Annotated in this window: 55 protein-coding genes (2 of these 55 only partly in view); 21 read left to right on the top strand and 34 right to left on the bottom strand. The window is 72.8% G+C overall.

Annotation, left to right across the window (positions count from 1 at the left end; translation table 11 throughout):
* A protein-coding gene (gene gndA, locus ACFKCF_RS44315) for an NADP-dependent phosphogluconate dehydrogenase (protein ID WP_394501380.1) crosses the window boundary here: on the bottom strand, positions 1 to 598 show its beginning. The gene continues 827 nt to the left of window position 1, outside the view; 598 of the gene's 1,425 nt are visible here — the first part of the coding sequence; it begins with the start codon at positions 596 to 598; its stop codon lies off the left edge, out of view.
* A gap of 63 nt (positions 599 to 661) precedes the next feature.
* Positions 662 to 1,354: an HAD family hydrolase gene (locus ACFKCF_RS44310; RefSeq protein WP_394501379.1), complete on the bottom strand. Its 693-nt coding sequence runs from the start codon at positions 1,352 to 1,354 to the stop codon at positions 662 to 664.
* A gap of 24 nt (positions 1,355 to 1,378) precedes the next feature.
* Between ACFKCF_RS44310 and ACFKCF_RS44305 the strand changes: the two genes are divergently transcribed.
* The 3 genes from ACFKCF_RS44305 (at position 1,379) to ACFKCF_RS44295 (ending at position 5,514) form a co-directional block, all read left to right on the top strand.
* Entirely contained in the window at positions 1,379 to 2,017 is a 639-nt protein-coding gene (locus ACFKCF_RS44305; protein WP_394501378.1) for an SDR family oxidoreductase, read from the top strand.
* 13 nt (positions 2,018 to 2,030) lie between these two features.
* Positions 2,031 to 2,948 carry an aldo/keto reductase gene (locus tag ACFKCF_RS44300; RefSeq protein WP_394501406.1) on the top strand — a complete coding sequence of 306 codons (918 nt, stop codon included), beginning with the start codon at positions 2,031 to 2,033 and terminating at the stop codon, positions 2,946 to 2,948.
* Positions 2,949 to 3,030: 82 nt separating this feature from the next.
* Complete coding sequence (locus ACFKCF_RS44295; RefSeq protein ID WP_394501377.1) at positions 3,031 to 5,514, top strand: ATP-dependent Clp protease ATP-binding subunit; 2,484 nt, start codon at positions 3,031 to 3,033, stop codon at positions 5,512 to 5,514.
* A 103-nt stretch (positions 5,515 to 5,617) separates the two neighbouring features.
* Here ACFKCF_RS44295 and ptsP read toward each other — a convergent pair whose 3' ends face one another.
* From ptsP to ACFKCF_RS44255, 8 genes are read right to left on the bottom strand one after another with little or no spacing between them, the layout of a single operon-like run.
* Positions 5,618 to 7,369, bottom strand: a complete 1,752-nt coding sequence (gene ptsP / locus ACFKCF_RS44290; RefSeq protein WP_394501376.1) for a phosphoenolpyruvate--protein phosphotransferase — start codon at positions 7,367 to 7,369, stop codon at positions 5,618 to 5,620.
* Positions 7,362 to 7,643 carry an HPr family phosphocarrier protein gene (locus tag ACFKCF_RS44285; RefSeq protein ID WP_394501375.1) on the bottom strand — a complete coding sequence of 94 codons (282 nt, stop codon included), beginning with the start codon at positions 7,641 to 7,643 and terminating at the stop codon, positions 7,362 to 7,364. The genes ptsP and ACFKCF_RS44285 overlap by 8 nt, the downstream gene beginning before the upstream one ends.
* Before the next feature lie 10 nt (positions 7,644 to 7,653).
* Positions 7,654 to 8,658, bottom strand: a complete 1,005-nt coding sequence (locus ACFKCF_RS44280) for a zinc-dependent dehydrogenase (RefSeq protein WP_394501374.1) — start codon at positions 8,656 to 8,658, stop codon at positions 7,654 to 7,656.
* Complete coding sequence (locus ACFKCF_RS44275) at positions 8,655 to 9,083, bottom strand: PTS sugar transporter subunit IIA (protein WP_394501373.1); 429 nt, start codon at positions 9,081 to 9,083, stop codon at positions 8,655 to 8,657. Before ACFKCF_RS44275 ends, ACFKCF_RS44280 begins: the two co-directional genes overlap by 4 nt.
* Positions 9,076 to 9,384: a PTS lactose transporter subunit IIB gene (locus ACFKCF_RS44270; protein WP_394501372.1), complete on the bottom strand. Its 309-nt coding sequence runs from the start codon at positions 9,382 to 9,384 to the stop codon at positions 9,076 to 9,078. The genes ACFKCF_RS44275 and ACFKCF_RS44270 overlap by 8 nt, the downstream gene beginning before the upstream one ends.
* Positions 9,385 to 9,387: 3 nt before the next feature.
* Positions 9,388 to 10,545 (bottom strand): mannitol-specific PTS transporter subunit IIC, encoded by a 1,158-nt coding sequence (mtlA, locus tag ACFKCF_RS44265; RefSeq protein WP_394501371.1) that lies wholly within the window; start codon positions 10,543 to 10,545, stop codon positions 9,388 to 9,390.
* Between the two features lie 32 nt (positions 10,546 to 10,577).
* Positions 10,578 to 11,534 (bottom strand): 1-phosphofructokinase, encoded by a 957-nt coding sequence (gene pfkB / locus ACFKCF_RS44260; RefSeq protein WP_394501370.1) that lies wholly within the window; start codon positions 11,532 to 11,534, stop codon positions 10,578 to 10,580.
* On the bottom strand, positions 11,531 to 12,292 hold the full coding sequence (locus ACFKCF_RS44255; protein ID WP_394501369.1) for a DeoR/GlpR family DNA-binding transcription regulator: 762 nt from the start codon (positions 12,290 to 12,292) through the stop codon (positions 11,531 to 11,533). Before ACFKCF_RS44255 ends, pfkB begins: the two co-directional genes overlap by 4 nt.
* An 88-nt stretch (positions 12,293 to 12,380) precedes the next feature.
* On the opposite strand from ACFKCF_RS44255, the gene ACFKCF_RS44250 reads away from it, so the two are divergent.
* Together ACFKCF_RS44250 and ACFKCF_RS44245 are read left to right on the top strand one after the other, a co-directional pair.
* Positions 12,381 to 13,235, top strand: coding sequence for a hypothetical protein (locus tag ACFKCF_RS44250; RefSeq protein ID WP_394501368.1), 855 nt, complete (start codon positions 12,381 to 12,383; stop codon positions 13,233 to 13,235).
* 8 nt (positions 13,236 to 13,243) lie between these two features.
* Positions 13,244 to 13,633: a 4-oxalocrotonate tautomerase family protein gene (locus ACFKCF_RS44245; RefSeq protein WP_394501367.1), complete on the top strand. Its 390-nt coding sequence runs from the start codon at positions 13,244 to 13,246 to the stop codon at positions 13,631 to 13,633.
* Position 13,634: 1 nt separating this feature from the next.
* Here ACFKCF_RS44245 and ACFKCF_RS44240 read toward each other — a convergent pair whose 3' ends face one another.
* The 5 genes from ACFKCF_RS44240 to def all read right to left on the bottom strand — a co-directional run bounded on the left by ACFKCF_RS44240 (position 13,635) and on the right by def (position 17,063).
* Positions 13,635 to 13,982 carry an MmcQ/YjbR family DNA-binding protein gene (locus ACFKCF_RS44240; RefSeq protein ID WP_394501366.1) on the bottom strand — a complete coding sequence of 116 codons (348 nt, stop codon included), beginning with the start codon at positions 13,980 to 13,982 and terminating at the stop codon, positions 13,635 to 13,637.
* A 10-nt stretch (positions 13,983 to 13,992) separates the two neighbouring features.
* Complete coding sequence (locus ACFKCF_RS44235) at positions 13,993 to 14,409, bottom strand: CBS domain-containing protein (RefSeq protein WP_394501365.1); 417 nt, start codon at positions 14,407 to 14,409, stop codon at positions 13,993 to 13,995.
* Between the two features lie 87 nt (positions 14,410 to 14,496).
* On the bottom strand, positions 14,497 to 15,903 hold the full coding sequence (locus ACFKCF_RS44230; RefSeq protein ID WP_394501364.1) for a pyridoxal phosphate-dependent decarboxylase family protein: 1,407 nt from the start codon (positions 15,901 to 15,903) through the stop codon (positions 14,497 to 14,499).
* Positions 15,896 to 16,516, bottom strand: coding sequence for a helix-turn-helix domain-containing protein (locus ACFKCF_RS44225; RefSeq protein ID WP_394501362.1), 621 nt, complete (start codon positions 16,514 to 16,516; stop codon positions 15,896 to 15,898). The genes ACFKCF_RS44230 and ACFKCF_RS44225 overlap by 8 nt, the downstream gene beginning before the upstream one ends.
* A 7-nt stretch (positions 16,517 to 16,523) precedes the next feature.
* Positions 16,524 to 17,063, bottom strand: coding sequence for a peptide deformylase (def, locus tag ACFKCF_RS44220; protein WP_394501361.1), 540 nt, complete (start codon positions 17,061 to 17,063; stop codon positions 16,524 to 16,526).
* A 144-nt stretch (positions 17,064 to 17,207) separates the two neighbouring features.
* On the opposite strand from def, the gene ACFKCF_RS44215 reads away from it, so the two are divergent.
* Positions 17,208 to 18,002, top strand: coding sequence for a class I SAM-dependent methyltransferase (locus tag ACFKCF_RS44215; protein WP_394501360.1), 795 nt, complete (start codon positions 17,208 to 17,210; stop codon positions 18,000 to 18,002).
* Between the two features lie 102 nt (positions 18,003 to 18,104).
* On the opposite strand, the gene ACFKCF_RS44210 is transcribed toward ACFKCF_RS44215, so the two are convergent.
* The gene (locus ACFKCF_RS44210) at positions 18,105 to 18,620 is read right to left on the bottom strand and encodes a hypothetical protein (protein WP_394501359.1); all 516 of its coding nucleotides are present in this window, start codon (positions 18,618 to 18,620) and stop codon (positions 18,105 to 18,107) included.
* Between the two features lie 175 nt (positions 18,621 to 18,795).
* Positions 18,796 to 19,725, bottom strand: a complete 930-nt coding sequence (locus ACFKCF_RS44205; protein WP_394501358.1) for a hypothetical protein — start codon at positions 19,723 to 19,725, stop codon at positions 18,796 to 18,798.
* Positions 19,726 to 19,855: 130 nt separating this feature from the next.
* Here ACFKCF_RS44205 and ACFKCF_RS44200 point away from each other — a divergent pair, with 130 nt between their 5' ends.
* Positions 19,856 to 20,791, top strand: coding sequence for a GNAT family N-acetyltransferase (locus tag ACFKCF_RS44200; protein WP_394501357.1), 936 nt, complete (start codon positions 19,856 to 19,858; stop codon positions 20,789 to 20,791).
* 36 nt (positions 20,792 to 20,827) lie between these two features.
* Entirely contained in the window at positions 20,828 to 21,601 is a 774-nt protein-coding gene (locus ACFKCF_RS44195; protein ID WP_394501356.1) for an arylamine N-acetyltransferase, read from the top strand.
* A 93-nt stretch (positions 21,602 to 21,694) separates the two neighbouring features.
* Here the strand turns inward: ACFKCF_RS44195 and ACFKCF_RS44190 are convergent, their stop codons facing one another.
* Genes ACFKCF_RS44190 through ACFKCF_RS44180 form a run of 3 tightly spaced genes read right to left on the bottom strand, consistent with a single transcriptional unit; the run spans position 21,695 to position 25,724 of the window.
* Positions 21,695 to 24,343 carry an ATP-binding protein gene (locus ACFKCF_RS44190; protein WP_394501355.1) on the bottom strand — a complete coding sequence of 883 codons (2,649 nt, stop codon included), beginning with the start codon at positions 24,341 to 24,343 and terminating at the stop codon, positions 21,695 to 21,697.
* On the bottom strand, positions 24,340 to 25,089 hold the full coding sequence (locus tag ACFKCF_RS44185; protein ID WP_394501354.1) for a DNA polymerase beta superfamily protein: 750 nt from the start codon (positions 25,087 to 25,089) through the stop codon (positions 24,340 to 24,342). Before ACFKCF_RS44185 ends, ACFKCF_RS44190 begins: the two co-directional genes overlap by 4 nt.
* Positions 25,086 to 25,724, bottom strand: a complete 639-nt coding sequence (locus ACFKCF_RS44180) for a DNA polymerase beta superfamily protein (RefSeq protein ID WP_394501353.1) — start codon at positions 25,722 to 25,724, stop codon at positions 25,086 to 25,088. The genes ACFKCF_RS44185 and ACFKCF_RS44180 overlap by 4 nt, the downstream gene beginning before the upstream one ends.
* A gap of 45 nt (positions 25,725 to 25,769) precedes the next feature.
* Between ACFKCF_RS44180 and ACFKCF_RS44175 the strand changes: the two genes are divergently transcribed.
* Both ACFKCF_RS44175 and ACFKCF_RS44170 read left to right on the top strand, forming a co-directional pair.
* The gene (locus ACFKCF_RS44175; protein WP_394501352.1) at positions 25,770 to 27,635 is read left to right on the top strand and encodes a propionyl-CoA synthetase; all 1,866 of its coding nucleotides are present in this window, start codon (positions 25,770 to 25,772) and stop codon (positions 27,633 to 27,635) included.
* A 75-nt stretch (positions 27,636 to 27,710) separates the two neighbouring features.
* Positions 27,711 to 30,536 carry an NACHT domain-containing protein gene (locus ACFKCF_RS44170; protein ID WP_394501351.1) on the top strand — a complete coding sequence of 942 codons (2,826 nt, stop codon included), beginning with the start codon at positions 27,711 to 27,713 and terminating at the stop codon, positions 30,534 to 30,536.
* Here the strand turns inward: ACFKCF_RS44170 and ACFKCF_RS44165 are convergent, their stop codons facing one another.
* Positions 30,537 to 31,706 (bottom strand): sensor histidine kinase, encoded by a 1,170-nt coding sequence (locus tag ACFKCF_RS44165; protein WP_394501350.1) that lies wholly within the window; start codon positions 31,704 to 31,706, stop codon positions 30,537 to 30,539.
* Positions 31,703 to 32,359 (bottom strand): response regulator transcription factor, encoded by a 657-nt coding sequence (locus ACFKCF_RS44160; RefSeq protein WP_394501349.1) that lies wholly within the window; start codon positions 32,357 to 32,359, stop codon positions 31,703 to 31,705. The genes ACFKCF_RS44165 and ACFKCF_RS44160 overlap by 4 nt, the downstream gene beginning before the upstream one ends.
* 153 nt (positions 32,360 to 32,512) lie before the next feature.
* Between ACFKCF_RS44160 and ACFKCF_RS44155 the strand changes: the two genes are divergently transcribed.
* The 4 genes from ACFKCF_RS44155 to ACFKCF_RS44140 all read left to right on the top strand — a co-directional run bounded on the left by ACFKCF_RS44155 (position 32,513) and on the right by ACFKCF_RS44140 (position 36,840).
* Entirely contained in the window at positions 32,513 to 33,928 is a 1,416-nt protein-coding gene (locus tag ACFKCF_RS44155) for a hypothetical protein (RefSeq protein ID WP_394501348.1), read from the top strand.
* A 187-nt stretch (positions 33,929 to 34,115) separates the two neighbouring features.
* The gene (locus tag ACFKCF_RS44150) at positions 34,116 to 35,003 is read left to right on the top strand and encodes a hypothetical protein (protein ID WP_394501347.1); all 888 of its coding nucleotides are present in this window, start codon (positions 34,116 to 34,118) and stop codon (positions 35,001 to 35,003) included.
* Positions 35,004 to 35,025: 22 nt separating this feature from the next.
* Positions 35,026 to 35,934, top strand: a complete 909-nt coding sequence (locus ACFKCF_RS44145) for a hypothetical protein (RefSeq protein ID WP_394501346.1) — start codon at positions 35,026 to 35,028, stop codon at positions 35,932 to 35,934.
* Positions 35,935 to 35,955: 21 nt separating this feature from the next.
* Positions 35,956 to 36,840, top strand: coding sequence for a hypothetical protein (locus ACFKCF_RS44140; protein ID WP_394501345.1), 885 nt, complete (start codon positions 35,956 to 35,958; stop codon positions 36,838 to 36,840).
* Positions 36,841 to 36,939: 99 nt separating this feature from the next.
* On the opposite strand, the gene ACFKCF_RS44135 is transcribed toward ACFKCF_RS44140, so the two are convergent.
* Positions 36,940 to 38,070: a UDP-N-acetylglucosamine--N-acetylmuramyl-(pentapeptide) pyrophosphoryl-undecaprenol N-acetylglucosamine transferase gene (locus ACFKCF_RS44135; RefSeq protein WP_394501344.1), complete on the bottom strand. Its 1,131-nt coding sequence runs from the start codon at positions 38,068 to 38,070 to the stop codon at positions 36,940 to 36,942.
* Between the two features lie 4 nt (positions 38,071 to 38,074).
* Complete coding sequence (locus ACFKCF_RS44130; RefSeq protein WP_394501405.1) at positions 38,075 to 38,890, bottom strand: formylglycine-generating enzyme family protein; 816 nt, start codon at positions 38,888 to 38,890, stop codon at positions 38,075 to 38,077.
* A gap of 142 nt (positions 38,891 to 39,032) precedes the next feature.
* Here ACFKCF_RS44130 and ACFKCF_RS44125 point away from each other — a divergent pair, with 142 nt between their 5' ends.
* Genes ACFKCF_RS44125 through ACFKCF_RS44115 form a run of 3 tightly spaced genes read left to right on the top strand, consistent with a single transcriptional unit; the run spans position 39,033 to position 41,694 of the window.
* Positions 39,033 to 40,241: a cytochrome P450 gene (locus tag ACFKCF_RS44125; RefSeq protein ID WP_394501343.1), complete on the top strand. Its 1,209-nt coding sequence runs from the start codon at positions 39,033 to 39,035 to the stop codon at positions 40,239 to 40,241.
* 15 nt (positions 40,242 to 40,256) lie between these two features.
* Positions 40,257 to 41,219 carry a Ppx/GppA family phosphatase gene (locus ACFKCF_RS44120; RefSeq protein WP_394501342.1) on the top strand — a complete coding sequence of 321 codons (963 nt, stop codon included), beginning with the start codon at positions 40,257 to 40,259 and terminating at the stop codon, positions 41,217 to 41,219.
* 58 nt (positions 41,220 to 41,277) lie between these two features.
* A complete protein-coding gene (locus tag ACFKCF_RS44115) occupies positions 41,278 to 41,694 on the top strand; it encodes a hypothetical protein (protein ID WP_394501341.1) in 417 nt (138 codons plus the stop codon).
* Between the two features lie 11 nt (positions 41,695 to 41,705).
* On the opposite strand, the gene ACFKCF_RS44110 is transcribed toward ACFKCF_RS44115, so the two are convergent.
* Both ACFKCF_RS44110 and ACFKCF_RS44105 read right to left on the bottom strand, forming a co-directional pair.
* Positions 41,706 to 42,137: an ATP-binding protein gene (locus ACFKCF_RS44110; RefSeq protein WP_394501340.1), complete on the bottom strand. Its 432-nt coding sequence runs from the start codon at positions 42,135 to 42,137 to the stop codon at positions 41,706 to 41,708.
* Positions 42,138 to 42,229: 92 nt separating this feature from the next.
* Positions 42,230 to 42,775, bottom strand: a complete 546-nt coding sequence (locus ACFKCF_RS44105; protein ID WP_394501339.1) for a TetR/AcrR family transcriptional regulator — start codon at positions 42,773 to 42,775, stop codon at positions 42,230 to 42,232.
* Between the two features lie 103 nt (positions 42,776 to 42,878).
* Here ACFKCF_RS44105 and ACFKCF_RS44100 point away from each other — a divergent pair, with 103 nt between their 5' ends.
* On the top strand, positions 42,879 to 44,450 hold the full coding sequence (locus ACFKCF_RS44100; RefSeq protein ID WP_394501338.1) for an MDR family MFS transporter: 1,572 nt from the start codon (positions 42,879 to 42,881) through the stop codon (positions 44,448 to 44,450).
* A gap of 81 nt (positions 44,451 to 44,531) precedes the next feature.
* Positions 44,532 to 45,476, top strand: a complete 945-nt coding sequence (locus ACFKCF_RS44095) for a GNAT family N-acetyltransferase (RefSeq protein ID WP_394501337.1) — start codon at positions 44,532 to 44,534, stop codon at positions 45,474 to 45,476.
* A gap of 75 nt (positions 45,477 to 45,551) precedes the next feature.
* Here ACFKCF_RS44095 and ACFKCF_RS44090 read toward each other — a convergent pair whose 3' ends face one another.
* The 4 genes from ACFKCF_RS44090 to ACFKCF_RS44075 are packed head-to-tail and all read right to left on the bottom strand — an operon-like array spanning position 45,552 to position 50,147.
* A complete protein-coding gene (locus tag ACFKCF_RS44090; protein WP_394501336.1) occupies positions 45,552 to 46,829 on the bottom strand; it encodes an AAA family ATPase in 1,278 nt (425 codons plus the stop codon).
* Positions 46,826 to 48,247 carry a hypothetical protein gene (locus ACFKCF_RS44085; protein ID WP_394501404.1) on the bottom strand — a complete coding sequence of 474 codons (1,422 nt, stop codon included), beginning with the start codon at positions 48,245 to 48,247 and terminating at the stop codon, positions 46,826 to 46,828. The genes ACFKCF_RS44090 and ACFKCF_RS44085 overlap by 4 nt, the downstream gene beginning before the upstream one ends.
* A 2-nt stretch (positions 48,248 to 48,249) precedes the next feature.
* Positions 48,250 to 49,380, bottom strand: a complete 1,131-nt coding sequence (locus ACFKCF_RS44080) for a hypothetical protein (RefSeq protein ID WP_394501335.1) — start codon at positions 49,378 to 49,380, stop codon at positions 48,250 to 48,252.
* A complete protein-coding gene (locus ACFKCF_RS44075; protein ID WP_394501334.1) occupies positions 49,377 to 50,147 on the bottom strand; it encodes a hypothetical protein in 771 nt (256 codons plus the stop codon). Before ACFKCF_RS44075 ends, ACFKCF_RS44080 begins: the two co-directional genes overlap by 4 nt.
* Before the next feature lie 61 nt (positions 50,148 to 50,208).
* Between ACFKCF_RS44075 and ACFKCF_RS44070 the strand changes: the two genes are divergently transcribed.
* Both ACFKCF_RS44070 and ACFKCF_RS44065 read left to right on the top strand, forming a co-directional pair.
* Positions 50,209 to 50,754, top strand: a complete 546-nt coding sequence (locus ACFKCF_RS44070; protein ID WP_394501333.1) for a hypothetical protein — start codon at positions 50,209 to 50,211, stop codon at positions 50,752 to 50,754.
* 33 nt (positions 50,755 to 50,787) lie between these two features.
* Positions 50,788 to 51,429 (top strand): TetR/AcrR family transcriptional regulator, encoded by a 642-nt coding sequence (locus ACFKCF_RS44065; RefSeq protein WP_394501332.1) that lies wholly within the window; start codon positions 50,788 to 50,790, stop codon positions 51,427 to 51,429.
* Here ACFKCF_RS44065 and ACFKCF_RS44060 read toward each other — a convergent pair.
* The 4 genes in view from ACFKCF_RS44060 to ACFKCF_RS44045 are tightly spaced (at most 22 nt apart) and all read right to left on the bottom strand, a layout consistent with a single transcriptional unit that may run on beyond the window.
* Positions 51,383 to 52,204, bottom strand: a complete 822-nt coding sequence (locus ACFKCF_RS44060; protein WP_394501331.1) for an ABC transporter permease — start codon at positions 52,202 to 52,204, stop codon at positions 51,383 to 51,385. The genes ACFKCF_RS44065 and ACFKCF_RS44060 overlap by 47 nt on opposite strands.
* Complete coding sequence (locus ACFKCF_RS44055; RefSeq protein ID WP_394501330.1) at positions 52,201 to 52,920, bottom strand: ABC transporter ATP-binding protein; 720 nt, start codon at positions 52,918 to 52,920, stop codon at positions 52,201 to 52,203. Before ACFKCF_RS44055 ends, ACFKCF_RS44060 begins: the two co-directional genes overlap by 4 nt.
* A gap of 22 nt (positions 52,921 to 52,942) precedes the next feature.
* On the bottom strand, positions 52,943 to 53,944 hold the full coding sequence (locus ACFKCF_RS44050; protein ID WP_394501329.1) for a phosphotransferase family protein: 1,002 nt from the start codon (positions 53,942 to 53,944) through the stop codon (positions 52,943 to 52,945).
* Positions 53,941 to 54,944, bottom strand: partial view of an acyl-CoA dehydrogenase family protein gene (locus ACFKCF_RS44045; protein ID WP_394501328.1) — the 3' portion only. Its footprint extends 187 nt past the window's final position; 1,004 of the gene's 1,191 nt are visible here — the last part of the coding sequence; the start codon falls outside the window, past its right edge — the gene reads right to left on this strand; the stop codon is at positions 53,941 to 53,943. Before ACFKCF_RS44045 ends, ACFKCF_RS44050 begins: the two co-directional genes overlap by 4 nt.

Below are 54,944 nucleotides of genomic sequence, written 5' to 3'. Positions count from 1 at the left end.
ACTCGGCGATGAGCTGCATGTCCGAATACTCGATGCCGTTGTGGACCATTTTCACGAAATGTCCGGCACCGTCGGGGCCGACGTGGACGCAGCACGGCACCCCTTCGACCTTGGCCGAGATGTCCTGCAGGATCGGGCCGAGCGCCTCCCACGACTCCTTCGAGCCGCCCGGCATGATGCTGGGCCCGTTCAGCGCGCCTTCCTCGCCGCCCGAGATGCCGGTGCCGACGAAGTGCAGGCCGCGCTCGCGCAGCGCCGCCTCGCGCCGCCGGGTGTCGTCGAAGTGCGCGTTGCCGCCGTCGACGATCATGTCGCCCGGCTCCATCAGGTCGGCGAGCTGGTCGATCACCGCGTCGGTGCCCGCCCCCGCCTTCACCATGATGATCGCCCGCCGTGGCCGCTTCAGCGAGGCCACGAAGGCGGCCAGGTCCTCGGACGGGACGAACGTGCCCTCCCCGCCGAACTCCTTGACCAGCTGCTGGGTGCGCCCATATGTGCGGTTGTGCACGGCTACCGCGTATCCGTGCCTGGCCAGGTTGCGGGCCAGGTTGCGCCCCATGGTGGCCAGGCCGGTGACGCCGATGTCTGCCAAGTCCATCTCAAGCTCCTTTGTGGGGGATACGCATGATCCAGCCCGGTGGTTCCAAGGGATATTCCAACATCAGTCGGACTGCCGGACACCCAGCTCGTCGAGCCTGTCCAGCATGTCAGCCGGATCGGCGTAGACCCTGAAAGCGCCGGCGCGTTCGAGCTCGTCCCTGCCGTACCCACCGGACAGCAGCCCGATGCCCAGCGCGCCGGCCCGGCGGGCGGCGAGCAGGTCCCAGACGCTGTCGCCCACCACCATGGCATGCGCGGGGTCCACCTGGACCAGTGCGGCGCCGGCCAGGAACAGGTCGGGGTCGGGCTTCGCCCTGCGCACCATGTCACGCGTGATCATCGGGGTGTCCTCCGGCAGGCCCAGCATGCCCAGCGCGAGCCGCGCCGTGCGGGCGTACCCGCTGGTGGCGATCGCCCACGGCACGCCGCGCGAGGACAGCTCCGACAGCAGCTCCGCCGCGCCGGGCAGCGGCCGGACGGAGCGGACCTGCTGCTCGTACGCCTCCATGTGCGTGGTCTGCAGCTGGTCGATCTGCTCCCGCGTCAGCTTCAGCCCCGTCTCGCGCAGCAGCGCGCTGACGAACAGCCCGCCGCTCATGCCGATGCGCCGGTGGATCCGCCACACCGACAGGTCGATCCCCATGCTCGACAATGCCTGCCGCCACGCGATGACGTGCTGGTAGACGCTGTCGATCAGGGTGCCGTCCAGGTCGAAGAGGAACGCGGGCGTCGGGGCCTCCGGAAACTCGCTCATGGGTCCATGACACCATGAGGGACTATGCGGATCATCATCGCGGGTGGTCACGGGAAGATCGCCCTGCGCCTGGAGCAGCGGCTCAAGTCCGGCGCGGTCGGCATCGTACGCAATCCGGCGCATGTCGCCGAGGTCGAGGCCACCGGAGCCGAGGCCGTGGTGTGCGACCTGGAGCGGGCGGCCGTCGAAGAGGTGGCGGCGATCACCGAGGGCGCCGACGCGGTCGTCTTCGCGGCCGGAGCCGGTCCCGGCAGCGGCGCGGCCCGCAAGGACACCGTGGACCGGGCCGCGTCCGTGCTGCTGGCCGACGCCGCCGAGCGCGCGGGGGTGCGGCGGTTCATCCAGGTCTCCTCCATGGGCGCGGGCAAACCGCCGCGGGGCGGCGACGAGGTCTGGGCCGCGTACATCAAGGCCAAGACCGAGGCCGAGGAGGACCTGCGGGCCCGCGACCTCGACTGGACGATCCTGCGGCCCGGGCGGCTGACCGACGAGCCCGGCACGGGGCTGGTGCGGCTGGCCCCCGAGGTCCCGCCGGGGGCGGTGCCGCGTGACGACGTGGCCGCCGTCATCTCGGCCCTGCTCGAAGCGCCCGGTACGGTCCGCAGGACCCTGGAACTCGTCTCCGGGGAAACGCCCATCAAGACCCTCCTTGGGACAGAGTGATTTCTGTGACTGAATACCGCGTACTTGGACGTACTGGACTCAAGGTCAGCCCGCCGACGTCTACGCCCAGGGCCAGTCGGAAGAGTTCGTCGGCCAGGCGCTCGCCAAGTCGGGCAAACGCGACGACGTGGTGCTGGCCACCAAGGTCCACGGCGTCATGGGCGAAGGCCCCAACCAAGGGGGCAACTCCCGCCGCTGGATCATCCAGGAGGTCGAGAACAGCCTGCGCCGCCTCGGCACCGACTGGATCGACCTCTACCAGATCCACCGGCCCGACCCGGCCACCGACATCGAGGAGACCCTCGGCGCGCTCACCGACCTCGTACGGCAGGGCAAGATCCGCTACATCGGCAGCTCCACCTTCCCCGCGCACCAGATCGTCGAGGCCCAGTGGGCTTCGGAGCGGCGCTCGCTCGAACGGTTCGTGTGCGAGCAGCCGCCGTACTCGCCGCTCGTCCGCGGCATCGAGGCCGACGTGCTGCCCGTGGCCGAGCAGTACGGCATGGGCGTCATCGTGTGGAGCCCGCTGGCCGGCGGCTGGCTGAGCGGCCGCTACCGCAAGGGGCAGGAGCAGCCGCATACGCGCAGGGCGTCCCGGCTGCCCGAACGGTACGACATGACCAAGGAGGTCAACCAGCGCAAGCTGGACGCCGTCGAGCAGCTCGCCGTGCTGGCCGAGCAGGCGGGCATCACGCTGGTCGAGCTGGCGATCGCGTTCACGATCAGGCACCGGGCGGTGACCTCGGCCATCATCGGGCCGCGCACCATGGAACACCTGGAGGGCCAGCTCACGGCCGCCGACGTACGCCTGAGCGACGACGTGCTCGACAGGATCGACGAGATCGTCCCGCCGGGCGTCACGCTCAACCCCGCCGACCGGGGCTGGCAGCCGCCGGAGCTGGGCGACGCGGGCCTGCGCAGACGTCCCTGACCAGGGCCCAGGCTTTGCCTCGCGCTGGGTGTGACGTTCGGCATCCGCGGTAGGAGTCCCCCGAATCGAGGGGGGACATGCTATGTCGTTTTTCGGCGGGGACCCGTTCAGAGGGTTCGAAGAGCTCACGGGCCGGGTGTTCGGCGGCATGGAGACCTGGCCGCCGACCCGGCCCGGCGTGCAGCGCGTGGACGTCGGCCGGCTGCTGTCCGCCTCTGCGAGGGAGGTCCTGGCGCGGGCCATGGACGCCGCCGGTCAGCGCGGCGCCCCCGACCTGGACGTGCTCGACATCCTCGACGCCCTGACGGAGGACGACGCCGTCCGCAACACGCTGCGCACGGCCGGGGTGGACGTGGGCCGGGTGCGCGACCGCATCGACGAGGTGGCCGGGCCCGGCGAGGCCGGCGAGCCGCCTGCCACGCTCTCACCGGCCGCCAAGAGGGCCATCCTCGACGCCCAGCGGATCTCGCGTGCCCTGCGGTCGTCGTACATCGGGCCCGAGCACCTGCTGCTCGCGATCGCCGCGCGCCCCGACTCCAGCGCCGCCCGGATCCTCCAGGATCAGGGCGTCTCCGCGAACGAGCTGCAGGAGGCCATGATGGGCGTCCCGCGCAGAGTCGACGGCGAGACGCGAGGCCAGAGCGACACGCCGACGCTCGACGAGTACGGCAGGGACATGACCGAGGAGGCCAGGCAGGGCAGGCTCGACCCGGTCGTGGGCCGCGAGGAGGAGATCGAGCAGGCCATCGAGGTGCTGTCGCGCCGCACCAAGAACAACCCGTGCCTGATCGGCGAGCCGGGCGTCGGCAAGACCGCGATCGTCGAGGGCATCGCCCAGCGCATCGTGAACAACAGCGTCCCCGACACGCTGAAGGACCGGCGGGTCGTCGGCCTCGACCTGACCGGCATGGTGGCCGGGACGAAGTACCGGGGCGAGTTCGAGGAGCGCATCAAGAAGGTCATCGACGAGGTGCGCGCGCACTCCGACGAGATCGTCGTCTTCATCGACGAGGTCCACAACCTGGTCGGCGCCGGCGCCGCCGAGGGCGCCATGGACGCGGCCAACATCCTCAAGCCCGCCCTGGCCCGCGGCGAGCTGCACGTCATCGCGGCCACCACGATCGACGAGTACCGCAAGAACATCGAGAAGGACGCCGCCCTCGAACGCCGCTTCCAGCCCATCCTGGTCGCCGAGCCGACCGTGGAGGAGACGGTCGAGATCCTGGCCGGGCTGCGGGACGCCTACGAGGCGCACCACCAGGTCCGCATCACCGACGAGGCGCTCGACGCGGCCGCGAACCTGTCCGACCGCTACGTCTCCGACCGGTTCCTGCCCGACAAGGCCATCGACCTCATGGACCAGGCCGGCGCCAGGGTGCGGCTGCGCTCGCGCACGCCCGGCGCCGACGTGCGGGAGCTGGAGGAGCGGCTCGACGCGCTGCGCCGGGACAAGGACCAGGCCGTCTCCGCCGAGGACTTCGACCGGGCCAAGGACCTCACCACGCAGATCGACAAGATCAGGCCGGAGGTCGAACGCGCCAGGCACGGCACGGACAGCGTGCCCCTGGTCACGGTCGAGGACATCGCCGAGATCGTCTCCCGCCGCACCGGCATCCCGGTCACGCAGCTCACCCAGCAGGAGCGCGAGCGCCTGATGCGCCTGGAGGAGCACCTGCACGAGCGCGTGATCGGCCAGGACGAGGCCGTCACCGCCATCGCCGAGGCCGTGCGCAGGGCGCGGGCGGGCCTGAAGGACCCGAACCGCCCGATCGGCAGCTTCCTGTTCCTCGGCCCGACGGGGGTCGGCAAGACGGAGCTGGCCAGGGTGCTGGCCGCGGCGCTGTTCGGCGGCGAGGACCACATGGTGCGCATCGACATGAGCGAGTTCCAGGAGCGGCACACGGTCTCCCGCCTCATCGGCGCGCCGCCCGGATATGTCGGGTACGAGGAGGCCGGCCAGCTCACCGAGGCCGTCCGCCGCCGCCCGCACGGCGTGATCCTGCTGGACGAGATCGAGAAGGCTCACCCGGACGTCATGAACATCCTGCTGCAGATGCTCGACGACGGCCGCCTCACCGACGGCCAGGGCCGCACGGTCGACTTCACCAACACGATCGTCATCATGACCAGCAACATCGGCGCCCAGCTGATCCTGGATTCGCCGGGCGACGTCAAGGAGCTCGAGGACCGGCTCATGGACCTGCTGCGGCACTCGCTCCGGCCGGAGCTGCTCAACCGCATCGACGAGACGATCATCTTCAAGCGGCTGGAGAGGGAGCAGCTGCGCCAGATCGTGGACCTGATGCTGGAGCGCACCCGGCAGCGGCTGCGCGGGCAGGGCATCACGCTGGAGGTCACGGACGCGGCCAAGGACTGGCTGGCCGAGCGCGGCTACCAGCCCGAGTTCGGCGCCCGGCCGCTGCGCCGCACGGTGCAGCGGGAGGTGGACAACCGGCTGGCCACGATGCTGCTGACCGGCGAGGCCGAGGAGGGGGGCAGGGTGTCGGCGGACGTCGAGGGCGACCACCTCACCTTCCGCGCCACCGCCCCACAGCCCACCACCTGACCGCTGGTGTCCTTCGGGGGAGGCGGGCGGCCTCCAGGGGGAGGTGGCGGCCTTAGCGGGGAGGTAGGCGGCCGTCGGTGCCGGGGGCCGAGCCGGTGGGCGGTCAGGCGCGGGCCGCGGTGGCGCGTTCGCGGCATTCGGCCAGCGTGAGGCCCGCCAGCGCCTCGCGTACGGCGGGTACGCACACCGGGGCCATGGACAGGCTGGTCACGCCGAGCCCCACCAGCAGGGGCGCGAGCAGCGGGTCTCCGGCCGCCTCCCCGCACACCCCGACCGGTTTGCCCGCCTCCTGCCCCGCCGCCGCGCACATGGCGATCAGCTCCAGCAGCGCGGGCTGGCGCGGGTCGAGCAGGTCGGCGAGGGCGGAGTGCTGGCGGTCGGCGGCGAAGGTGTACTGGGCCAGGTCGTTGGTGCCGATGCTGAGGAAGTCCACCGCCTGCAGCAGCCGCCCGGCCCGCAGCGCCGCCGCCGGGACCTCGATCATCGCGCCCACCCTGGCGATGCCCTTGGCACGGGCGCGCCGCGCGAACCCGGTCGCCTCCGCCATCGTGGTGACCATCGGCGCCATCACCCACGCCTGCGCGCCCGTCTTGCGGGCCGCCTCGGCGATGGCGTCGAGCTGGGTGTCCAGGACGTCCGGCAGCAGCCGGTCCACGCGCAGGCCGCGCACGCCGAGGGCCGGGTTCGGCTCGCCGGGCAGGCCGAGGAAGGGCAGGGGCTTGTCGGTGCCCGCGTCGAGCGTCCGCACGATCACGCTCTCCGCCTGGGCGAACACTTCCGCGGACGCGGCCACCTGCTCCTCGTACGCCGGCGCCGTCGTACGGTCCAGGAACAGGAACTCCGTCCTGAACAGCCCGACCCCCTCGGCGCCCGGCCGCAGGTCCTCGGCCGAGCCGATGTTGAGCAGCAGCTTCACCGGGTGACCGTCCGCCGTACGGCCCGGACCCCGGCCGGCCGCCAGCCTGGCCCGCTCCGCGCGGTCGGCCTCCTGGACCTCGGCCGCCTCCTCCTCGGTGAGGCCGACGGCGAGCTCGCCGGTGCCGCCGTCCACGCCGACCACGGTGCCGTCCGGGACGTCCATGATCCCCTTGCAGGCCACCACGGCGGGCAGGCCCCTGCCGCGGGCCAGGATCGCGGTGTGGCTCGTCGGCCCGCCCCGCTCGGTCACCAGCGCCAGCACGTCCGGGCCCAGGCCCGCGGTGTCGGCGGGGGAGAGGTCCTCGGCCACCAGCACGTACGGGTGGCCGGGGGAGGGGAGCCCCGGCATGGGGAGGCCGAGCGCGAACGCCACGGCCCGGTGTTTGAGGTCGTCGAGGTCGGCGGCGCGCTCGGCCAGGTAGCCGCCGAGCGCGGCCAGCGTGTCGCGGTGCTGCGCGAAGGCCGCGTCCAGGGCGTGGGCGGCGTCCATGCCCGCCCGGGCCCGCTCCTGGGCGTCCTCCAGCAGCATCGGGTCGTCGGCGATCATGGCCAGCGCCTCGAGGATGTCCGCCGCCTCCCCTGAGGCGTCGGCGGCGCGGCGGTTGAGGTCGGCGGCGACCGCCTCCAGGGCAGCGGCGACGGCGGACGCCTCGGCGGCGGGGTCGGTCCCGGAGTCGGTCCGGGGGCCGGTGGCGGCGTCGGTGCCGGGGCGCGGCGGGGGCAGCGTCGGAGGGGCGGCCATCCGCATCACCGGCCCCGCCGCCCGCCCCCGGCTGACCCCGAGGCCGATCAGGCGCCCGCCGGCACCCGCCCAGGGACCGCTGCCCGACGGGGCCAGGTCAGGACGGCCGCTGTCCGACGGGGCCGGGTCGGGACGGCCGCTGCCCGGCGGGGCCGGGTCGGGACGGCCGCTGCCGGGAGGGGTCGGGTCAGGCATCGAGGGCCTCTTCCGCGTCGAGGTCGCGTGAGAGCAGCGCCACCAGCGAGTCCAGCGCCTCCTCCGCCCCCGGTCCGTCCGCCTCCAGCGTCACCTCAGCGCCGTGCGCGGCCCCCAGCGACAGCACGCCGAGCATGCTCTTCGCCGGGACCGCCTTCTCCCCGAGCCGCACAGTCACCGGCACCCCCAGCCGCGCCGCCGCCTGCACGAACAGCTTGGCCGGCCGGGCGTGCAGGCCGCTGGCAGAGGCCACGATCACCGTTCGCTGTGCCATCTCGAACCTCCTAGGGCTCAATAGTGACCTTGATGGCCGCGCCCCTGCTGACGAGGTCGATCCCGTCGAGCGCCCGGGGCAGCGGCAGCCGGTGGGTGATGAGGTCGGACACCACCACGTCCCCCGAGGCTACGAGCCGCAGCGCCTCGGCGTTGTGGGCGGGACTGGAGCCGTTGGCGCCGACGATGGTCAGCTCCCGGTAGTGCACGAGGTTGGAGTCCAGGGTGACGAGCGGGTCGTCCTTGGGCAGGCCGCCGAAGAAGCTGATGCGCCCCTGCCGGGCCGCCATCCGTACCGCCTGCGCCTGTGCCGCCCCCGAGGCCGCCGCCGTGATCACCACGTCGGCGCCGCGCCCGCCGGTCAGCTTGAGCACCTGCTCGACCGGGTCCGCGTCGATCGCCGCGTCCGGGCGTACCAGCTCGGCGGCCATCGCCAGGCGCTGCGGGTTGACGTCCACGAGGAAGACGCGGGCGGCGCCGCGGGCCCGCGCGAGGCGTACGTGCAGGCAGCCGATCGGGCCCGCGCCCATCACCACCACGTCGTCGCCCGCCCCCACGCGCGCCAGCGACTGCCCGTTGAGCACGCAGGCGAGGGGCTCGGCCACCGACGCCTCGGCGAAGCCGACGCCCGGCGGGATGGCGTTGACGCCGTTCACGGCCAGCACCTTGGCCGGGATCACCATGTACTCGGCGAAGCCGCCGTCGTAGTGGTAGCCCATCGACTCCTGGTTCGGGCAGACGGTCAGGCGGCCCCGCCGGCACTCCGGGCAGGTGCCGCACGGGATCGCGGCGATCACCTGCACCCGCTCGCCCGTGCCGACGACCTCGCCGGCGATCTCGTGGCCCATCACGCGCGGCGGCCTGATGTGGTGGTGCCCGAACTTGAGGATCTTGGCGTCCGTGCCGCACGTCGAGCAGTTCCGTACGCGGATCTTCAGCTCGCCGGGCCCGGCGACGGGCTCGGGCGCGTCCTCGATCCGGATGTCGCCGGGAGCGTGGAATCTGGCGACTTTCACGCTGTGAGCTCCTTCATCACTTGTGAGACTTCGGTGGCCTCGCGCAGCGTCCTGGCGCGGTCGGGGTCGAGCAGGATCTCGGCCAGGGCTGCCAGCAGCGGCACGTGCCCGTCATTCTTGGCCGCGATGCCGACGCAGAGCGTGACCTGCTCGCCGTCCCAGTCGACGCCGCCGGGGAAGCGCACCACGCAGATGGCGTCGCGCCTGACGTCCTCCTTGGAGGCGTTGGTCCCGTGGGGGATGGCCACGCCCTCGCCGACGTACGTGGAGATCGTCCGCTCCCGTTCGAGCATCGCCTCGACGTACGGCTCCGCGACCGCTCCCACCTCGACCAGCGCCCGCCCGCACCGGCGGATGGCCGCGGCGCGGTCGGGGGCGCTCTCGTGCAGCAGCACGGCCCGCGGGTCGAGCAGGCCGTCACGCATCGACGGTGCCGCCGTTCTTGATGGTGTTCACCAGCCGGGTCACCGCCGGGTCACCGAGGAAGATCTGGAACGGGACCAGGACCTTCCCGGGGGCGGCGGCCCTGGCGCGGGCGGCCAGCCCGGCGTGGCACAGGACCACGTCGGCGTCGTCGGGGATGGAGTTGACGGGTGTGTGCTCGACGCTGACGCCGGTGTCCTTGAGCTGCTTGCGCAGCGTGGAGGCGAGCATCACGCTGCTGCCCATCCCCGCGTCGCAGGCCACGATGATCTTGTGGATGTCCTTGCTGTCGATGCCGGCCATGGCTCAGGCCTCCCTGTTTGCGGGTTCGGTGGCGGGTGCGGCGGTCCGTTCGGCGGTGGGTGTGGCGGCGGGTTCGGTGGCGGCTTCCTGCGAGCCCTCCGGCTCGCCCTTCCTCTCGCCCCTGCCGAAGCCGAGCAGGATCGCGGCGACGGCGAACGAGACGCCCGTGGCCACGAGGATCCCCAGGCTGGAGCCGAGCCAGCCGCCCTTCGGCGTGACCGCGATGTAGGCGAAGATGCTGCCCGGCGACGGCGTGGCGACCAGGCCCGCCCCGGTGACCATGAACGTGAACACGCCGGCCGCGCCGCCCGCGATGACCGCGAGGATGAGGCGGGGCTTCATGAGCACGTACGGGAAGTAGATCTCGTGGATGCCGCCGAAGAAGTGGATGATCATGGCGGCGGGCGTGCTCGGGCGCAGCTCGCGCGGGCCGAACAGCAGGTACGCCAGCAGCAGCCCCAGGCCGGGCCCCGGGTTCGACTCCAGCATGAACAGGATCGACTTGCCCGTCTCCGCCGCCTGGGCGACGCCGAGCGGGCCGAGCACGCCGTGGTTGATGGCGTTGTTCAGGAACAGGACCTTGGCGGGCTCGATCAGGACGGAGGCGACGGGGAGCAGGTTGTGGCCGATGAGCCAGCTCACCGCGTTGCCCGCGGCCGTGGTGACCGTCTGGACGATCGGGCCGATGCCGAACATCCCGACCACGGCCATCGCGCCGCCCACGATGCCGGCGGAGAAGTTGTCCACGAGCATCTCGAAGCCGGCCTTGGTCCGCTGCTCCGTGAACTTGTCCACATATTTCAGGATCAAGGCGGTGAGCGGGCCGATGATCATGGCGCCGAGGAACATCGGAGAGTCCGTGCCCACCACGACGCCCATCACCGCCACCGCGCCCACGACCGCGCCGCGCTGCCCGTGGACCATCCGGCCGCCGGTGTAGGCGATGAGGATCGGCAGCAGGGTCGAGATGATCGGGCCGACCATCTTGGCGAGCGTCTCGTTGGGCAGCCAGCCGGTCGGGATGAACAGCGCGGTGATCAGGCCCCAGGCGATGAACGCGCCGATGTTCGGCATGATCATGCCGGCCAGATGGCCGCCGATGCGCTGGATGGTGGCCTTGACACCGGTTCCGGTGACCGGGGGAGTGTAACTGTCGGCCATGGACTTGCTCCTTCGGGGGGATGAGCAGTTGATCAGCCGCTGTGCGGGACAAGGGGGGAGACGAGGGGGCGGGACGGGTCGGGCGGGTGGACCGCGACGACGACGGGGTCGATGTCGGCGGGGCCGGGCATGCGGCTGCCGGGCAGGCCGACCGCCGCGGCGCCCCAGGCCAGCGCCCGCGCCAGCGCGTCGGGGCCGCGCCCGCCGCCGGCCAGGAAACCGGCCAGCATGGCGTCGCCGGCGCCGACGGAGCTGCGCGGCTCGGTGACGGCGGCCTCGCCGTACCAGACGCCCTGCTCCTCGACGAGCACCGCGCCGTCGGCGCCCAGGCTGGCCAGCACGGTACGCGCGCCCGCGGCCCGCAGCTTGCCCGCGGCCTCGACCACGTCGCCCAGGCAGCGGATGAGCATGCCGGTGGCGGCGGACAGCTCCTCGAGGTTCGGCTTGACCAGCGCGGGGGCGGCGCCGAGCGCGCAGGCGAGCGCGGGGCCGCTGGTGTCGACGGCCACGTGGATGCCCGCCCCGGCGAACCTGCGGCACAGCCGGGCGTAGACGTCGGCCGGCACCTCGGGCGGCAGGCTGCCGGAGGCGACCACCCAGTCGGCCTCGTGGGCGGCGTCGAGCACGGCGTCGGCGATCGTGTCCAGCTCGCCGGCCGACAGTGCCGTGCCGGGCTCGTTGATCTTGGTGATGGTGCCGTCGGGCTCGGCCAGGGTGACGTTCGACCTGGTGGGGCCGGCCACCGGGACGGTGACCATGTCGAGCCCCTCGGCCGCGAGGAGCCGTACGAGCTGCCTGCCCTCGTCGCCGCCGAACGGCACCACCGCCCGGCTCGCCACGGCGTTGGCCAGCAGCGCGCGCGAGACGTTCACGCCCTTGCCGCCCGGGTCGAGGTGGGCGGCGGCGGCGCGGATGACGGCGCCCCGGTCGAGCGCGGCGATCTCGATGGTGCGGTCGAGGCTGGGGTTCAGGGTCAGGGTCAGGATCACGCCCGGATCACCTCCGGGCCCGCCGCCGCCAGGTCGGCGGCGAGGGCGACGTCCAGCCCGGTGTCGGTGATGAGCACGTCGATCTCGTCCAGCCCGGCGAACCTGGCCAGGTACGTGTTGGTGAACTTCGTGTGGTCGGCCAGCAGCACGCTGCGCTGGGCGGCCTGGACCATGGCCCGCTTGATCGCCGCCTCCGCCGGGTCGGGCGTGGTCAGGCCCCTGGTGAGCGAGCAGCCGTTGGCCGCCATGAAGGCCACGTCCACGTTGAGGTCGGCCAGCGGGCGCAGCGCCCAGTCGTCGACCGTGGCGAGCGTCTTGCCGCGCACCCGGCCGCCCAGCATGATCACGTGCAGGTTGGCGCGGGCGGCCAGGGCGGTGGCCAGCGGCGGCGAGTTCACCACGACGGTGAGCTCGCGGTCGGCGGGCAGCACCTGGACCAGCCGGCCCGTCGTGGTGCCCGCGTCGATGATCACGGAACCGTCCTCGGGCAGCTCGGCCAGCGCGGCCTTGGCGATGCGCTCCTTCTCGGCCGTCATCACCTCGTCGCGGGCGGCCAGCGCGGGCTCGAACCCGAGGCGCTCGACGGGGATCGCGCCCCCGTGCACCCGGCGCAGCACGCCCGCCCGCTCCAGCGACGTCAGGTCGCGGCGGATCGTCTCGGTGGTCACGTCGAGCTCGGCGGCCAGCGTCACCACGTCGACGCGGCCCGCGGCGCGCGCCCTCCGCAGGATCTCCTGCTGCCGCTCCTCGGCGTACATGATGTTGGTTCACCGCCGTTTCGGGTTGGTTTCATCTTTGTTTATACCCGCTTTGTTGGCCGGGTCAAGGCTTGGTAGGTATAGGCGAATGCGAAGCAAGCCCCTGGCCGCCGCGGTCGCGGCCCTCCCCCTTGTCGTCGGGCTCGCCACGCCCGCCCAGGCCGCCCCGCGGGTGCCCGCGGGCACGACGGCGTCGTGGCTGGTGTTCGACCGGCAGGCGGGCAAGTTCGTGGCCACGCGCAACGCGCACCGGAAGTTCCGCTCGGCCTCGGTCGTCAAGATCCTCATCGCGATCGACTACCTGGAGCGGCGCAAGAGCGTGCCGGCCGCCGACGCCCGGCTGCTGAAGGTCATGCTGCGCTCCAGCGACGACGACGCGGCCTCGGCGTTCTGGGACCGCTCCGGCAAGGGGCAGATCATCGTGCGGATGGCGCGCAAGCTCGGCCTGTCCGACACCGCGCCGCCGCCCGCCTCCAAGCCCGGCTTCTGGGGCTACACCTCGCTGAGCGCGTACGACATCGTGCGCACCTACCGCTACCTGCTCGACAGGGCCGAGCCCAGGGTCCGCGACACGATCCTGGGGCACCTGCGGCAGTCCACGCCGTGCGGCACCGACGGCTTCGACCAGACGTTCGGCATCCCCGGCGCGGTGCCCCGGCCGTGGGCGGTCAAGCAGGGCTGGTCCGGGTTCGGCAACACGCCGCCCACGCGGTGCTCCGGCGCCAGGGCGGTCGGGGCGCCCATCTCGTGGATCGCCCAGCGCGCCACCGGCTCGGGCGTGCCCGACTACGGCCGCCCCGTGCTGCACACGACGGGGCTGGTCGGCAAGAACGAGCGGTACGTCATGGCGGTGCTGACGGCGCACCCCGCGGGCGGCACCTGGGCCTCCTCGGTCACCCGCGTCACCAAGCTGACGGGCGAGCTGTACCGCGGCCTCTCCTGATGGCGGGCATGCCGCACGCGACCGGAGGCCGGCGCATCGCCTGGGACGAGGTGCCGGCCGAGGGGCGGACGGCGACCGAGAAGCTGCTCGGAAGCAAGGTGGTCAGCGCGACCAGCCGGCCGAGTTTGCCCCGTTGGGGCGGGGGCAGGTCGGCGTCCATAGGGGGAACCATGCCACTGATCAACGTGAAGGTCATCGAGGGCGTGTTCAGCGACGCCCAGAAGGCCGAGATGGTGGAGAAGCTGACCGACGCGATGGTCGCCATCGAGGGCGAGAACCTGCGCCCGCTGACCCTGGTCATCGTGGAGGAGGTCAAGAGCGGCGACTGGGGCGTCGGCGGGAAGCCGGTGACGACCGCGGAGGTGAGGGCGCTGGCCGCCGGCCTGCGACCCCGATGACCTAGCGGGCCTGGGCCTGCTGTTCCAGGCGCACCTTCTTCGGCACGCACATCCGCCACGCCTCCAGGACCAGCTCCCGCATCTCGGCCGGATCGAGAGCGTCCATGCGCGCCACCACCCAGTTGAAGCGCAGGTCGGACTCCCGCGGCATGAGGAACTTGTCCGGCTCGGCCGCCACCAGCGCGGCGCGCTCCTCCTTCGGGAAGCCGAAGCCCATCAGCGTCTCGTCGCGCGAGAACGCCACATAGACGATCTTGCCTACGCGGAACTTGACCCGGTCCCGGATGAGGTGCTCCGACGAGCGGGGGAGCGTGCGGGCGAACTGCCGTACATCGTCGACTGTGACCACGCGGCAAACGTTACTGGTTGCCCTCCGCGGCCGAAATGTCGGCGAGGGCCGAGTGCGGGTCGCGCTCCAGGGCCAGGTCGCCGAGACTGACGATGCCGACCGCGCGGCCGTCCTCCAGCACCGGCAGGCGGCGGACGGCGTGCGAGCGCATGATCCGCACCGCCTGGTCGATGGTGGTGTCGGGATCGATGGCCTCGACGTACGGGCTGCACGCCTCGCGTACCGGCGTCTGGGGGGACTTCTCGGCCGCGACGACGCGCACGGCGATGTCGCGGTCGGTGATGATGCCCTGGATCCGCCCGTTCTCGTTGACGATCACGGCGCCCGTGTCGTGGTCGCGCATCAGCGCGGCCGCGACGCACACCGGCTGGTCGGCCTCGACCGCCGCCGGGTGGGACGTCATGACCTCTGCCACGGTGTCGGCCATGGGAAGCCTCCTGCCTGATCGGTCCGGCCGACCCCCTACCCGGGCGGATGCGTGGCTCACCCGCCTTTGCCGGGTCTCTGCGTTCGGCTAGAGCGTCTTGGCCGCCAGGCGGATCTCTTCCAGCAGGACGGCCAGGTCCCGCTCGGTGGTGTCCGGGTGCAGGAAGCAGGCGCGCAGCGCGTCGCGGCCGCCCAGCCGGGTGCCGGTGATGAACGCGTTCCCGCGCGCCTGCACCGCGCCCGGGATCGCCCGGTTGAGCGCGTCCAGCCCGTCCGGGTAGGGCCGGTGGCGGAACGCGGTGATCGAGGTGGTGACCGGCGCCAGCAGCTCGAAGTCGGCGGCCTCCTCGACCATGGCGGCGAGCGTGCGGGCCAGCCCGGTCGTGTGGTTCACCAGGCGCTCGACGCCGGAGCGGCCCAGGTGCGACAGCGTGGCCCAGGTCTTCAGCGCGCGGAACGGGCGGGTCTGCTCGGGCCCGTACTCGGAGAACCACCCCAGATCGCCGGCGTTGTCGTCGATCAGGTACGACGGCACCAGGCTGAAGGCGGCCCGCGCCGCCCCCGGCTCGCGCAGCAGGGCGCAGCCGCAGCCCACCGGGACGCCGAGCCACTTGTGCGGGTCGAGGGCCAGCGAGTCGGCCCGCTCCAGGCCCGCGTAGTGCGACGCGGCGCCGTCGGCCAGGACGCCGAGCGCGCCGTACGCGCCGTCCACGTGGAACCAGAGCCCGTGCTCGGCGGCCACGTCGGCGATCTCGTCGAGCGGGTCGACCGCGCCGGAGTTGACGGTGCCCGCGCTGCCCGCCACGCAGAACGGCCGCAGGCCCTTCCCCAGGTCCTCCTCGACCATGGTACGGAGCGCGTCCACGTCCATGCGGTACGCGCCGTCCACCGGGACCACGCGGACCTGCCGCGATCCGAGGCCGAGGAGCTGGGCGGCCTTGTGCAGGCAGCTGTGGCCCTCCTCGGTGACGTACATGACCATGGGCGGCCGCCCGGACAGGCCCTCCTCGCGGGCGTCCCAGCCGTCGGCGAGCGCGGCCCGCTGGCGGGCGGTGGCCAGGCAGATCACGGTGGCCACGGAGGCGCCGCTGGTCAGCAGCCCGCCACCCGGCGGGTGCGGGAACCCGACCAGCTCGGCCAGCCACCGCACCACCGCGCGCTCCAGATGGGGGCCGGCGTGGTCGCCGCCGGCGCAGCTCGGGTTGAGGGCGGCGGCCAGCGGCTCGACGAGCACGCCCGCGGGGTTGGGCGGGGAGTTCACCCAGCCGAAGAAGCGGGGGTGGCCGTTGCCCATGGGATACGGCAGCACATGCGCACGGGCGTCTTCGAGCAGCTCGGCGAGGGGTCGCCCGCGCTCGGGCAGCTCCTGGCCACTCAGCCAGACGCGCTCGGCCTCCGGCACCGGCTGCCACACGGGTCGCTCGGCGAGGCCCGACAGGTGCTCGGCGGCGATCGCCGCCGCCGCGGCCACGTCGGTGGGACGGAGGTCAGCCATCGGAGGGCTCCTTCCAGGGTTCGTGCTGTCCGGCGCCGCCCAGCTCCATGGCCAGGTAGTAGACGCAGTCGTCGGCTCCGTCGTTGGCGAAGGCGTGGCGGCAGTCGCCCGGGTAGTAGGCCGAGTCGCCGGCCGCCAGCTCGTACGGCCTGCCGTTGATCGTCAGCCGCAGGCTGCCGCGCTCGACCGCGAGGTACTCCCGCGACCCCGGCGCGTGCGGCGCGAACTCGCCCGCGTCCACGCCGGGCCCGAGGGTCGTCCGCATGAACTCGAACTCCACGTCCCCCAGCACCGGCGACAACACGCGGCGCTCCCAGCCGGACGGGTCGCGCAGGACCCGCTGCTCGGCGTGGCGCAGCACGCGCATCGCCGAGTGCGCCGGCTCGTCGAGCAGCCGGGCGATCGACGTGCCGAGCGCCGTGGCCAGCCGGTCGAGCACCAGCACCGTCGGGGTCTTGGTGCCCCGCTCGACCTCCGAGACCATGCTGCGGCTGATGCCGCCCAGCGCGGCCAGCCGTTCGACGGTCAGCCCGCGCGCCCGCCGCTCCGTGCGGATCCGCAGCCCGAGCTCGGCCATCGACAGGCCGCTCGACAGGACCCCTTCGCCTTCCATTCCTCCACTATAGCGATGCTTTGTCTGCGATAGTGGAGCGGGCCTCCTCATAGGAGGCCAGCACCCGCTTGCGGCGTTTGGCGGGAAGGCGGTCGATGTACAGGTAGCCGTCGAGGTGGTCGGTCTCGTGCTGGAGGCAGCGGGCCAGCAGCCCCGTCCCCTCGACCGTGACGGGCTCCCCGGCGGCGTCGAACCCGTGCACGGTGGCGTGGTCGGGGCGGGGGAGCGGCGCGTACTGGCCGGGCACCGACAGGCAGCCCTCGTCACCCGCGTCGAGGTGGCGCTCGCCCACCCCGGGGAGCTCCAGGGTGGGGTTGACCACGACGCCCTTGTGGTGCTCGCCGTCGGCGTCCGGGCAGTCGTAGACGAACACGCGCAGGGCCACGCCGATCTGGTTGGCGGCCAGGCCCACGCCCTCCGCCGCGTACATGCTCGCGAACATGTCCTCCACCAGCGCCGCCAGCGCGTCGTCGAACCGGGTGACCGGCTCGCACGGGTGATGCAGCACCGGATCTCCGACGTGCACGATCGGCCGGACCTCTCCCACGACCAACGCCTCTCTCCGAAATTGCGAACGTTGCGCAACAGAGTTTACGGTCTCTCGATGTCTCAATATTCAAGACATTTCTTCTTGAATCGTGAGACAACGGCTAGAGTGATCGGCGTCGGAGCGAAACGAAGGAGTTTGCCGATGGACGCCGTCTACACGCATGGCCACCATGAGTCCGTGCTGCGCTCGCACCGCTGGCGCACCGCCCAGAACTCGGCCGCGTACCTGCTGCCCCACCTCAAGCCGCACATGAAGGTGCTGGACGTGGGCAGCGGCCCCGGCACGATCGCCGCCGACCTGGCGGGCCTGGTCGGCCACCTGACGGCGTCGGAGGTGAGCGAGCAGACGCTCGAGCTGTCCAGGGCCGAGATCGCCGCCAGAGGGCTGGACAACGTCGACTTCGCCGTCGCGGATGTGCACGACCTGGACTTCCCCGACGACACGTTCTGCGTGGTCCACGCGCACCAGGTGCTGCAGCACGTCGGCGACCCGGTGCGGGCGCTGCGGGAGATGCGCCGGGTGACCAAGCCGACGGGGTACGTGGCGGCGCGCGACAGCGACTACGCGGCCTTCGCCTGGTATCCGCTGCTGCCGGAGCTGGAGGAGTGGATGACGCTGTACCAGAAGCTCGCGCGGGCCAACGGCGGCGAGCCGGACGCGGGGCGGCGGCTGCTGTCCTGGGCCAGGGCGGCGGGCTTCACCGACGTCACCGCCACCTCCTCGACGTGGTGTTTCGCCACGCCGGAGGACCGGGCCTGGTGGGGCGGGATGTGGGCGGACCGGATCCTGCGCTCCGCCATGGCCGAGCAGGCGCTGTCGACCGGCGCCGCCACGGAGGCCGACCTGCGGTGGATCTCGCAGGGGTGGCTGAAGTGGGCCGAGGCCGAGGACGGCTGGCTGTCCATCGCCCACGGCGAGATCGTCTGCCGCGCCTGACGGCACCCGCCGCCGCGGGTCAACGGGCGCGCGTCAACGGGTGCGGTCGCGTCAACGGGTGCGGTCGCGTCCCCGGACGCGCGTCTCCGGCACGTGCGGGGGTCAGAGGCCCAGGGTGCGGGCCCGCTGCCACTGGGGGTCGCGGTAGAGGACCATGTCCGAGCCGATCATCTCGTCCGGCGCCGACAGCATGGTGATCTCGCCCGCGGCCTGCATCTCCAGCAGCAGGTCGCGCACCCGCGGGCCGACCGGCAGCCGTCCGGCGGGCAGCCCCATCCCGGCCCGCACCGCGTCGGCGGCCTCCGACAGGTGGAACGGCCCGTCGAAGTTCGCCACGATCCCGCGTACGACGGCGAGCGTGATGCGGTGCTCGGCCTCGGCGTAGGCGAGCTGCCAGATGACCTGCTCCTTGCGGCCCCCGGTGGCCGCGCACGCGCTGCAGCCGTGCGTCAGCCCGGGCGCCATTTCCTCCTGACCGGATCCGAGGCAGACCGAGCACAGGCCGTTCTCGGCGGCGTGCAACTCGGCCGTCATCCGCCCGGCGAGCACGGCGCCGCACTCGCAGGCGAACGCCTCACCCAGGATGCCGGTCTGCGGGAAGATCGCATGCGTCGTCACCGGGCCGACTCTACCGCCGCCCGCCGCAGTCCCGGGCACCCGGCGCCCCGGGCCGTCCTCGGGTCCACCGGCCTCGCCCACCGGCCTCGCCCACCGGCCACGAGCGCCGGCCACGCGCCGCCGCTGGTCAGCCGCGCAGAACCGCGAGCCCGTGCAGCCGTCGCGCCGCCGCTGGTCAGTCGCGCAGGTCCGCGAGCCCGTGCAGCCGTCGCAGGGCCTTGCGGGCCGCGGCGGCGACGCGCTCGTCGGGGTGGTGGTCGATGAGCGCCCGCAGTACCTGCCCCGTCCACGGATGGTCCCCGAACGCCAGGATCGCGATCGTCCCCGCCTGCTCCTCCGCGTCCATCCCCATGGCGATCGACTCGATCACCTCGCCCGCCTCGCCCCCGAACTCCAGCAGGGCCGCCGCCATGTCCACGAACACCCAGGCGATCTCCTCCGGGGCGGTCGGGCGGTCCTCGCGCTCCGTCCTGGTGGCGATCACCGCCCCGAGCCCGGGCTCCTCCAGCAGCCCGGCCAGCGCCCGCTTCCCGTCCTCGCCGAAGTCCGACGACAGCAGTTCCACGCCGACCGCCCGGCTGAGCGGGCTCACCGTGGCCAGCGCCGAGGCGATCTCGGCCGCCGCCGCGTCCGTGTCCCGGCCCTTGAGCCACCCGGCGAGTTCCTCGCCGCGTTCCGTCTCCGGGTAGGAGCGCAGGCCGTGCAGCAGCGTCGCGGCGTCGGCGTCCACGAGCGACCCGATGACCGGCACCTCCTGCCCGGTGGTCTCCGCGATGACCAGCCGCGCCGCCCACAGGCCGAGCCAGCTCAGCGTGTACGGCTCCGCCTGGCGTACCAGGCCCAGCCCGGTCAGCTCCTCGGGCACCTTGCCCGGATGCGGCTCGCGCGACAGGAACATCCTGATGAGCTCCAGCAGCAGCCCCTCGTCGGCGGCCAGCCGTTCGCGGCAGTGGTCCGCCCAGAAGGCCAGCACCTCCGCGTCGGAGCCCTCCGGCTTCAGCTCCCCGGCCTGGGGAGCGGCACGGACGGCCGCCGCGAGGGTGGCCTCCTCGGGCAGCCGGATCGGGGGCTGCAGGGGCAGGGCGTCGTCGTCGTAGGACCTCACGAGCCCATCCTGTCGCGATATTTCCGCTACAGTGCCCTCTGACGCCGAAAAGTCGGAAGAAAGGAGGCGATGAGATGCTCGGCACTACTTTGGGCGCTCACTGCGCCCGCTTCTACTTCTCGGAGGAAATGTGTTGTTCCGTACCGCGGTCGAGGATGATCTAGACCGCCTGCTCGGCTGCGTCGTCGACGAGTCCATCAGCTGGGCGCATCCGGAACGCCTGCTCTCGTTCCTGGAGAGCGGCAACTATCGATACGACCGCATCTGGCTCGCCGTCGCCGACGACGGCGAGATCCTGGCCCGCGCCGTCTGGTGGGGCTTCCCCGACGGGGACAAACCACTCGCGCTCGACTGCGTCTACGTCCATCCGTCGGTGGACGATCGCGTGGGGCTCGCCGCCGAGCTGTTGCGCCGCGCCCACGACGCGTACGGGCAGGCGATCGAGTACCACGTGTTCGTCACCAACGGCTGGCGCGACCACCCGAAGGCCGCGGCGGCCATCGCCTGGCGCTGGGAGGCGGCCGGCCGTGCCGGGCTGACCGAGGAGCTGGAACGGCTCCGCTACGAATGGACGGCCGGTCCCGTCCCCGAGCCGTCCGACCGGCTCGTCTTCCGCGGTGAGGACGACGACGAGGTGTTCGTGGAGGCGTTCCGCCGGGTGGCCGTCGGGACGCTCGACTTCCACACCCGGCAGGCCCTGGTCACGATGGACCCCCTGGAGCAGGCGCGCGAGGACGTCCGGGACAACCGGTCCATGCCGGGCGACCGGTCGTGGTGGCGGCTGGCCTACGACAAGAGCGGGGACCTCGTCGGGGTCGCCCTCCCGTCGGCCAACAACGGCGGACCCGTGGTCGGCTACCTCGGCGTGGTGCCCGAGCACCGGGGCCACGGGTACGTGGACGACCTGCTCGGCGAGATCACCCGCGTCCACGCCGAGCACGGCGTCCAGCGGATCCAGGCGGACACCGACTCCGGCAACGTGCCGATGGCCAGGGCGTTCGAACGCGCCGGGTACCACAACTTCGCCATCAGGCTCGTCCTGTCGGCGAATCCCGTGAACGCGTGATGCGGGCGGGCCGTCGCGTACGAGATCGTCGATCCCATGACAGGGGACATCGACAAGCTCGATCTCGAGGCGTACCTCGCCCGGATCGGACACGACGGCCCGCTCGCGCCGACCTATGAGACGCTGCGCGCGCTGCACCTGGCGCACGTGCGCTCCATCCCTTTCGAGAACCTCGACGTGGTCCTCGGCCGGGGTGTCGCCCTCGACGTGGGCAGCCTGCAGGACAAACTCGTCACGGGCGGGCGCGGCGGCTACTGCCACGAGCAGAACCTGCTGTTCGCCGCCGCGCTCGAACGCCTCGGCTTCGCCCTGACCCGACACCTGGCCAGGATCCGGCTGGGCCGGCACCACCTACCGCGCTCGCACGCCACGCTCACCGTCGAGGCCGACGGCCGCACGTGGCTGGCCGACGTGGGCTTCGGCGGGGAGGGGCTGGTGGTGCCGATCGCCTTCGAGGACGGGGCGACGGTCCGCTCCGGCCCGTGGGAGTGGCGGCTGGGTCGGGACGGCGACTTCTGGGTGCTGCACGCGGGCCCGACCGAGCTGTACGCGTTACGCCCGGACGAGCCGCACTATCCCAGCGACTTCGAGGTCGCCAACTTCTACGTCGCCAACAGCCCCCGCTCGCCGTTCGTCCATCACGTGATGGCCCAGCGCACCACGGCCGACGCCCGCGTCCGCGCCGAGGACCTGGCGGCGAGCACGGCCGCGGAACTGGCCGAGGCGCTGCGCGAGCGCATAGGGATCGAGATCACCGAGGAGGACGCACAGGAGCTGCTCCCCCGGCTGCGGGCCGACCTCCCGGGCTGACCTCCCGGGCTGACCTCCCGGGCTGACCTCCCGGGCTGACCTCCCGGGCTGACCTCCCGGGCTGACCTCCCGGGCTGACCTCCCGGGCTGACCTCATCGGCCGGGCTCGTGCGCCAGCACCTGCCTGGTCAGCTCCACCCGGCTGTTGACCCCCAGCTTGGCGAACGCGTGGCGGAGGTGGCTGTCGACCGTGTGCGGCGACAGGAACAGGGCGGCCGCCGCCTCCCGGTTCGTCATGCCCCGGGCGACGAGCCGTACGACGCGCAGCTCGGAGGCCGTCAGCGCCGCCCACCCCCGCCCTGCCGCGCCCCGCCGCACCTTCCCCGTGGCGGCGCCGCACGCCCGGTAGACCTCGAGAGCGTCCTCCCGGCGCCCCGCCTCCTCCAGGGCCGCCGCCAGCCCGAGCGGCCGCGGGGCGTCGCGGTACAGCTCGATGGCCTCCTCCAGCCTGCCCTCGGCGTGCGCGAGCCCGGCCGCCAGGGACGTGACGCCGGGGTTGCGGCGTGCGAGGTCCCGCGCGCACGCGAGCACCCGCGGATCGCCGCGCCACCGCGCCGCCGTCCACGGCTCCTGCACGATCAGATACGCCAGCGCCCCGCCATAGGACGGGCCTGCGGGCGAGCCTCCAGGCGGCGCGGCCTGGCCCGTCGCCTCGTCGAGGAGCTCGCGCCGCCACCGCAGCTCCTCGAACACCAGGCCGGGCCCCTCCCCGGCCAGCTCGCGGCCCCTGTCCAGGTGTACCCGCGCCGCCTCCGTCTCCTCCCGGAGAAGCGCCACGTGGCCGAGCACGCCGAGCAGCGCCGGGGCCAGCGCCATCGCCGAGAGCTGCCCGGCCACCCGCAGCCCCGCCTCGGCCTCGGCCGCCGCGTCGTCGAGCCGCCCCCAGGCCAGCAGCAGCCCGGCCCTGAACCGGTGCAGCAGCGGCAGCGCCCACGCCGTACCCAGCCGCCCGGCCTCCCGTTCGACCACCGCGTACAGGCCCTCGGCCTCCTCGAACCGATCCAGCGCCGCCATCGCCGCGCCCAGCCACAACCGCGGATGCCGGTGGGCCGCCTCGCCGCCCGCCGAGTCGGCCAGCTCCACCGACCGTCCGGCGTGCCGCAGCGCGCCGTCGAGGTCGCCCCGGAACAGCGCCACGGTGGATCGCGCCTCCAAGCCCACCACCTGGGCGAACACCTCGCCCTCCGCGACCGCTCCGGCCGCCGCCTCCTCCGCCGCGTCGATCTCGCCGGTCATCATCAGCGCATGGGCCCGTACGGCCAGCAGCCGCGCCCGCTCCCGGACCGGCACGCCCGGGCGGCCCAGCACCCGGCCGGTCCGCCGGATGACGCCCCGGTCGTCGCCGGCGTGCTTGAGCGCCTCGGCCAGCCCGAGCGCCACCCCCGCCTCCTCGGCCGCCGTGAGCGGGACGCCGAGCGAGTCGGCGAGCTCCCGGGCCTCGCCCAGCCGCCCCGCCGAAGCCAGCAGCCGCACGGCCCCGGCCACCAGCCCCGCACCCTCCGCGATCTCCGGCCCGGTGTCGCGGGGGCGGGCCAGTTCGAGGGCGCGCAGCATCAGGTCGGCGGCGGCCGAAGGGGCGGTGGCCGTCATCTCCCCGGCGGCCGCCCGCAGCTCCCGGATCGCCGCCACGTCCCCACGGCGGGCGCCGTGCCTCAGGTGCTCGGCCAGCTCGGCGGGCGGCCGGCCCTCGGCCCGCAGCACGGACGCCGCCTCCCGGTGCAGCGCCGTCCTGATGGGCGCGCCGAGCCCGCCGTAGACGGCCTCGCGGATGAGGTCGTGCCGGAACGCCAGCCGATCCCCCTCACCGACGAGCGCACCCGCCCCCACGGCCTCCTCCACGCGCCCGACCAGCGCCCCCGCCGTCACCCCCAGCACCCCGGCCGCCTCGTGCACCGTGAACGGCCGCCGCAGCACGGAGGCCGCCTCCAGCAGCCGCCGGGCCTGCGCGGACAGGTCGCGCAGCCGCCTCTCGACCGCCGCCACGAACCCGGCGGGCAACTCCACCCCGCCACCCGCCGCGCCCACGATCGGGTCCGCGATGCCCGCCACGACCTCGGCCACGCCGCCGCGCACCGAGATCCGGCCCTCGGCACGCAGCCCCGTCAGCACCTCCTCCAGCAGGAACGGGTTGCCGCCGCTGCCCCGTACCAGCTCCAGCACCGACGGGCCGGGTTCGGCGCCGAGCAGGCGCGCGCTCAGCTCGGCCGCCTCCTCCGGGCCGAGCGGAGGCAGCGGCACGCGCCCGGCGCCCTCCTCGACGAGCCGGTCGACCGCCTCCTGCTCGGGGAGCGGCCGCCGTCCCAGCAGCCACACCACGGGGGACCCGGCCAGCCCCGGCACGAGCTGCCGCAGCGCCAGGCAGGTCAGCTCGTCCGCCCATTGCACGTCGTCCAGGACGATCGCCAGCGGCCGGGAGCGCGTGAAACGCTCGACCGCCTCGCCGACCCGCTCGATCAGCCGGAACCCGCCATCCCCGAACCCGGCGCCCAGCGGCCCGTCACCGGAGGCGAGCGGGCGCAGGAGGGTGGACAGAGGGGCCACCCGGTCCAGCTCGGTGGCGCGGCCGAGCGCCACCGCCGTCCCGCGTGCCCGCGCCCGCCGCGCGGCCTCCTCCAGCAGGCGGCTCTTGCCGATGCCCGCCGGCCCCTCCACCACGACGCACCCCGACCCCGCCGCCAGGACCCCGTCGACGACCCCGAGCGCGTCCTTCCTGCCCACCAGCTCCCGATCTGCCGGCGTCACGTCCGGCAGTCCCGCCCGCGCACCCGCGCCCGCACCACCAGGTCGTGCAGCGCCGCCTCCGCCGTGGCCCGCCAGGGCAGGGCGGAGGAGTCACGCGCCTCCTCCAGCGCCGCCGTCATCCGCTCCACGTCCGCCTCCAGCCCGAGCGTGGCGGGCGCGCGCACGTGCTCGGCCTCCACCTTGGCGGCGACCAGGTCCGGCAGGTACGCGGGCCCGTAGGCGTACAGGCGCGTCAGGTCGGCCTCCAGCTCGCCGGTGCGCATGAGGTGCGTCCCGGTGGCCAGCACGCGGAAGGTGTAGAGCAGTGGCTTCAGCTCCAGGCGCTTGGTGAACAGCCGCCACTGCGTCCGCGCGAACCCCAGATAGTGGTGGGCGTGGTTGCGCGTCAGGCAGCCCGGGGCCAGCGCCACCAGCTCCCCGTGCACCGGCGACGACGCCACGACCAGCGGCGACAGCAGCTGCTCCAGCACATAGCCGTTGCGCCCCAGCAGTAACCGGCAGAACTTGGCCAGGTCGTGCGTCACCAGGTCCACCTCGACGCCGTCCCGCGTCCACATCCGCTCCAGCGTCCCGGGCCCGTGCCGCAGCCCCGCCACCTCCTCCACCGGCAGCACGTGCACGCCGCGCAGGTCCACGTCCGAGTCCACCGAGGGGAACCCGTACAGGTGCGCCCCGCTCACCGTCGCGAACACCAGCGGGTACGGCTGCTCGCCGGGGATCTCGGGAAGCCACTCGGGCAGGTTCACAGGTGCTCCTTCCGCACGCCGACCAGGAACTCCTCCACCCGCTCCCGGTCCGGCCGCTCGGGCAGCACGCTGCCGGCCGCGGCCACCTCGGCGGCCAGCTCGGCCCGCCAGGCGTCCACCTCCGCCCACGGCACCTCGCCGCGCCGGATCGCCAGCAGCCGCTCCCGGTACGGCCCCACCTGGACCAGGGGCTCCCCGTGGCGGATCAGGTGCAGGCCGCTGAGCAGCAGCCGGATCATGTGCATGGCCTGCTTCCACTTGGGGGCGGCCGGGTCGATCCGGCGGAACTGCGACTCGGCGTAGCCGGCGAACGACTGCCGCGCCCGTTCGGACAGGAAAGCCGGGCGCAGCTCGCGCAGCCGGCGCCCGGCAGGCGTGATCACCTCCACGATGGGGGACCACAGGCACTCCAGCGCGGTGGGGTTCGCCTCCAGGGCGAGGACGCAGAAGCGCTCCACCTCCCACGAGAACTGCTCGGGCAGCGGCCCGTCCCGGTGCGTCGCCGGCTTCTCCAGCCGCCAGAACGCGGTCGTCGGCGCCACGAAGACGCCCCGCCGGTCGGTGTCGGAGGTCTCGGTTTCCAGCCCGTACGCCCTCGACCCCATGACGACGGTAAGGATCATGTCATCGGTCACCCGGATATCTTGCGCCATGGGGCCGTGGACTGGTCTGATCGATAAGTGGGCGGTTATGGCGAGGCTTACCGGCGCAGCATCCGGCAACCCGACGAGTTCTGGTCCGAGGCGGCACTGGGGATCTCCTGGGACGTGGCGCCGGCGACCGTGACGGCCGGCGGCCGGTGGTTCCCCGACGGTCGGCTCAACACCTGCTTCAACGCGGTCGACCGGCACGTGGCGGCCGGCCGCGGCGACCAGGCGGCGCTGATCCACGACAGCCCGGTGACCGGGGCGGCCCGCACGTTCACCTACGCCGAGCTGCTCGACCAGGTGGCCAGGACGGCCGGCATGCTGCGCGGCCTCGGCGTGACGGCGGGCGACACCGTGGTGATCTACATGCCCATGGTGCCGGAGGCCGTCGTCGCGATGCTGGCCTGCGCGCGGCTCGGGGCGGTGCACTCGGTGGTGTTCGGCGGGTTCGCGGCCAGGGAGCTGGCCGTGCGGATCGACCACGCCAGGCCCAAGGTGGTGCTCTCGGCCTCCTGCGGCGTCGAGCCGACGCGGGTGGTGGCCTACAAGCCGCTGCTGGACGCCGCGCTGGAGCAGGCCGAGCACCGGCCCGCCAGATGCGTCATCCTCCAGCGGCCGCAGGTTGTGGCCGAGCTCGAAGAGGGCCGCGACCTCGACTGGGCGCGGGCGGTGCGCGAGGCCGAACCGGCCGGGTGCGTCAGCGTGGCCGCCACCGACCCCCTCTACATCCTCTACACCTCCGGCACCACCGGCCTGCCCAAGGGCGTGGTGCGCGACAACGGCGGGCACGCGGTCGCGCTGCACTGGAGCATGTCCCACGTGTACGGCGCCGCCCCGGGCGAGGTCTACTGGGCGGCCTCCGACGTGGGCTGGGTGGTCGGGCACTCCTACATCGTCTACGGGCCGCTGCTGGCCGGCTGCACGACCGTGCTGTACGAGGGCAAACCGGTCGGCACGCCCGACCCGGGCGCGTTCTGGCGGGTGGCGTCCACGTACGGGGTGCGCACGCTGTTCACCGCGCCAACCGCGATCAGGGCCATCAAGAAAGAGGACCCATCCGGCCTTTTCGCGAAAAAGTGGGACCTGTCCGGGTTGCGGTACCTCTTCCTCGCGGGCGAACGCCTCGACCCCGACACCTACCACTGGGCCTCCGACCTGCTCGGCATCCCCGTCATCGACCACTGGTGGCAGACCGAGACCGGCTGGCCCATCGCCGCCAACTGCGTCGGCATCGAGCCGCTGCCGCTCAAGCCCGGCTCGCCCACCAAGCCCGTCCCCGGCTGGGACGTGCGCATCCTCGACCCCGACGGCAACGAGTGCCCGCCGGGCGTGGACGGCGCCGTCACCGTCAAGCTGCCGCTCCCGCCCGGCGCGCTGCCCACCCTCTACCGCGACGAGGCCCGCTTCGCCCGCTCCTACCTGGAGCGCTACCCCGGCCACTACCTCACCGGAGACGGCGGCCACGTCGACGCCGACGGCTACCTCTACGTCATGGGCCGCATCGACGACGTGATCAACGTCGCCGGGCACCGCCTGTCGACCGGCGCCATGGAGGAGGTCATCGCCTCCCACCCCGACGTGGCCGAGTGCGCGGTGATCGGCGTGGCCGACGAGCTGAAGGGCCAGCTGCCCGTCGGGTTCGTGGTGCTCAAGGCGGGCGCCGAGCGCGACCCGGCGGAGATCGAGCACGAGCTGACCGCCCTGGTCCGCGAGCGCATCGGCCCTGTCGCCGCCTTCCGCCGCGCCGTCGTGGTGGCCCGGCTGCCGAAGACGCGATCGGGCAAGATCCTGCGCGCGACCATGCGGGACATCGCCGACGGCAACCCGTACACCACGCCCTCCACGATCGAGGATCCCACGGCGCTGCCGGAGATCGAGGAGGCCGTGAAGCGAACATGACGGCCCGGTAACTTCCGCCAGAAGGCCCGGCCGTACAGCGCATGATGGGACATCCCAGTCCCCGGGAGAAGGCATATGATCGAGACCCCGAGCTACGCCGATGCCCTGAGGATCCTCGGGTGCAAGGACGCCCGGCTCGTCAAGGTGGTCGGGTTCGCCGCGGCGGCGGCGCGTACCGGCTGGGCGCTGGCCGGGGCGGGGCAGCTCGCGACGGGCCTGACCGACATGCGCAACAGCATCGTCGGCTACGGCGAGGACGTCGTGCGGCGCATGCCCGAGCTGAAGAGCGGCGTCGACCGGTTCACCCGCACCCAGCGGCTGGCCGCCGCGCACGCGGTGATCGTCGTCTCGGCCTACTTCGAGGCGCTCGGCGAGGCGAAGCTGCCGTTCACGCTCGACCAGCTCGACCGCGGCGGCAAGATCTCGCACGGCGTGCCGACCGCCGAGCGCTTCGCCCGGCTGGTGGCGAGCCTGCTGCTGGAGCGGCTGCCCACGCCCGAGCCGCACCTGCCCTACTCCGAGACCCGCCTGGCGGTGGAACGTGCCTACCAGCGCATGTCGGAGGCCATGGCCGGATTCGTGGGCGGGCTGAGGGTCTGGGACGAGCTGACGGTCGACGACCAGCTCCTGCTGCCCCGCATGCTGGCCGAGGGGCCGCCCGTCCGCGCGCTGCGCATCTACGACGAGGACTACCGGTCGCTGGCGCTCGACAGCCACGAGTTCGGGGTGCGCAGCCTCGTCTCCGAGAAGCCGCCGCCCGCCACGGCGCTGTCGCGGGTGGCCTGGCTGCTGGCCGAGCTCGCCCCGCCCCGCGTGGGCGACCGTCCCGTGATCCACCTGGCCAGGATGGCCGCCAACGCGCTCGACCAGCCCCTCCTGCACGCCGGGAAGGCGCCGGAGGACGTCTGGCTCCCGCTGCTCGGCGAGGGCTACCTCAGCCCCCGCTTCCGGGTCGCCGAGCTGACCCAGGACGCCGCGCCCGCGCAGCTGAGCTGGTGGGAGGAGCAGCGGTCGCTGCCCGACACCGAGGCGTTCCTGGTGGGCCACCTGACCTCGCTGCGCGCCACCCAGGCGCCCCTGCTCGTGCTGGGCGAGCCCGGCTCGGGCAAGACCAAGCTCACCGAGGTGCTCGCCGCGCGGCTGGCCAGGTCGGAGTTCCTGCCGATCCGGGTCGAGCTGGCCGGCGTGTCCGCGCGGGCGGGCGTCACCGAGCAGGTCGAGCAGGCCCTCGCCACGATGCTGGGGCAGGAGGTGGACTACGCCGAGCTGGTGACGGCCGCCGACGGGGCGATGCCGGTGATCCTCCTCGACGGGTTCGACGAGCTGGTGCAGGGCGGGGTCAACCGCCACGACTACCTCGAACGGGTGCAGGAGTTCCAGGCCAGGGAGGCGGAGCTGGGCCGGCCGGTGGCGGTGATCGTGACCAGCCGCACGGTGGTGGCCGACCGGATCAGGTTTCCCAAGGGGTTGCTGGGGCTGCAGCTCCAGCCGTTCGACGACGACCAGGTCCGGCAGTGGCTGAACATCTGGGGCCAGCGCAACCGCGGCCTGCTCGCCCGCCGCGACCTGAAGCCCCTGCCCGCCGAGGCGGCGCTCGTCCACGGCGAGATGGCCAGGCAGCCGCTCCTCCTGCTGCTGCTGGCCCTCTACGACGCGGGCAGCAACGCCCTCCAGCACGACCACGGCCCGCTCGGGCGCGCCCGCCTGTACGAGGTGCTGCTGCGCGACTACACCGAACGCGAGACCGGCGGCGTGCGCCGGGTGGCCATCGACCAGGAGCTGGTCCTGCTCGGCGCGGTGGCCCTGTCCATGCTGTCCCGCGGCAGGCAGGTCATCACCGACGAGGCGCTCAACCGCGACCTGCCCGCCCTCTGCCAGGGCGGCGAGGACGATCCCGGCGACGACGAGGCCCGCGTCGACTGGGCGCGCAAGGCCACCGAGCGCTTCTTCTTCGTGCGCAGGAACGGGCACGCCTTCCTGCACGCCACGTTCGGTGAGTTCCTGGTGGCCTGGCTGGCCATGTACGCGCTGCGCGACCTCGACCGGCGCCGCCGCCTGGCCGGGGACGAGCCGCTCGCGCTGGTGCAGGCCGTGGACGACGACCTGCTGTACGCGGTCACGTCCCACTCGTGCCTGGCCGAGCGCGGGCCGATCGTCGGGTTCGTCCTGGAGCTGCTGGACGAGGTGCCCTCCGCCGTACGCGAGCGTTGCGTGGAGCTGCTGGCCGGGCTGCTGCGCCGGTCGCTGCACGAGCGGCCCCGCCGCCACTTCACCGGATTCCGGCCGGTACGCCACACGATGACCCGCCGCCTGGCCGCCTACTCGGCCAACCTCACCCTGCTCATCGTCTGCGCGTCCGAGCAGCCGGTCCGCGTGTCGTCGATCCTGTCCGGGCCTGACCACCTGGAGCAGTGGTCCTCGCTCAGCCACCTGTGGAAGGGGCAGCTCGGGCAGGAGGGCTGGACCGGGCTGGTGACCGCCCTGTCGGCGCACCGCGTGTTAGAGGACGGCAAGGAGGACATCGTGCTCGGCGGCACTGAGACCGGCACCGCGACCGGCGGCATGGGCGACGTCGTCGTCGCGGTCGCCACCGGCCACACCGCCCGGCACCGGCGCCTGCTCGACCTGCTGGTCGCGGCGCTGGGGGAGGGGCGCTTCCTGCCCTATCGGGACCGCCTGGCCATCCTGGACGAGCTGGTGCGGATCGTGGCCGTCCGGTCGCCGGCCATGCACCGGGCCCTGGGCGCGATGTGGACCGAGGACGGCGCCGACCACGCGGAGCTGCGGCCGCTCCTGCGCGCCATGCTCGCCGACCCGGCCGACCGGGTGGGCACCTGGGAGCAGCTCGTCAAGGCGGGCATCCCGGAGACGGCGCTCTGGGAGATCCAGGGCCTGGACTGATCACGCGCTCTCGGAGCCGACGGGCAGCTCCACGCTGATCGTCAAACCGCCCTCGTCCCTGGGCGTGGCCGTGACCGTGCCGTCGTGCGCCTCGGTGATCACCCGTACGATCGACAGCCCCAGCCCGCTGCCCCGGTCCGAGCGCAGCCGGTCGCCGTGCAGCCGCCGGAACGGCTCGAAGATCGTCTCGATCTCGTACGACGGCACCTGCAGCCCCGAGTTGGCCACGACCAGCTCGACCCGATCGGCGCGCCGCCGCGTCGTCACCCACACCTCGCCCTTGGCGTGGTTGTGCCGGATGGCGTTCTCCACGAGGTTCTGCACCAGCCGCTCCACCAGCACCGCCTCGCCCTCAGTCGGCGCCGGGTCGAGCAGCCGGTGCATGGTCACCTCGCGCTCGGCCGCCTCGGCCGCCGCCTGGTCGAGCACGTGCTCGGCCACGTCCGCCAGGTCGAACGGCCGCCGGTCCAGCACCGCCTGCTCGCCCTCGGTCAGCGCCAGCAGGCCGTCGATCAGGCGCTCGTGGCGGGCGTTGACCAGCAGCAGCGACTCGCCGAGCCGCTTGACGTCCTCGGTCGCGTCCGGCCGCCGCACGGCCACGTCGACGAGCGTCCGGTTGATCGTGAGCGGGGTGCGCAGCTCGTGCGAGGCGTTCGCGACGAACCTGCGCTGGCCGTCGAACGAGCGCGCCAGCCGGCCGAGCATGGTGTCGTAGACGTCGGTCAGCTCCTTGATCTCGTCCTGGGGGCCGTCGTAGCCGATCCGCTCGCTCAGGTTGTGGCTCTGGGCGACCCGGCGGGCGGTGTCGGTGACGTTCCTGAGCGGGCGCAGCACCATGCCCGCCGTCCGCCAGCCGATCCCGAACGCCAGCCCGGTGCCGGCGAGCACCGCGATCCCCCCGGCGGTGCGCAGGTTGGACAGGACGCTCGTCTGGTAGGTGGCGTGCACCTGGAGGGCGAACTCTCGGGCGAGCTCATATCCGTCGCTGAAACGGTCGCTCGACAGCCAGCTCCATTGATCGTTCTGAATCACAATCGAGGCGGGGGTGAACACGTTCGCCCGGTATTGCAGGCTCGTCCGGACGACGAAGTAGGCGGCGACCAGCGCGAGGGCGGCGACCACGAAGAACACGCCCGCACTGACCAGGGCGAAGCGCAGGCGCATGCTCATGGGATGCGATACCCCGATCCGGGCACGGTCTCGATGACCTGCGGCTCGCCGAGTTTCTTGCGCAGCTTCATCATCGTGGTGCGAACCGTGTTCGTGAACGGGTCGATGTGCTCGTCCCACACCTTCTCCAGCAGCGTCTCCGCCGAGACCACCGCTCCCTGGGCCCGCAGCAGCTCGGCCAGCACGCCGAACTCCTTGCGGGCCAGCGGCACGTACCGGCCCTCCCTGAACACCTGCCGGTGCGCCCAGTCCAGCCGCACCCCGGCCCGCTCCAGCATCGGCGGATCGGCCCGCCTGGCCCGCCGCCCGAGCGCGTGCACCCGGGCCACCAGCTCCTCGAACGCGAACGGTTTGGACAGGTAGTCGTCGGCCCCCAGCGACAACCCCGCCACCCGCGAGCGCACGTCGCTCGCGGCGGTCAGCATGAGCACCCGCACCAGCCAGCCGCGCTCGACCACGGCCCGGCACACCTCGTCGCCGTGCACCTGCGGCAGGTCACGGTCGAGGATCAGCACGTCGTAGTCGTGCACGCCGAGCCGTTCGAGCGCCGCGTCCCCGTCATAGGCGACGTCGACGGCCAGCGCCTCCTCGCGTAACCCCTCGGCGATCGAGTCGGCGAGCATCCGCTCGTCCTCAGCGACCAAAACGCGCACCGTGCCCCCAAAAAGATCTTAAATGCCCGCCAGTCTGGCCTGGCAGGCATAACGCGCGCATAACCAGAATTGGTGACGTTCAGGTTATAGGTGGCGCGCTGGACTGGCCCCCCTGAAGCCGGGATCCGCCCGGCTGTCCCGGGGGAGAAGACCATGGCGCCCACGCTCGCGGGGCCACGTGACCACGGGCTGTTCGGGTGCGTGCTCGCGCTCGCCGCCGCGCTGCGCGTGCTGGTCATGCTGGGGTACGACACGGCGCGGCTCTACTGGTACGACTCGTTCACCTACCTGAACACGGCCGTGCACATGCGGCCGCAGGGCGCGTTCCACCCGGCGGGCTACTCGTGGTTCCTGTGGGCGCTGCGGCCGTTCCGGAGCGTGGAACTCGTCGCGGGGGTGCAGCACGCGATGGGGCTGGCCGTCGGGGTGATGATCTACCTGCTGCTGCGCCGCCGGTCGCTGCCCGCCTGGGGAGCGGCGTCGGCGGCGGTGCCGGTGCTGTTCGACCCGGCGTTCGTGCGCCTGGAGCACGCCGTGCTGTCGGACACGCAGGTGATCTTCCTCATCGTGGCCGCGCTGCTGGTGCTCATGTGGCGTGGGCAGGTGTCCACGCGGGCGGCGGCGGTGGCCGGGGTGCTCCTCGCGCTGGCCGGGCTGACCCGCACCGCCACCGTGCCGCTGCTCGGCCTGGCCGCCCTCTACCTCCCGCTGCGGCGGACGTCGTGGCGCGCGGTCCTCGCCCTGGTGGTGGCCGGAGCGCTGCCCCTGGCCGCCTACGCCGGCTGGTACGCCCAGCACCACGGCAGGTTCGCGCTCAGCGGCTCGGACGGCGTCGCCCTGTGGGCCCGCACCATGACCTTCGCCGACTGCTCGATCATCAAGCCGCCCGCGGACCAGGCCGCGCTCTGCCCGAACGGCACCGTCCTGGACGCCGCCTCCGAGTACGTCTGGGACCCGGGGGCCTCGCTCAACCGCCTGCCCGGCGACCGGTTCACCCACAACGACCTGGCCAGGGCGTTCGCGCTCAGGGCCATCGCCGCGCAGCCCCTGGACTACCTGCGCGAGGTCGTCCGGGACACCTCGCTCGCCTTCACCTGGGAGCCCGTCGCCCACCCGAAGCGCATGAGCCCGACCACGGCCTTCCAGCAGGGCTCCTGGCCGCTGCCGTCCGGCCGGCCCCTCGTGGACCAGGTCAGGAAGGAGTACGACCCGGACATCCGGGGCATGCGGTCCGTCGAGCCGTTCGCCTCGATCCTGGCCGCCTACCCGTACCCGTGGTTCCTGCACGGCACGCTGTTCGGCGTCCTGCTGCTGGCCGGCGGGGCCGGCGCGGTGCTGCGCCCGCGCCCGGCGCTGCTGCCGTGGTCGTTCGCGATGTTCCTGCTCGTGGCGCCGGTGGCTGCCCTGGACTTCGACCACCGCTACGTCCTGCCCGCCATCCCCGTCACCTGCGTGGCCGCCGCCCTGGCCGTGCGGCGGCTGACGCCGAGCCGCTCGGGTGGTTATCCCCATGGCTACGATCATGTTGCGCGCCCGAAGGTGACGGCGAGCGGGTCTCGCGCGTCCTAGAAGGGTGGGGTGGCCGCCGCGGTGCTGGTGGAGGCCGCCGTGACGAGCCCGTACGGTCATGGGCGCGCCCTGCGATCGCCTCCGCGGGTTCCCCCGGCTGACCTTTCCGATGCTGACACTTCGCCGGAATGTTACGTAATATCCGAACATCACGAGCGTTGGGGGCGCCAGGGTGCCAGGACAGAGCGTGGGTGTGGTCGTCGATCCCGGAGTGCCTCCGGAAGTAGCCGGACTGCTGCGTGCCAACGCCCCGCTGCTGTCCAGGGTCAGGGCCGGATGGGTGCCGCCCGCCGAGCCGGCCTCGTCCCGCCGCAAGAGCCCGTCCAGCGCCATGCTCCTGGCCGCGACCCCCGTCGTGGTCGCGATCATGGCCGTCCTGCTCGCCTCGCGGTTCGCGCCGGCCGGGTTCGTGCTGCTCGGCACGTACGTCTTCATCGTCCTCGTCAAGATCGCCTCCATGAGCGAGGTGCCCGAGGACGACCGGCCGCAGGAGCGCGCCGTCTACGAGCAGGCCCGCTGGTACGACGGCCGCTACCTGCTGGCCGAGGACTTCGACCAGGAGGCCAGGGCCGTCCTGGTCAGGGCGCAGCGGGCCATCGGGTCGGTGCTGCGCTCCCATGTCAACGCCGAAGGACTGCTCGACGTCGCCCGCAACGCCGTCATGCTGCCCACCCAGGAGTGGGAGATCGCCCGGCTGCTGGCCAAGCTGTCGGCGCTGCGCCTGGAGCACCGGGAGCTGCTGGCCAGGGGCATCGCGCCCGAGGTGGCCGCGGTGATCGAGCCGCTCGAACGGGCCCTGGTCAACAGCGAGGCCGCCGTCGTCGCCCGGGTGGAGGCGCTGGAACGTTACGCCGGCCACGTGGCCGAGGCCGAGCGCGCCTACCACGCCCGCGGCCAGATCGAGGAACTGCGCGCCCGGCTGCCGCGCTACGAGGAGCTGCTGGCGGAGTCGGGCGCGGACAAGCTGGCCGTGCCCGAGATCGAGCGCCTGGCCGAGGACGCCGACGCGCTGGAACGCACCTTACGGCGCAGCGTCCGGTCCGCCCACGAGGCGTTCCGCTATCTCGAAGGCTGACACGCGGACATAGGATCAAAACGTGCCCGGACGTCATGCGAAGGTGATAGTCGATCCGGCGGTGGCCGACGACGTCGCGGCCCTCTTACGTGACAACCGCAAACTCCTCGTACGCATCCACGCCGGCTGGGTGCCCGCGCACAAGCGCCACCGCCCCCTGGTCGGCATCGTGACCAGGCTGGCGACCACCGGGACCGCCGCCGTGGCGGCCGTCTACGGCCTGGCCCTCTTCGTCGCCGGACGCTACACCCCCTTCGCCGTGATCATGACCGGCGCCGCCCTGCTCGTCGTCAGCGTCCTGCTCAGGCCCCGGCCCGACGCAGAGGTGGAGCGCGCGCACGCGCTGGAGCTGGCCGTCTACGACAGCGCCCGCAGGCACGAGGGCCGTTACGTCGTGCGCGAACAGCTCGACGAGCCCGCCAGGGCCCTCATGATCCGCGCTCAGACCGCCATCGACCAGGTCATGGGTTCCAGCGTCAACGCCGAGGGCCTCCTGGACGGCGTGCGCAACGCCGTCATGCTGCCCGCACAGGAGTGGGAGATCGCCCGCCTGCTGGCCAAGCTGTCGGAGCTGCGGGCCGAGCACGAGGAGGTCGTCTCGGAGGGGCTCACCCCCGAGGTGGCCGCCGTCGCCGAACCCCTCGCCCAGGCGCTCGACAGCAGCCAGCAGGCCGTGATCGCCCGCGTCGAGGCGCTGGAACGTTACGCCGGCCACGTCGTCGACGCCGAGCGCGCCTACCGCGCCCGGCACCAGATCGAACGCCTCAGCGCCAAGCTGCCCCGCTACGAGGAGCTCCTCGCCGAGTCGGGCGCCGACGGATCGTCCGTGCCGGAGTTGAGCCGGCTGTCCGACGACGCCGACCGCCTCGAACAGGCGCTCCGTGACAGCGTCAGCTCCGCGCACGAAGCTTTTCGCCACCTGAGGGGGTGACTTCCCTTAGGATCCGATTTCGTGGCGGATGTGGTGGTAGACCCCGAGGTGCCGCCGGATGACGCGCAGTTGCTCAGGGAGAGCCGGCAGGTGCTGCTCAAGATGCGCCAGGGCTGGGCTCCCGAGCCGAGGCGGGCCATATCGAGCGCGCAGTACCGGATAGTGGCGGCGTTCGGATCGGTGGCGCTCTTCGGAGTGATGGCCGGCAGCGGCCTGGTCGGCCGGGGCCTCGGCCTGCTGATGCTCGTCCTCTTAGGCATTCCCATGATGATCGTGCTCTTCGTCCGCAACGACCTGCCCGACGACGACGAGGAGGAGTACGAGCGGGAGGTCTACGAGCAGCTGCGCTGGTACGAGGGCCGCTACGTGCTCACCGACGACCTCGACGAGGCCTCCGCCCGCCTGCTCGCCCGCGCCCAGCGCGCCATCGCCGTCGTGACCGAGTCCCGGGTCAACGCCGAAGGCCTGCTCGACGGCGTGCGCAACGCGGTGATGCTGCCCGCCCAGGAGTGGGAGATCGCCCGCCTGCTGGCCAAACTGTCCGCGCTGCGCACCAAGCACAGGGAGACCGTGTCCAAGGGGCTCACGCCCGAGGTGGAGGCCGTGGCCGAACCCCTCGCGCGGGCTCTCGACAACAGCGAGGCGGCCGTGCTGGCCCGCGTCGAGGCGCTGGAACGTTACGCCTCCAACGTCGCGGACGCCGAGCGCGCCTTCCAGGCCCACCACCAGATCGAGGAGCTGCGGGGGCGGCTGCACCAGTACGAGGAACTGGTGGCCGAGACGGGGGCCGACGGGTTCGCGGTGCCGGAGCTGGAGCGGCTGGCGCAGGACGCTGACCGGCTGGAGCAGGCGCTGCGGCGAAGCGTCACCTCCGCCCACGAAGCCTTCCGCTACCTCGACCCCTGACCGCTCCCGCCGCACCCCGGCCGACGCCTCCGGACCGCGCGAGGCGCGGCCCGGCGCCCCTCGCCTCCGAAGGACCTCAGCCGGAGTACGGGTCCGCGCTCAGGTGGGGCGGGCGGTTTCCAGGAGGAGGTCGCACAGGGCGTCGGCCGCGTCCACGCGTCCCAGCTTGGCCGACGCCTGGCCCATCGTCTGGCGCAGCCCCGGGTCGGCCAGCAGGGGCATCAGCTCGGCCAGCAGCTGCTCGGCCGTCGGACGCGGTTCCAGCAGAGCCCGCGCGGCCCCCGCCGAGACCAGGTACGCGGCGTTCTTGCGCTGCTCGTCACCCCCGGTGGGGATCAGGGGCACCAGCACGGACGGCTTGCCGATGGCCGTCAGCTCCGAGACCGTCCCCGCCCCGCTGCGGGAGATCACCACGTCGGCCGCGGCGAACAGGTCGGCGAGCTCCCCGCCCACGTACGGCACCGGATGGTAACGATCGGCCAGGTCGGCGGGCAGCGCCACGGCGCGCATCTGGTCGATCCACGCCGGCCCGCACTGGTGCACGACCTGCGCGTGCGGCAGCAGCCGCGGCAGGATCTCCGCGATCAGGGTGTTGACCTGCTTGCTGCCCTGCGCGCCGCCCGTCACGTAGATCAGCGGCACCTCGAACGTCAGCCCGAACAGGTCGTAGGCCGCCGCCCGGTTGCCCTGCAGCAGCTCGGGCCTGATCGGGTTTCCGGTCACCACGGCCTTCGAGCGCGCGGAGGCGGGCAGATACTCCAGCGACGACTCGTGCGACAGCGCGATCCTGGTCGCCAGCCTGGCGAGGATGCGGTTGGCCAGCCCCACGACCGTCGTCTGCTCGTGCATCACCAGCGGCCGGCGGATCAGCTTGGCCGCGACCCCGATGGGCACCGCCACGTACCCCCCGGTCGACAGCACCACGTCCGGCAGGTAGCGGGCCGCGTGCCCCACCGCCTGCAGCACCCCAATCGGGATGCGGAAGACGTCGGCGATGTTGGTGCCCAGCTCCTTGAGGTTCGGACGGCGGCGCAGCTTCCCCGTGGTGATCGCCTTGAAGGGGATGCCGTGCTCGGACGTGATCCGCGCCTCCAGGCCGTTGGCGGTGCCCACCCAGAGCACGTCGTGGGGCACCTGACGCCGCTGGACGGCCGACAGGGTGGTCAGAGCCGGATAGGTGTGACCACCGGTGCCGCCACCGGTGATCAACAGTCGCAGGGTTCGTGACATGCGATCAGACTAGGGCCGCACAGCGGAAACCCGTGTGCCCGGTCGAGGAGTCAGGCGTGTTGGAGGTGCGGGCGGCCACCCGGTAGCGGTTGCAGTAGGAATCGTGACACATGTACGAGCCGCCGCGGATCACCTTGGCCGTGCCCTCCGCGGGACCGGCCGGGTTGTCGGTGAACGCCTCCCAGGCCGTGCCCCACCAGTCGGCCGTCCACTCCCAGACGTTGCCGGAGACGTTGTAGAGGCCGTACCCGTTGGGCTGGAACGACTTGACCGGCACCGTCCCCTTGCTCGGCGCCACCGGGAAGCGGCCCTGCCAGATGTTGCACCGCTGCCGCCCCTTGGGCGCCAGCTCGTCGCCCCACGGGTAGCGCTTGCGCTCCAGGCCGCCGCGGGCGGCCATCTCCCACTCCGCCTCCGTGGGCAGCCGCTTGCCCGCCCAGGCGGCGTACGCGCTCGCGTCGTTCCAGGACACGTGCACGACGGGATGGTTCTGCCGGTCGCCGGCCGACGAGCCGGGGCCCTGCGGCGAGCGCCACGAGGCGCCCTCGACGCCCACCCACCAGGGCGCGCCGGGCACGGTGGCGTCCATCACCCCGCCCGTGGCGAACTGGGCGAACACGAAGGACCAGCCGATCCGCTCGGCCTCCGTGACGTACCCGGTCTCCTTGACGAACGTGGCGAACTGCGCGTTCGTCACGCACGTCGGATCGATCATGAACGGTTCCAGCCGCACCTCGCGCACCGGCCCCTCGCCGTCCTCCGGCCGGCCGTCGGGGTCGTCGCCGCCCATGAGGAAGCTTCCGCCGGGCACGCGCACCATCCCGCGCGGCGTCTCCCGCCGCACGGCGATCACCGGCCGCGCGTACGGCTCCGCGGCGGCCCCGTCTCTGCTCGGCCCACAGCAAGCGCTCAAAAGCCCCCCAAACGTGTCCACGACACCAAGGAAGGGTAGTCCCTGGAGCATGTCCACGATCACCCGGCTGCCCCGGCTCACGGCCGCGGAGACCCTGGCCCTGGCCGCCGCCGTGGCGCTGCCGTCGGTCGCGCAGGGCCCCGTCGCGCGCCGCCCGTTCGCGGTGCGGCTGGCGGAGCTCGCCGACGCCGACGGCCGGGCGATCCGGCTGCTGGCCCGGCTGCGCGCCGGGCACGGCGAGGGCCCGCTGCTGGTGCGGCTGCCCGGACGCGGCTGGATGATGCTGCCGCTGGCCTCGCGCGACGTGCGCGCGGTGCTCGAGGACCGGGCGTTCACCCCGGCGACCAGGGCCAAACGCGGCTCCCTCGGCCACTTCCAGCCCGACGGCGTGCTGATCACCCGCGACCCCGGCCTGCGTGAGCGCCGGCGCGCCCTGAACGACCAGGTGCTCGGCTGCGGATTCGCCCCCTTCGCCCGGGTCGTCGAGGAGGAGGCCGCCACGCTGCCCCGCCACGGCCTGCTGACCTGGCCGCGCTTCCACGCCACGCACTGGCGGATCGTGCGGCGCATCGTGCTCGGCGACGGCGCGCGGGACGACGTGATCCTCACCCGGCAGCTCGACCGGCTGCGCGCCGACGCCAACTGGTCGGATCTGCGCGGGCGCCGTACCGACGTGTTCAACGCCTTCCGGCGCCGGCTGGCCCGCCACCTGGCGCGGGCCGAGCCGGGCAGCCTGGCGGGCGGGCTGGCCCGTGCGCACGCCGCGGCCGACGTGCACCCCGAGGGGCAGGTGCCGCAGTGGCTGTTCGCCTTCGACGGGGGCGCCGCCGCAGCCTACCGGGCGCTCGCGCTGGCCGCCGCCCAGCCGGGGCCGGCGGACCTGCGGGCCACCGTGCTGGAGTCCGTGCGGCTGTGGCCCATCACGATCGCCATCGTGCGCGAGGCCGCCGGCCCGACCGAGTGGGACGTCCCCGAGGGCACGACCGCGATGATCTACAGCCCGTACGTGAACAGGGCCGAGCCCGGCGACTCCTACCGCCCCGAGCTGTGGCGCGACGGCGGCGTCGAGTGGGCGGGCGTGCCGTTCAGCGCCGGGTTCGCGCGCTGCGCGGGGGAGGACCTCGTGCTGTTCACCGCCACCACTCTCCTGGAGGCCGTCCTGCGTGAGCGCTCAGTCAGACCGTCCGTACGCTTGGAGGGGGCACTGCCGGCCATGCTCAACCACTTCCGACTCAGCTTCGCCGTAAAAGCGACATAACGGTAGCGTTTTCCCATGCGACTCGGCGTGCTGGACATCGGCTCGAACACTGTCCATTTACTGGTCGTCGACGCCCACAGGGGCGCCCGGCCCATGCCCGCCTACTCCCACAAGGAGGGGCTGCGTCTCACGGAATACCTGGACAAGGACAACCGGCTGGGCGACAAGGGCATCGAGCGGCTCGGCGCCTTCGTGGCGGAAGCCGTGCACCTGGCCGAGGACAAGGGGGTGGAGGACCTGCTGGCCTTCGCCACCTCGGCCGTGCGCGAGGCGGCCAACGGCGAGGAGGTCCTGGCACAGGTCGAGGAGCGCAGCGGGGTGCACATCGAGGTGCTGTCCGGGCGTGACGAGGCCAGGCTGACGTTCCTGGCGGTGCGGCGGTGGTTCGGTTGGTCGTCGGGGCGGCTGCTGGTCTTCGACATAGGCGGTGGCTCGCTGGAGATCGCCGCCGGGGTGGACGAGGAGCCCGACGTGGCCGTCTCGCTGCCGCTGGGCGCCGGGCGGCTGACGCGTGACTGGTTCACCGCCGACCCGCCGTCCGCCGAGGAAGTGCGCAAGCTGCGCAAGCACGTACGGACCGAGATCGCCCGCACGGTCGGCGACGTCGTCAGGAACGGCGAGCCCGACCGCGCGGTGGCCACGTCCAAGACGTTCAAGCAGCTCGCCAGGATCGCGGGCGCGGCGCCCTCCAGCGACGGGCCGTACGTCTCCCGGCCGCTGTCCAGGCAGGCCATGGCCGACTGGGCGGTCAAGCTGACCACCATGGGCGGCGCCGATCGGGCCCAGCTGCCCGGCGTGTCAGAGGGGCGGGCGGCGCAGCTGGCGGCCGGGGCGCTGGTCGCCGACGCGGTCATGGACCTGTTCGAGGTGGACCGGCTGGAGGTGTGCCCGTGGGCGCTGCGCGAGGGTGTGATCCTGCGCCGGCTCGACATCCTGCCGGGGCGTTTCGACCTGCGCACCGATGGCGCGCTGGAGTAAGGACGATCTATCTCGAAAAATTGGCATAAACCGCTGGGCGCCGGGCATTCTCCGCCGAATGATGGAGGTGCTCGGCACGATCGGCTCCCTCGCCGTCGTGCTCCTGCTCATGGTCCTGTCCGTGCTGGCCATCTCGGTGGTCTCGCTGGCCGTCTTCGGAGGCATGGTCGCCTCGATGCTGACCGACTGGCGCGGCCTGTGGCGACGGCTGACCAGGCTGGCCCGTGGCGGGCCGAAGCTGACGCTCAAGCGCAGCGGGGACACCGTTCCCGCCCGGCTGCGGGCGCAGCTGAGCGGGAGCATGTCCCGGACGCGCCGCCGCTTCCTGCTCGGCGGCGCCCCGTCCAAGGAACACGGGCCCAAGGAACACGGGCCCAAGGAACATGAGTCCAAGGAACGTGGACGCGGCGGGGATCTGCGCGGTTCGCGGATCCGCGGGCATCGCCCGATGGAGCGGCGTACGAGCCTTTGGTGACCGGGGGCCGGTCACATGGCCATGAGGTGGAGCCCGGCGGCCCCCGGCGCGTACCGCAGCCGCTTCTCCAGGCAGACCACCGCGCCGTGCTCGTGCCTGTTGACGAACCGGATGTCGTCGGCGAGCGCGCGCATGATGAGCAGCCCGCGGCCGTGCTCGGCGCCCGGCTCGGGATTGATGATCTTGTTGGGGTCGAAGCCTTCTCCGTTGTCGATGACCTTGATGACGCACCGGTCATCGAGGACGGACGCGCTGACTGTGTAGTCATCGCTTGGCTCGGCGTGCCTGATCACGTTGGAGCACGCCTCGGTGAGCATGAGTTCGATGTCGTCACGGATTTGCGGATCGACGCCGAGGGAACGCAGCGTACCGTCCAGCATCTGTCTTATCAGGGGGACGCTCGCCGCATCCCGGGGCAGTCGGAGCGCTATCGTGGCCTCCACGTGGGGCCCCCTCCTTCCGTCTGGATGCGTGTCCGTCCCCTTCCCTCGTTACAGTGCGTCAATCGTCCCGTTAGAGGTTCAAAGTCCGAAAGCTATGGCTCCAGCAGGCGCATGGCGACCTCCAGGGAGGCCTTTTCGACCTCGTCCTCGGACAGCCGGCCCTCGTCGATCATCCATTTCCCCGCGTGAATCGCGAACAGCGCCGTCGCGCGGCTGACGAGCTCGACAGGCGTGGCGCCGGGCTCGTTCAGCTCGTTCACCAGCTCCATCATCAGCTCGCGGGTCTTGGTGAGCGTCGGATGGTCGCGCAGGGCGGTCTGGTTGCGCTCCAGGAACCTGGCCACCCCGATGTGCTGGGTCCGCCTGATCCCGGCGGCGTAGCGCTCGACCAGCTCGCGCCGCGTCTCCGGCGTCTTCGGCCGGCTCCGGGCCCACGCCAGGAGCTCCTCGAGCTCCACCAGCCGGTTGCCGACCAGGCTCGTGACGATGTCGTCCTTCGTCTTGAAGTGGTAGTACAGGGCGGCCTTCGTCACGCCGAGCTCCTCGGCGATCTCCCGCAGTGATGTCGCCTCGTATCCCTGCTCGGTGAACAGCCGGAGCGCGACTTCCTGGATCCGGGTCCGAGTGTCTTCCCGCACTTCACACCTTTTCGACTTGACGGCCGGCAAGTAAGTATCTACCTTACTCTATGCTTGCCGGGCGGCAAGTAAGCAAGATCCGAAACGCAATGGGGGGTGTCTGGTGGCGGAGGCAGTCGGACGGCGCCGCGAGGTCATGGTCGTTCTGCCGGGACTGATGTTAGCCATGGTCCTGGCGATGCTCGACAACATGATCGTGGGCACGGCCATGCCGCGCATCGTCGGGGAGCTCGGCGGTCTGACGCATCTGTCCTGGGTCGTCACGGCGTACGTGCTGGGCACGACCGTCTCGACGCCGATCTGGGGCAAGATCGGCGACCTGTACGGACGCAAGACCATCTTCATCGTCTCGATCGTCATCTTCATGGTCGGCTCCGCTCTCTGCGGCATGGCGGGTTCGTCGCTGCTCGGCGGGGCGGACGGCGGCATGGCCGAGCTGATCGCCTTCCGCGCGATCCAGGGCCTCGGCGCCGGCGGCCTGATCGTGAACGTCATGGCGATCATCGGCGACCTGGTCCCGCCCCGCGAGCGCGGCCAGTACCAGGGCATCATGGCCGGCGTCATGTCGCTGGCGATGATCGCGGGCCCGCTGGTCGGCGGCTTCATCACCGACCACCTCGACTGGCGCTGGGCCTTCTACGTGAACCTGCCGATCGGCGCGATCGCGCTGGCCATGATCGTGACGCAGCTGCACCTGCCGAAGCTGCGCAACAAGGTGCGCATCGACTGGGCGGGCGCCGGACTGCTGTCCGTCGGCATCACCGCCCTGGTGCTCATCACGACCTGGGGCGGCAACGAGTACGCCTGGGGCTCCTGGCAGATCCTCACCCTCGTCGCGATCGCCGCGGTCACGCTGGCGCTGTTCGTCGCGGTCGAGCGGAAGGTCGAGGAGCCGATCATGCCGCTGCAGCTCTTCGCCAACCGCAACTTCACGCTGATCTCGATCATCGGCTTCCTGCTGGGCTTCGCCATGTTCGGCGCGATCAACTTCCTGCCGCTGTTCCAGCAGATGGTGCAGGGCTCCACGGCCACCAACTCCGGCCTGCTGATGCTGCCGATGATGGGCGCCGCGATGGTCGTGTCGCTGTTCGTGGGCAAGGCGATCACCGTCACGGGCAAGTACAAGATCTACCCGGTGCTCGGCGGGATCGGCATGGCCGCGGGCATGTGGCTGCTGTCCACGATGGACGTCCACACCGCCTCCTGGGTCACCGGCATCTACATCGCCGTGCTCGGCCTCGGCATGGGCTTCCTCATGCAGACCACGATGCTCATCGCGCAGAACAGCGTCGAGCAGAAGGACCTGGGTGTCTCCAGCAGCGCCACCACGTTCTTCAGGTCGATCGGCGGCTCGTTCGGCGTCTCGCTGTTCGGGGCGATCTTCAACAACCACCTCCTGTCGGAGCTGACCTCCCGCTTCGGCGCGCAGGCGGCCGAGCGGGTGGCCAAGAGCGGCGGCAGGATGGACCCCTCCGCGGTCGCCCACATGCCCGCGCAGATGCGCACCGGGCTGCTGGAGTCGCTGGCGACCTCGATCTCCGGCGTCTTCTGGTGGGCCATCCTGTTCGCGGTCGCCGTGCCCGTGCTGGCCGCGTTCGTCAAGGAGATCCCGCTGCGCGGCGGCGCCCCGGCGCCCGCCAAGGACGAGCAGGCCGTCAGCCCCGCGGCGGGCTGAGCACCCGGCCGAGCGCGCCTCCGAGGCGACCCCGTGAAAAATGGGAGGCGCGCGGCCGGTGTTTTGTGGACAATCCCCGCTATGCACCACACCCTCGGCCGCCCGCGTCCGGAAGACGCCGCGGCCATCCACGAGCTGATCTCGGCCTACGACACCGCGGTGATCGGCGGCCCCGACATGACGCTCGACGACGTCGCCGACGAGCTGGCCGAGCCCGGCTTCGACCGTGACCGGGACGGCTGGCTCGCCCGCGACGGCGACGGCCGTCTCGACGGCTGGGCCTGGGCGTGCCGCGTCGGCGACAGCGACACGGTGGACGTCGACGTGATCGTACGGCCCGGCCCTGATCCAGAGCGGGCGGGCCTGGACGACCGGCTCTGGCCCCTGGTGATCGGCCGGGCCGGCGAGCTGGCCGCAGAGGCCGGCCACGACGGCGCCACCCTGCACATCGGCGTCTACCGCGCGGACGTCGCCAAGCGGGCCACGGCCGAGGCCCGCGGTTTCGCTCCCGGCACCAGCTTCCACCGCATGCGCATCGACCACGCGGGGCCCGTGGAGCCGCCTGCCCCGCCCGCCGGGCTGACCCTGCACACGGGGGAGAGCGAGGACGCGCGGCGCGATGCGCACCGGGTGCACCAGGAGGGCTTCGCCGAGCACTTCGGGTTCGTGCCGGTCGACTACGACGTGTGGTATTCGCGCAGGCAGGCGCAGTCGACGACGGACTGGGCCCAGCTCACGCTGGCCCGCCTCGACGGCCGCCCCGCCGGGGTGCTGATCGCCAACAACCAGTTCGTCCCCGACGAGGGCTGCGGCTACGTGGCCACGCTCGCGGTCGTCCCGGAGTTCCGCGGCCGGGGCCTGGGGCGCTTCCTGCTCCGCCACGCCTTCGCCGCCGACGCGGCGCGCGGCCGCAAGGGCACGATCCTGCACGTCGACTCCAACAACACCACTCCGGCGCTCGGGCTCTACGAGTCGGCCGGCATGCGCCCCGTCCTGGTCATCGACGTCTGGCAGCAGCGCGTCTGACGGCCGGGCCCAGCGTCGGACACGGCGTCGGACACGGCGTCGGCCCCCGAGTCAGCCCCCGCGTCGGATACGGCGTCAGACCCGGTGGTGGGACAGGTGGTCGAGGATCGACTGGTTGGCCTCCCAGCCGTCGGGGAACTTGACCGGCACCCCGAGCTGCACCGGCTCCGCCGACGGGTGGGCGTCCAGGAGCTCGGCGATGCCCGCCCGGGCCACCACGACGCACGCGTGCCGGTGCCGGGACGCCAGCACGCACAGCCGCCCCGACTCCAGGTGGAAGGCCGTGGCGTCGCGGCGGCCGGACAGCGGGTGCAGGACGATCGTCACGTCGTACTCGCGCCCCTGCAGGCGGTTGGCCGTGTCCACGGTGATCTCCGCGGGCACTCCGGCGGCGCGGATGGCGGCCACCTGGTCGCGGTGGGCGGCCCCGACCGCGATGCGGTCGGCCGTCACCGGCCGCTCGCCCTGCTCGGAGGAGGCCACGGCGCCGCGCTGCAGCAGGCGCTCGGCCAGCAGGGCCACCGCCTGCACGGCCTCCCCGTCGGTCCGCACGGTGTGCCGGTTGGGCAGCTCCAGCAGCGCCCACCCCGACCGGGCGGCCTCCTCCAGCGCTCGGTCGTGCACGGTCCCCATGCCGCCGGTCACCAGCTCCAGCCGCCGGTCACCGTGCGAGGTCCCCGACCGGAACCCGGTGAACGGGTAGAACGCCTGCGACACCACCGGCGCGGCCGAGGCCGGCAGGCGCCACGACACCGGCAGCCGGTGCACCGGGAGGTCCGGGTTGTGGCGCAGCAGCACCGACACCGCACTCTGCAGCGGGTCCCACGACAGCCCCGACCACCGGTCGCCGTCCACGATCGAGAACGGGTCGAGCTGCCCCGGATCGCCGACGAACAGCGCCCGCTCGAACAGCCCCGCGATCCGCAGCAGCTTGTCCGAGCGCATCTGGTAGGCCTCGTCCACGATCGCCCACGGCCACACCCGGTCGCCGATCCAGGCCCACTTGTCGGCGGTCGCGATGACGATGTCCGGGTCGCCGAGATCCTGGATCCGGGTGCCGACCCGGACGCCGGGCAGCTCCAGCAGCCGCAGCGGCGGCACGTAACCGCCGGCCGACAGCCGTCCCACGGTCAGGTGGGGGTGCTTGTCGGAGATGCGGGTCACCAGGTCGTCGACCTGCTCGTTCGTCTGGGCGACGATCATCAGGGGCTCGCCGGTCGCCGCGATGTGCGCCGCCGCCCGCACCACCAGCGTGGACTTGCCCGCGCCCGGCGGTGAGTCGACCACGACGCCGCGGTGCCTGGGCAGGTCGGCGAGGACGTTCCTGATGACCTGCTCCGGGCTGTCGGTCACGACCACTCCTCCTGGGCGTCCTCGTCGTCGGGCACGTACTCCTGCGGCGGCCCGCCGTGCGTCCACGGCGTGGCCTCGGAGTCGGGCAGGTGGGGGGAGCCCTGGAAGTCGTCGGTCAGCGAGGTGTAACAGACGCGCTCGCCGACCTCGGGCACCGCTCCGGGCGCGGCCGTCTTGCCCCGGCCCATGCCTTTGGTGATCTTCAGGGTGACCAGGCCCTGGCCGGCCTCCACGAGCTCGGCGCCCTGGCCGCGGCGCTGCGGGGTGCCCAGCGAGGTGCCGGGCGCCAGGCGTACCGGGTCGTCGGTCTTGATCACCACCAGCGGGCGGAGCTTGCGGGAGCGGCCCTCACCCTCGGTGTTGTCGGGGACGGTCTCGATCACCTCGCCCGCGAACGCCTCCCCGGTCAGCCGGTACTCGGCCATGACCAGGGGGTCGTCGTAGGCGCGCTGCACGTCGTAGGCGGCCTGGGCCCGCTCCATGCGGGCCAGCCTGGCCGCGGCGGCGACCGCCCCGTCGCGCCTGGCCTGCGGCGGCGCGCCCTCGGCGATGTGCACCGCCATGCCGCTGAACGAGCCGCGGTCCTGCTCCCACCGCTGCGCGACGCTCGAGCCCTCCTCCAGCCCCGCCAGCAGGTCGACGGCCTGCCACATGAGCCGCCACGTGGGCTCGAGCTGGGTGCGCAGCGCCTCGGTGATGCGCTCGGGAGACTCGCTGTCCATCGCAGGCGCCAGCACTTCCGCGTCGAACCCCGGATCGGTCGCGGGCCCGGCGGGCGGCCAGATCAGCGGGTCCTCGGCCTCGTCGTCCGGCCCCCTGGTGATCCAGGCCAGCAGCGCGGCCAGGTTGGCGTCCTCCAGGGAGCTCTGCCCGCTCGCCCAGTGCCGCCCCAGCTCCTCGGTCGCGGCCAGCATCATCGAGGAGCCCGGGTACGCGGCCCGCTCCGCGAAGTACGTCAGCCACCGCCCCAGCAGCGGCACCGCCTCGGGCACCGGATAGGGCCCGTCGGCCCGGCGGAAGCGCGTGGAGCGGCCGAGCAGCCTGGTGAAGGCCACCCCGGTCTGGTTGGGCACGATGAGCTGCGGCGCCTCCAGCACGCGCTCGTAGGGGTCGGCGTTCTTGCGCTCCACCGTCTCGGTGTCGGCCATGAAGCCCTCGACGTACGGCAGCAGCACCCCGGCCAGCTCGGCGGCCCAGGCGAAGCGCAGGTCGCGGTTGCGCGGCTGGGTCACCACGAGCAGGCGCGGCTGCCGCCGGTCCGTGCCGAGCATGGCGGCCAGCGGCGCGGCGGCCTCGCCCGACAGCTTGAGCGGGATGAACACCATCGGCCGGTCCGACAGATGGCAGTGCCTGACGGTCGCGACGGGCTGCGCGATGCCCTCCGCCAGGGCCCGCAGCCGCGCGAGCGAGGTCAGCATGCTCACGTGAGGCACTCCCTGCGCAGGCGTTCGGCGTTGCGGAGCAGCCGGGCGATCTCCTCCTGGCCCTCGGCCGGGTCGCGGGCGCCGTCGGCCAGCCCGAGAGCCTCCGCCACCGAGGCCACCCCGCCCAGCTCGTCGCGCACCTGCCGGCCGAGCAGGTCGGAGGCGCCCTCCTGGCGGGCCTCGTCACGGCAGAAGAAGCACAGGTCGCACGCGGACATGCAGTCGGGCGCGTAGCGGGCGGTCGCCCTGCGCAGCGCGTCGGCCAGCTCGGCGACGGGCCGCGTGGGCCGCCCGTCCTCGCCGGGCCGCAGGTCGAACGTGAGGTCGTCGGGCAGCCCTTCGAGCAGCCGGTCGAGCGTGGTCATGCGGGTGAGCTGGCGGCGCAGCACGGCCATCTGCTTGCGCACGTCGACGAGGGTCGCGACGGGCCGGTTGGCGAAGTTCTCAGGGCAGACCAGGACCACGTCGTGCGAGACCTTCGCCGGGTCGTGGCCCAGCTCCTCCAGGAGCGTGCGCAGCGCCAGCACGTACACCGCCGCCTGCCGCGCGGCCGCGGCGACCGCCGCCGGGTCGGCCTGCCCGTCGATCACCGCGAACGACTTGATCTCCACGATGTGGAAGCGGCCGCCGAGCTGGAAGGCCACCACGTCGGGCTCCAGGTAGGCGGTGTGGCCGGCGATCTCCAGGGTCAGCAGCGGGTGGTCGTACAGCGTGCCCGCGTCCTGGCCCTCGCGGGCCGCGCGGTCGATCAGCGCGCGGGTGTGGGCGTGGCGCAGGTGGGCGCCGACGTTCTCGACGTCGTGGTAGGCGACCTCGGCGACCGGCAGGCGCAGCAGCTCGCGCAGCATCCGCAGCAGCTCAGCGCATCCGTCGGCCTTGACCAGCGACTCGAACATGTTGCCGCGCGTGATCGCGAACGGCGACTGGCCGAACGGCGCCGGGAAACCGAGGTGCCGGGCGGCGGCGTCCTTGTCGATGCCGGCGCCGTCGAGCAGGGCCCGGCGGGTGCAGCCGGGGTTGGCGGCCAGGGCCGCGATGGCGCGGGCGTCGTGCGGGCGGGGCGGCGTCGTGCCGCGCAACGCGTCAAGCCGCTGGATGTGTTCGCCCTCGCGCTTCAAGCCGCTCACTTCGCGTTCTCCTTCTTGATCGTGCTCAGCGTAGCGGCGCCGAACAGGCGGGCGGCGTCACCGAGCTGCGTCGCGGCGCGTTCTGCCAGCTCGGCGCGATCCCGCGTGTCGCGGTCGCCGTGCACGCGCAGCTCGGCGCGGGCCGCCTCGATCACCCGCTCCGGGTCGGGCGGGCCCAGCGTCCCGTCGGTGGCGCCGGGGATGTTCCTGGCCATCCGCAGGAGTAACCGGTCGGCCCGCCCGTCGGGCGAGTCGTGCGAGGCCACCGCGATGGCGCAGGTCAGGAAGTCGACGCGGGGGCTGAGCGGGCCGACCACGCGCCGCTCCAGCGGCCAGGTGCTGAGCGTGAGCAGCCCGCGGGCGGGGGAGAGGCGGTCGGTCAGCGCGGCGCACAGGTAGTACGGCCGGCCGTGCGGCGACGAGCGGAACGAGCGCTCCTCGTCCCTTCGCAGGCTGGTGAGCTGGGCGCTGCGGATCGTGCCGCCGAAGAACACGTCGCTGACGGCCACGACGAGCCGCGGCTGGGCGGCCGCGCCGAGCAGCCGCAGCCCTTGGTGCACCTGCTCGCGCACGGTCACCAGGCGCGGCGGCTCCGGCTTGGCCTGTGACAGCTCGCCGCTCACGAGGGCGTCCCATTCGCGCTCCGCGGTACGCAGCTCGGCCCGCAGGGCACGCGCCGTGGCGCCGTCCCTGACCCGCATCGCCTTGCGCACGCCCGCCCGGAGCTCGTCGATCCGCCGCTCGAGATCGTCCAGCCGGTCACTCATGGCGCGAGCGTACCAACAGTCCCAGCATTTTCCAGTAATTTCGCGATTTCGAGGCGAACGTGTGATCTACGACGTAAAGGCGGCGGCGCTGCTGGAGGCCGGCGACCTGACGTGCGTAATCGGCGCACGAGGCGGGGACGAAGGCGGTGTGACCCGTGAGAATCGACATCTGGTGGGAGCCGCCGCAGGCGTGGCCGCCCTCGTGCCCGTCTACTACCTGACCGAGGCGGCCGCCAGAGCCCTGCGTACGAGCAACGCCGCGTTCGGCCCGGCGCCCGCGGCGCTCGGCTACCTGGCCGCGGTGGCCGTCATCGTCACCCTCCTGACCGCCTGGCCCGCGGCGGCACTCGGCTGCGGCATCCCGCTGGCGGCGGCGGGGGCCGTGTTCGCCCTCGACCTGAACGCCGCGCTCGGCGTGGCGGGCAGCCTGCCCTGGGCACGCGAGGGCGGCCTGCCGTGGTCGCAGCCGAACGGCGTCCCCTGGGCCGAGCTGAGCGAGCCGCCCGGCACGATGGCCGGGATGACCGGCCTCTACACGATCATCGGCGCGCTGCTGGTGCTCTCGGCGCTGCTGCCCGGCAGGTTGCGGTCCGTCCTGGGCAGGTGAAGGGCGAATTCGGGGGCGGCCTATCCTGGGCGGGTGAATGGACGGGACCCCGACCGGCGCAGGGCGCTGCTCGACGCGGCCGACCGGGTCATCCTGGTCCAGGGCCCCGAGGTCTCGATGGCGGCCATCGCCGCCGAGGCCGGCATCACCAAGCCCATCCTCTACCGCCACTTCGGCGACAAGAGCGGCCTCTACCAGGCGCTGGCCGACCGTCACGTGCGCACGGTCATCGCCCAGCTGCGCCCTGAGCTCCTCGCCCCCGGGGCCGACGTGCGGGGCCGGGCGCGGGCGACCATCGGCGTCTACCTCGACCTGATCTCGGCCAACCGCAACCTCTACCGGTTCCTGTTCCACCGGGCCAGCGCCGAGGACTCCAGGATCCGCTCCCACATGACCGCGCTCGTGCGGGGGCTGGGCGAGGAGCTCGGCGCCCTGCTGGTCGCCGAGCGCGCGGTGCCCGACCCGGTGCGGGCGCAGGTGCTGGGGCACGCGTTCGTCGGCATGGTGCAGACGACCGGCGACTGGTGGCTGGAGCACCCCGAGGTGGACCGCGTGGAGGTGGTCGAGGGCCTGGTGGACGTGATCGCCGCCGCGCTCGCCCCCCGGCCCGCGGCCGTCGCCGGAGCGGTCAGTCCCCGAAGCGGGAGAGCTTCCCGTGCCGCCGGGCGTACCTGAGCGCCCACGCGAACAACCCGACCGTGCCCGCCAGGTAGACCACGTTGAGCGCGCCCGCCCAGGCCAGCCGGTCCCACGGCACCGCGCCGCCGCCCATGACCGTGCGCATCCCCTCGAACACGTGCGAGGCCGGCAGCAGCCACGACAGCGTCCGCAGCGGCTCGGGCAGCACCGAGACCGGGTAGAAGATCCCGGCCAGCGGCTGCACCACGAACACCAGCGACCAGGCGATCACCTGCGCGTTCTCGCCGAAGCGGAGCACCGCCGCGATGCCGACCAGGCCCAGCGACCAGCCGAGGACCAGCAGGACCCCCATGAACGGCACCAGCCCCACGCCCAGGCTCGTCAGCCCGAACCCGTACAGGCCGAGGGCCAGCCCGGCCATCACCGCGACCGCGAACGCCACCTTGCCCAGCGAGAACAGCACCAGCCCGATCAGGTATTCGACGCTCGACAGCGGGCTGACCTGCACGTTGAGCAGGTTGCGCGACCAGATGTCCTCCAGGAACGCGATCGAGATCTCGTTGCTGGCCTTCTGCAGCACCTGCCAGAGCAGCACCGCCCCGAGCAGGAACGCCACCACGAACGGCACCCGCTGCGCCTGCAGGAACAGCGTGACGAAGCCCCACAGCACCAGCTCGATCGTCGGCCAGAACAGGATCTCGAACATCCTGACCGGGCTGCGCCGCAGCGCCGCGAAGTCGCGCCGGACCACGCCCATGACGCGCGTGCGCCGGGCGGCCAGGCTCAACGGGGGCAGGGTCACCGAGGTCATCCGCGTGCCACCTTCAGGAACACCTCTTCCAGGTCTTCGGCCCCGTAGCGGCCGGCCAGCTCCTTGGCGCTGCCGGCGGCCACGACGACGCCGTCCGACATGAAGTGGATCCGGTCGCACATGCGCTCGACCTCGCGCATGTTGTGCGAGGTGATCAGCATGGCGCTGCCGTTCTCCCTGGCCAGTCGGGACAGCAGGCCGCGCACGCGGTCGCCGGCGTCGGGGTCGAGGTTGGCCGTGGGCTCGTCGAGCACCAGCAGCCTGGGCGCGTTGAGCAGCGCCTTGGCGAGGTGCACGCGGGTGCGCTGGCCCGACGACAGGTCCATCATCTTCCGCCTGCGCAGCGGGCCCAGCTCGAACAGCTCGATCATCTCCGCCACCCGGCGGCGCGGCTGGCGCAGCGCGTAGAGGCGGGCGAACGCGTCGAGCACCTCGTGCACGTGCAGCACGCCGGGCAGGTCCACGTAGCTGGCGGCGAAGTTGACCTGGCTGAGCGTCTCGGTGCGGTGCCGGGCCAGCTCGCGGCCGAACATCCGGATCGTGCCCGCGTCGGGGGTGATCAGGCCGAGCAGCATGTGGAGGGTGGTCGACTTGCCCGCGCCGTTGGGGCCGAGCAGGCCGACGACCTCGCCCTCGCCCACGGTGAGGCTGAGGTCGCGCACGGCGGTGACCCCGCCGAACCGCTTGACCAGATGGAACGCTTGCAGAATGGCCACCGATCAAGCGTGCGGTCCGGGGTCACGTCGGGGCAACGGGTTTTCCGCGCAGCATGCGGAGCAGGTCCCACTCGTTCTCGCACACGCGCCGGCCGATCGCGGCCAGCTCGACCGACCGGGCGCCGCCGCGCAGGTGCCGCATGGTCTGCAGGACGCAGATGATGCCCCATTTGAGCACGCCGAACGTCTCCCACCAGCGCAGCGCGTCCCGGTCCACCGGGTGCCCGCCGGCGGCCTCGTACGCGTCGATCAGCTCGTCGTAGCCGCCGAAGCCGCCCACCGGCAGCGGCGAGCCGAACCGCCACGCCTTCACGCAGAGCCAGCCGAGGTCTTCGAGGGGGTCGCCGAGGTGGGCGAGCTCCCAGTCGAGCACCGCCCTGATCCCGTCGGGACCGACGATGAGGTTGCCGTTGCGGAAGTCGCCGTGCACGACCGTGCGCCGCGTGCCGGCGGAGTGATCGGCAGAGTGATCGGCAAAGTGATCGGCAGGGCGGTCGGCGGCCAGCCGGCGCAGCGCCAGCTCGAACACCGGGTGCGGCTCGCCGAGCAGGTCCAGCACGTCCCGCCAGCGCCGCAGCGGATCCTCCGCCTCCTCTGCGGGCGCCTCCTGCGCCAGGCAGGAGGGCGGCATGCGGTGGATCGCGGCGAGGGCCCGCCCGCACTGCGCGGCCAGCAGGGGCCGGGCCGCGGCGTAGGCGTCGTCGCGCAGGATCTTGCGCGGGATGGTCTCGCCGGCCACGCGGGTCATGAGGATGTACGACTCCCCGGCGGCGACGACCGCGGGCACCGGCACCCCGGCGTCGGACGCGGCCCGCATGAGCGCGGCCTCCGACGCGAGCGGGGCGCCCGCCTCCAGCGCGGCCCCGGGGGAGTCGAGCCGCAGGATCAGCTCGTGCCGCCCGGAGCCCGTGACGACGTTGAGGGCCCAGGTCTCCCGGGAGGCCCCGCCGGGCAGCCGGGCGCTGAAGGGCACCGACGCGCCCGCCCCGAACACCTCGCCGACGATCTCGTGGAGCCGGGTCATCGCAGGCCGAACTCCCAGTTGCCGCCCGCCGCGTACTCGCCCAGGATGCGCCGCCCCACCGCGTCGATGTGCACCTCGTCGGGCCCGTCGTAGATCCGGCCGGCCCGCGCGTGCCGGTACATCCGCTCCAGCGGCGTGTCGGGGGTGAGCCCGGCGGCGCCGTACACCTGGATGGCCCGGTCGATCACGTTGTGCAGCGTGCGCGCCCCGACCACCTTGATCGCGCCGATCTCCACCCTGGCCTGCGATCCGGCGTCGACGGCCTCGGCGGCGTCGAGCGTGAGCAGCCGGGCCGCCTGGATCTCGGCGTAGGAGTCGAACACGTGCTGGCGCATGAGCTGCTTCCTGGCCAGCGGCTCGCCGAACGCGGTCCGCTCCTGCAACCTGCGGCACATCAGGTCGAACGCCCGCTGCGCCTGCCCGAGCCAGCGCATGCAGTGGAAGATCCGGCCGGGCCCGAGCCGCTGCTGCGCGATGACGAACCCGTGACCGCGCGGGCCGAGCAGGTTCGAGGCGGGAACGCGGACATCCTCGTACCGGACCTCGCAGTGCGCCCCGTCGAGCCCCAGCACGGGCGTCTCGCGGACGATGCGGTAGCCGGGCGTGTCCGTCGGGACGAGGATCATGGAGAACGCCAGGTGGGGCGGCGCGTCCTGCTCGGTCCGGCACATCACAGTCGTGTACGCGGCCCGCGACGCCCCGGTCGTGAACCACTTGTGCCCGTTGATCACCCATTCGTCCCCGTCGAGCACCGCGGACGTCCTGATCTGGGTGGGGTCGCTGCTGGAGATCGACGGCTCGGTCATGGCGAAGCTGGGCCAGATGTCACCCCGCACCAGCGGCTCGAGGTAGCGCTCGCGCTGCTCGGGGGAGGCGTGCTCGTGCAGCATGAGCGAGTCCTGCAGCGTGAACGTGCCCAGCGCGAGCTGCCCGAACTCGCTGCGCCCCTGCACCTCGTTGACGTAGACGTAGCCGAGGAAGGGCAGGCCGCCGCCGCCCA

This window comes from Nonomuraea sp. JJY05, assembly GCF_043496855.1.
Classification (GTDB): Bacteria; Actinomycetota; Actinomycetes; order Streptosporangiales; family Streptosporangiaceae; genus Nonomuraea.
Note: the sequence above shows the minus strand (reverse complement) of the source record. Positions and strands in the feature narration are given on the sequence as shown.

What these genes read in the sequence shown, in the direction of transcription:
- ACFKCF_RS44095 (WP_394501337.1), top strand. Translation starts at nt 44,532, where the DNA reads ATGCACCACACCCTCGGCCGCCCGCGTCCGGAAGACGCCGCGGCCATC.
- ACFKCF_RS44270 (WP_394501372.1), bottom strand. Translation starts at nt 9,384, where the DNA reads ATGGCCGGCATCGACAGCAAGGACATCCACAAGATCATCGTGGCCTGC.
- ACFKCF_RS44295 (WP_394501377.1), top strand. Translation starts at nt 3,031, where the DNA reads ATGTCGTTTTTCGGCGGGGACCCGTTCAGAGGGTTCGAAGAGCTCACG.
- ACFKCF_RS44120 (WP_394501342.1), top strand. Translation starts at nt 40,257, where the DNA reads ATGCGACTCGGCGTGCTGGACATCGGCTCGAACACTGTCCATTTACTG.
- ACFKCF_RS44250 (WP_394501368.1), top strand. Translation starts at nt 12,381, where the DNA reads ATGCGAAGCAAGCCCCTGGCCGCCGCGGTCGCGGCCCTCCCCCTTGTC.
- ACFKCF_RS44215 (WP_394501360.1), top strand. Translation starts at nt 17,208, where the DNA reads ATGGACGCCGTCTACACGCATGGCCACCATGAGTCCGTGCTGCGCTCG.
- ACFKCF_RS44170 (WP_394501351.1), top strand. Translation starts at nt 27,711, where the DNA reads ATGATCGAGACCCCGAGCTACGCCGATGCCCTGAGGATCCTCGGGTGC.
- ACFKCF_RS44305 (WP_394501378.1), top strand. Translation starts at nt 1,379, where the DNA reads ATGCGGATCATCATCGCGGGTGGTCACGGGAAGATCGCCCTGCGCCTG.
- ACFKCF_RS44085 (WP_394501404.1), bottom strand. Translation starts at nt 48,247, where the DNA reads ATGCTGACCTCGCTCGCGCGGCTGCGGGCCCTGGCGGAGGGCATCGCG.
- ACFKCF_RS44155 (WP_394501348.1), top strand. Translation starts at nt 32,513, where the DNA reads ATGGCGCCCACGCTCGCGGGGCCACGTGACCACGGGCTGTTCGGGTGC.
- mtlA (WP_394501371.1), bottom strand. Translation starts at nt 10,545, where the DNA reads ATGGCCGACAGTTACACTCCCCCGGTCACCGGAACCGGTGTCAAGGCC.
- ACFKCF_RS44115 (WP_394501341.1), top strand. Translation starts at nt 41,278, where the DNA reads ATGATGGAGGTGCTCGGCACGATCGGCTCCCTCGCCGTCGTGCTCCTG.
- ACFKCF_RS44125 (WP_394501343.1), top strand. Translation starts at nt 39,033, where the DNA reads ATGTCCACGATCACCCGGCTGCCCCGGCTCACGGCCGCGGAGACCCTG.
- ACFKCF_RS44275 (WP_394501373.1), bottom strand. Translation starts at nt 9,083, where the DNA reads ATGCGTGACGGCCTGCTCGACCCGCGGGCCGTGCTGCTGCACGAGAGC.
- ACFKCF_RS44075 (WP_394501334.1), bottom strand. Translation starts at nt 50,147, where the DNA reads ATGAGTGACCGGCTGGACGATCTCGAGCGGCGGATCGACGAGCTCCGG.
- ACFKCF_RS44130 (WP_394501405.1), bottom strand. Translation starts at nt 38,890, where the DNA reads ATGGTGCGCGTGCCCGGCGGAAGCTTCCTCATGGGCGGCGACGACCCC.
- ptsP (WP_394501376.1), bottom strand. Translation starts at nt 7,369, where the DNA reads ATGCCTGACCCGACCCCTCCCGGCAGCGGCCGTCCCGACCCGGCCCCG.
- ACFKCF_RS44310 (WP_394501379.1), bottom strand. Translation starts at nt 1,354, where the DNA reads ATGAGCGAGTTTCCGGAGGCCCCGACGCCCGCGTTCCTCTTCGACCTG.
- ACFKCF_RS44230 (WP_394501364.1), bottom strand. Translation starts at nt 15,903, where the DNA reads ATGGCTGACCTCCGTCCCACCGACGTGGCCGCGGCGGCGGCGATCGCC.
- ACFKCF_RS44060 (WP_394501331.1), bottom strand. Translation starts at nt 52,204, where the DNA reads ATGACCTCGGTGACCCTGCCCCCGTTGAGCCTGGCCGCCCGGCGCACG.
- ACFKCF_RS44285 (WP_394501375.1), bottom strand. Translation starts at nt 7,643, where the DNA reads ATGGCACAGCGAACGGTGATCGTGGCCTCTGCCAGCGGCCTGCACGCC.
- ACFKCF_RS44235 (WP_394501365.1), bottom strand. Translation starts at nt 14,409, where the DNA reads ATGGCCGACACCGTGGCAGAGGTCATGACGTCCCACCCGGCGGCGGTC.
- ACFKCF_RS44050 (WP_394501329.1), bottom strand. Translation starts at nt 53,944, where the DNA reads ATGACCCGGCTCCACGAGATCGTCGGCGAGGTGTTCGGGGCGGGCGCG.
- ACFKCF_RS44135 (WP_394501344.1), bottom strand. Translation starts at nt 38,070, where the DNA reads ATGTCACGAACCCTGCGACTGTTGATCACCGGTGGCGGCACCGGTGGT.
- ACFKCF_RS44255 (WP_394501369.1), bottom strand. Translation starts at nt 12,292, where the DNA reads ATGTACGCCGAGGAGCGGCAGCAGGAGATCCTGCGGAGGGCGCGCGCC.
- ACFKCF_RS44245 (WP_394501367.1), top strand. Translation starts at nt 13,244, where the DNA reads ATGCCGCACGCGACCGGAGGCCGGCGCATCGCCTGGGACGAGGTGCCG.
- ACFKCF_RS44165 (WP_394501350.1), bottom strand. Translation starts at nt 31,706, where the DNA reads ATGAGCATGCGCCTGCGCTTCGCCCTGGTCAGTGCGGGCGTGTTCTTC.
- ACFKCF_RS44195 (WP_394501356.1), top strand. Translation starts at nt 20,828, where the DNA reads ATGACAGGGGACATCGACAAGCTCGATCTCGAGGCGTACCTCGCCCGG.
- ACFKCF_RS44225 (WP_394501362.1), bottom strand. Translation starts at nt 16,516, where the DNA reads ATGGAAGGCGAAGGGGTCCTGTCGAGCGGCCTGTCGATGGCCGAGCTC.